The sequence below is a fragment of the Clostridium sp. AF34-10BH genome, from assembly GCF_003478095.1.
In the GTDB taxonomy this organism is placed as follows: Bacteria; Bacillota; Clostridia; order Lachnospirales; family Lachnospiraceae; genus Acetatifactor; species Acetatifactor acetigignens.
In genome coordinates this window covers 1-56,049 of record NZ_QUEC01000005.1, presented here as the reverse complement: position 1 = coordinate 56,049, position 56,049 = coordinate 1, and the positions used below count along the sequence as shown (strand labels likewise).

The window sequence follows — 56,049 nt, the reverse complement described above, 5'->3', positions numbered from 1 at the left end:
ATTTCAGACCCGTTCTGAAGAAGGCTGGATTCCTTACCAGAGACCCTCGTATGAAGGAAAGAAAGAAATACGGCTTAAAGGCTGCTCGTCGCGCACCTCAGTTCAGCAAACGATAATCGACTGCTCAGACTATATCAAAATGGTTCAAAAACCCCGGAAAATCAAGGCTTTCCGGGGTTTTCTTATACCTAAGCGGGTGACAAAAGTTTGACCTCATTTGACCAAACGAGAGCCGTTTTCACCCAATTTTTAGTGGTTAAATATAGGACAACCGGCAAAATGGGGTCAAAAAACGGCCTTAGTGGTTAAAAAATAGGACAACCAGAGAGCAATTTCGGGAGTATTTTTGAGGGTGAACCAAGAATAACGGAAAACGGAATTGATTATATCCTTGTCGGAGATTACTACATCCCAGATTTGAAACTGCCGGAAGAACACCGCCCCATCGGAAAGTATGGACGGATGCACCGGGAATATTTGAGAGAAGTCCACCCAGCCAGATTGAACACATTGATACTGACCGGAGAATTGTGGACATATCTTGCAGACCTGAACGAACAGGCACAGGAACGGTTAGATACCATCATGGAGCAGATGAAAATTGCCGAGGGCGTAACCGAGAAATTAAAGTGTACCCGTCAAATGGAATGGGTGCAGCGTTGCAATAACATTCGCAATCGGGCAGAAGAAATCGTTTTGCATGAGATGATTTATTTATAACGGTATGGTAGAATGATTATCGCAAATTGATATCTATTCAACTCAACGTTGAGATTCCCTTCAACGATTAGTATGTTCCAAATAAATTCTCTATTTGATATACTGAGGTCAAATATAGTATAAAGGAGATTTGTTTTATGGATCAGAAAAAAATAGGTGCATTTATTGCACAGTGTAGAAAAGAAAAAAGTCTAACACAAATACAGCTTGCCGAACTATTAGATATTACCAATCAGGCGGTTTCTAAATGGGAAAATGGTAGAGGAATGCCCGATGTGTCGCTTTTACAACCTTTATGTGATGCTTTGGGCATTAGTTTGAACGAGCTTTTTTCTGGGGAACATATATCGGCAGAGGAATATAAAGGAAAGGCGGAAGAAAATATTTCCAAACTTTACAAAGAAAAGCAAATTGCCAATCTTAAACCAATAAAATACTTATTCTCTACATGTTCTAATGTAACATTGCTTGTAGCAGTGATTGAATTAGCTGTTGGTTTTATTGGGAATTTTTTTAATCCAACTATATTGAAGGTCATGTTGCTCAATGCCTCTGTGTGGATAATGTTGTTTCTGATTTCAGTGGGTAAGCTGACATACGATAAGAAAAGATTGAAAAACCTGAAGCATTCAGGTACTTGTATAGACTCTGAAATCAAGGATATAATTCCAGCATCATGGATTAGGGTTGGAAATTACATCTGTTGCAGAATTGTATGTGGATTTATTTACGAGGGTAAGGAATACAAAGCAGTAAGTAATTACTATGTTTTGACACCATTTCACCGAAAGGAGGATTTATATGCGAATGTTTTTATCGAGCAAAACAATCCTACCAAATATAGTATAGAACTTTTTCAAGAAAGTAGGTAATTCAGTCAAGAATTTCTCAAAAATCATATAAGCCTATTTAAAGCTGTCGTTGCAGGAAAGTCCCGTGATGACAGCTTTCTTTCTTATCGTTTTTTCCGCTGGCTGATAGGCGTTCCCATTTTCTTTGACTTTTTGAGAATACGAATGAGGGTGTAAAGGAAATCCTTACCCAACTCTCCAAACTTTCATAACAGGGATAGATACTCCATTTGCGGAGGGAGGAACGGCGTTTCTTCGCCGCACCTTCCTCCGCTTTTTCTTTTTGGCGGTATCCTTGTCTTTTGTCTGTCCGTACCGGATAATATGAGTAGAATAGGAAGCGTAGCAAAGGAGTGAAAACAGATGCTGATCTTTGAAAAGGTGCTGGAGATTTTTGCGGACTACCTGGCCGCAGACGAGACCATCGAAGTTTATATCAGCCGTCACGGATGTGTAAGGGTGGAATTTGACCAGGACTTTCACTATTGCACCGGCGAGGTGTGCCATACTCCCAAGGAACTGTTCGACCTCTTAGCCGATGATTACCGGACTTATCTGGAGATTGAACTGACCAAAGGAAAACGGTAAGTGACGGAAGATGATGAGAGAGAAGCGGATGCCTTGTGCAAACGGCATCTGGAGCGTTGGAAGGAGAAACTGGAATGAAGATTTTGAAATGCCTGCTGATGATCGTAACTGCACCGGTCTTTTTGGTGTTGACGCTTTTTGTCTGGCTCTGCACGGGGCTGATCTACATATCTGGTCTGGTGCTTGGTCTACTCAGCACGGTAATTGCGCTACTTGGCGTGGCTGTGCTTATTACCTATTCCCCGCAGAATGGTGCGATTTTGCTGGTTATAGCTTTTTTGATTAGCCCGATGGGATTGCCGCTTGCGGCGATCTGGCTGTTGGGTAAGGTGCAGGATTTGAAATATGCGATCCAGGATTGGATGTATGGGTAAATGATGTGAATATAATTTGGAATGAAAAAGAAGCAGGACAATGGGAGATGAGACCCAATGCCCTGCTTCTCTGTTTATTCGGAACGAACTGTAATATATTTTTGATTGCGACTTTTAGGTTTATCGGGAATAGTCATTTCTAATTGCCCGGATTCTAAAAGCGGATTGATATGCTTCAAAGTGAAGTTTCTTAAATCTTTGAAGCCGCAAAATACTGCAAGCTCTTTCTTGGATTTTGGTGTTGTGCAAAAAGCCAAAATCTGTTTGGATACCGTTGATAGTTCAATAACTTGGTGGGTAACTTGGTGGATAACTTGGTGGGCGTCACCCTCTAAGTTGTAGTTTACATTTTTCAAGATGACTCTGAAATCTGTTGCTGTTGAGGTAAATTCAGGCTTATATGCCGCTATATATCCAGGTAGCTTTTCGGTTTCACTGACGATTTTGCGTAGGCCACTTCCACGGCGTTCCATGTACTTCATGCGGTGGAACAGGTCAGCAATCACAGGGTTTCGTCGCATCGAACGGATACTGTAAATATCGTATTCCTGAATTGAGCCGCCGCCAAACATACCGCCAGGAGATGTGATTTCCACCCGATCATCAAACATATCAATATGGATTTCACTGCCAAGTACAATATAATCACGATGGATAAGCGCATTAACAAGAGCCTCTGTCACAGCTCGTTCCGCATAATCCGGCTTGTCTACCCGATACTGTGCCTCTTTGACAAAACGGACTTTGGAATTATTGCGAATAAATTCACTGCCGCTTTTCAGTAGATAAATCAGATTCCCTTCGTATTCTTTATCGTCCAATGCATCATCAAAGATAGAGCCTTTTTCCAAGCCATTCCACCGGGTACAGAACATACGGGAGTTCTCTCACTGGCTCAATTCGTTTCAAATTTCTCGGACAACTCTGTCAGTTCTTTCACCGTTTCTTGGGTGTGATGCAACAGGGTGTCACGCATTTCTGGCGGACAGCTGGAATAAAGCATTTTCATCTGATTGACACCCTCATCCTCCAGAGAAACATCTGGATTTATAAGTGTATCTAAAGAGATGTGCAGGACCTTTGCCAATGCTCTCAAAATCAAATAGGAAGGATTCATTTTCCCTTTTCGATATTGGCGATTTGCTTTACAGAAACATGGCTCAGATCCGCAAGCTCCTGTTGTGTCAGGTCTTTTTTCTTTCGGGCTTCCAGCATTTTTTGCCCTAAAGCAGTTAAATCATCAATCGGTATAATCGTTCACCTCAATAATATTGTATCGTTCCGGTTTATATGATGGAATGACCTTATTATGCCTGACAAGCTGTACGATTATGCCGATTATATAAAGCTGCGATTGGTGATAAACTTGTATTGTTCGAGACAAAGAACTATAATGTACTCTGTGGAGGTGCATAATGGATTATATGACACTAAAAGAGGCCGCCGAAAAATGGGGCGTGACACCTCGTAGAGTAAATTACTATTGCGCTGCTGGGCGTATCCCTGGCGCTGTAAAGATGGCTGGTGTTTGGCTGATCCCAAAGAACGCAGAAAAGCCGATTGACGGAAGGACAAAACAAGGGAAGGGGTTGCACCATGAATAAAATCCTGATTATAGATGATGACAGAGAACTGTGCGCTTTGATTAAACGTAGCGTACAAGCAGAAAACATAGAAGCTGATTTTTGTAATACCGGAAAAGAGGGCTTACAAAAATTAAGAGAGCAGGAGTATCAGCTTGTGGTGCTGGATGTGATGATGCCTGGTATGGATGGCTTTGAAACGCTGGAAGAAATCCGCAAAGAGAACAGTCTGCCGATTTTGATGTTCACATCTAAAAATGACAGCATTTCTAAAGTACGGGGCTTACGGGCCGGAGCGGACGATTATCTTACAAAACCGTTTGATATGGATGAACTGATTGCTCGTATTGCGTCTCTTATTCGCCGCTACACCCGTTTTAATCAGCAAGCTGGAGCCATACAAAAGCTAAATTTTGACGGATTGCAGATTGACCTTGAAAATCGTTCTGTTACGACGGCAAACGGCACTATTGAACTTCCGCCAAAGGAATTTGATCTGCTCCTGTACTGTGCAAAGCATCAAGGAAAAATTTTGACCAAACAGCAGATTTATGAGGAAGTATGGGGTGAAGAATATTTCTATGATGACAGTAACATTATGGCGATCATCAGTCGGCTTCGTAAAAAATTAGAAGTCAATCCTTCAAGCCCAAAGTATATCCAAACGGTCAAAGGGATTGGCTACCGGTTTAATAAGGAGGTATAGCTGGTATGGAAATCATCGTTTCCTTGTCCATTGTGATTGCTGTTGTGGCTGTATTGACTTCCATCGTTCTCGTTCGGCGTGTAAAAAAACAAATAGCAGAAATGACCGATGTGCTGGTTGATGTGAAAAACGGAAATGGCAATCGGCGTATTCTATCTGCAACAAATGAACTGACAGCACCTCTTGCCTATGAAATCAATGAGATCGTTGTGGCCTATGAAAGCAGACTTTCAACTGTACGGCAGACAGAAGAAACCAACCGCCAACTTATGACGAGCCTTTCCCATGATGTGCGAACGCCCCTTACTACTCTGATTGGGTATCTTGACGCTGCACACAAAGGACTGGTCACAGGAAAAGACCGGGATGATTATATTGAAACCGCCCGCCGGAAAGCCCATGATCTGAAAGAATATATTGATGTACTCTTTGACTGGTTCAAGTTAAATTCAAACGAGTTTGCTTTGGAGATCCAGAGCGTTGAGGCCGCAGAGCTGACAAGAAATATCCTCATTGACTGGATACCGATTTTTGAGGATAAACAGGTTGATTATGACATTGATATTCCTGAACAGCCTGTCCGGGTAAGATTAGATATGGATAGCTATATGAGGATCATCAATAACCTTATTCAAAATGTAATCGCTCATAGCCATGCAGACAAAATTAAAATTTCCCTATCGAAGAAAGAAAACAGCATGGAGCTGTTGCTGGCGGATAATGGAGTGGGAATTGAGAAAGAAGATTTGAAACACATATTTGAACGGCTTTATAAGTGTGATAAAGGACGCTCTGAAAAAGGCAGCGGACTTGGTCTTTCTATTGTCCATCAGCTTGTAGAAAAGATGGGTGGGAGTATAACAGTTGAAAGTTTGCCGGGAAAAGGAACTGAATTTATGTTGCTTTTTCCTTTGGAGAGTTAAGCGGGTTCCCGTCTTTATGGCGGGAGCCTTTGTCATTTTACTGGATTTCAAATTGCAAGGTTAATGCAAGGTTGCGGCAAGGTTAATGCAAGGTTGGCATGATAGAATACCTTACAGAACAGGAGGTTTTGAATATGGATACAAATTATATTATTGAAACAAAAAATCTGACAAAGCAATACGGCTCACAAAAGAGTGTGGCTGACTTAAATATCCATGTGAAGCGTGGGAGAATTTACGGTCTGCTGGGCAGAAACGGAGCCGGAAAAACCACTACCATGAAAATGCTGTTGGGCTTAACGAAGCCGACTTCCGGGGAGGTCAAAATCTGGGGAAAGTCTTTACAGGGGAATGAAAAGAAGCTGTTGCCCCGTATCGGAAGCCTGATTGAGTCCCCCGGTTTTTATCCCAACCTGACCGGCACAGAGAACCTGCGTATCTTTGCTACTCTGCGGGGCGTACCAAACAATCATGCTATCAAAGATGCTCTGGATCTGGTAGGACTGCCCTACAAAGATAAAAAGCTCTTTTCACAGTATTCTCTTGGTATGAAGCAGCGGCTTGCCATCGCCCTTGCCGTTATGCACGATCCGGAGCTTTTGATTTTGGATGAGCCGATCAACGGCCTCGATCCCATCGGTATTGCAGAAGTACGCTCCTTTATTCGGGAGCTTTGCGACGCAAGAGGAAAAACTATTTTGATTTCCAGTCACATTCTTTCGGAGATTTCTTTGCTGGCTGACGATATTGGAATTATCGACCACGGCGCGTTACTGGAAGAAGAAAGCCTTGCTGAGCTGGAGCAAAAAAGCAGTAAGCATATCCGTTTTACGCTTTCGGATACTGCACAGGCGGCAAGAATTTTGGAACGCAATTTCCATGAAAACCATTTTTCCATACAGGACGACCATAATCTGCGCCTGCACAACCTTGATCTGCCTGTGGGTAAAATTGTAACTGCCTTTGTAGAAAACGGATTGGAGGTATCAGAAGCACATACCTGTGAAGAAAGTCTTGAAGATTACTTCAAGCGTGTGACAGGGGGCGAAGGAATTGCTTAAACTAATCAAATGCGAATTTTTGAAATTGAAACGGAAGAAATTTATTCCGCTTATTATTCTGGCTGCTTTCCTGTTTCCAATCCCGCTGACTTATCTGATGACAACGCCCTCTATGATGGAGCGATATACAGATCGGGCAGATGCTTTTGACGGACTATTTAACATGGTGTTGGGATATGGTATCCAGTTTTTACTGCCCTGTATTATTGGAGTGATTGCCGCTATCCTGTTCTTTATGGAACGCGACAACGATACATTCAAAAATCTGCGTACAATTCCCGTAACCAGCACGCAAATGGTGCTTGCAAAGATTATTGTCCTCTTTCTTTTTGGAATTGTTTTTTGTGTGGCTTCTACCATTGCAACAATTCTTTGCGGAATTGGAACATTAGAAGTTTATGGAATTGGTTATAAGCTGTTTTTGGCGGTTGAAACGGGGATCTTCATTACGGCAGGAACACTCCCGTTGATTGTCCTTGTTGTCTTTTTCAGTAAGACCTATGTTTTTTCCATTTTGTTGTGTGTCTTTTACAGCGTTCTGAACATGAGTGCTACGGCATTGTTTGACACACTGCCTAAAACTATGTTATGGCTTCTGCCCACGCCACTGACTACATTTTGGAGTGCGGGAGATATGGCGGCTCATGGAATAAAAATGGACTTGGAGCAAATGACAGGGCTAATTCCCTCAACATTTCAAGTTGTATTCATTCTTGGGATCATGGCATTGGTTTCGTTCTTACTAATTGACAGATTATATAAGCAGAGGGGGGAATAAACATGGTTCGCATTGTAAAAACAGAATTTTATAAATTGAAAAGGTATCATATCCTTTGGGCGGGCGTTGCACTCATGCTCCTATCCGTCCTGCTGACCTTGTTTACCTCTATGGCGAATGATGGTTCCGTTTGGGATTTTGCCTATCTTACAGAACAGGTCATCAAAAACAATATGTCCATGATTTTTCCGATGTGTATCAGCCTAATTGCTGGATATATGATTTCTCGTGAGCAGACGGATGACACATTGAAAAATATTCTGACTGTGCCGATCTCTTTTAAGAAACTGTTGACCGGAAAATTGATTGTGTGCGGCGTATTGTCTATTATTTTCGGGCTGATATGCAGTCTGTTTACAATCATAGCAGAAATGATTGTGGGATTTCCCGGCTTTGAGATTTCCTTAGCTCTAAAAGCAGCCTTGCAGATTACTGCGGTTAATTTCTTTTTATATCTTGCGGTTCTGCCGATTATCGCTCTTACTTGTCGGAGGGCAGGCAGCTTTTTAGTCGGTGTAATCATTGCTTTTGTCTATGGATATGGAGGGATGTTTGCCGCAGGAAATATGACATTAGCAAACCTTTATCCGATTACCGCAAGTCTTGGAATGGTAGGCTACCGTAGCTATGATACCGCAGTCAACTGGAATATCGGAACCTGTTCTTGCAGTCTTGCGCTTGCTGTCGTTATTTCTGCCATCTTGATTTTGTGCATGAAAGAACGAGAAGCAACCCAAACAAAGAAAAAGGCCAAAAAGGTAGCTCCAAAGAAAGGCTGGTGATGATTTTATGAAGAAAATAGTTTTAGCATTAACATTCGTCCTTGTGGGAAGTTTTATGCTTGCTGGCTGTTCAAAAGATGAAATTCTCAATCATTACAATAACATTGTTCAATCTGCGGGCTCCATAGAACTGACAGGGAAATCGTCACTGCAAGGGGAAAAAGAAAAAGGAATTGATGATTATACAGGGACTTATATGGCTGATTATGCGAACTTTTCAGGTACAGAGTATTTGTTCGGAGGAACTTCCATAAAAAGAGAAGCCGGTAAGGAGCTGTCTATTGACTGCGCGCTGGAGGTTACGGAGGGAACTGCAAAAGTATTTTGGATTTCTGGATCTGATGAAGCAGTCACTTTGATTGAAACAACCGGAACTTATAGTGACACAATTACACTTCCTGATGGTGGAAATTATATCGGAATTGAATGCGAGAGTTTCACAGGAAGCATTGAATTAAATATTGAATAACATTCTGCCGGACGACGGCAAAGGAAAAAAAAGATGGATATGATCCCCCGCAATGACTATGGCGAGCGGTGCCAGTTCGATGCTTACTGCAAGCTGGTACTGTACCATGAGGCAATCGACTACCTTCGGGAAATGCAGAGGCGCCGTGATACCGTATCTTATCCCTACTTATAAAGCGTTGCAGAAGTCCCAAAATGCCCGCAAAATAAGAAAAACAGAGGATGTTCAGACACCCTCCGCTTCTTCATTCGGCTTTTCAACTTTTAAGGCCCCGTCAATGGCGCCTTCCACGATAGGCAAATACTGTTCCAGGTAGAGTTTCAACTTCTGTCCGACCCGCTGGCGCAGCTCGCTTTCCTCTCGCATGACCTCTGGATTGAAGATTGAGCAATATATCCGAGCTTAATAGCTTTTGTTATCATCTCAACGGTAGAGCTAACTTGCAATTTTTCAAAAATATGTTGCAAATGATTTGATACTGTTCGTTCACTAATAAAAAGCTGTTCAGCGATTTCGCGGCGCCTAACTCCTGATGCAACCAATTCGAGAACTTTTCTCTCCCCGTCTGTCAGCTCTTCTATAAATACTTCTTCCCGTGGGAAGTGTGTTGCCCCATTTTTGATGGTCAATAAAATGTGCAATAACTCATCTGGTTCTACATCCTTACTGATAAACCCTCTTGCACCGATCCTCTTTGCTTCTTTGCGATAAACAGGAAGATTATAGCCAGAGAGAATGACTATTTTTTGATCTGGAAAACGCTCCAACAAATGTTGTGTGAGCATTAAACCGTCCTCGTCTGTCAGTCCTCCTAAGTTAATGTCAAGGGAAATGAAAAAAGTAAAAGAAAAATTTCTAAAGTTAAATCCTTTTGGGTTACTCAGTTGTATATTAAGTGTAAGGCGTTTTACACATGGAAGGCGGTGACACGGTATCGAAGATTTCATACTAATTAAAAAAATCCAGTCGGGTGACACAGATGCATTTGAGATAATTGTCCGAAAATATTATCAGTCAATTTATCTATTTTGTTGTCGGCGATTGAACGGCGATCCAGATACCGCCGCAGATATTACACAAGATGTTTTCTTGAAATTGTTGGAGAATATTCAATCAGTACGAAAGATCGGGAAATTTCAAAACTACCTGCTAACGATTGCTGTTAATACCTGTAACAATTATACTAAGAAAGCAAAACCCCTGTATATGGATTTAGAAACTCTTGAAGATATAGAAGATACTGATAATGCCTTTGAAAAAATTGAGCTTAACGAACTTAAAGCGCAAATTCAATATGCAATCAACACATTACCGGACTATCAAAAAGAGGTCATCATTTTACGATTTTATTATGATTTGAAAATCCGAGAGATTGCAACCATTACAAAAGCTAGTGTTTCTACTGTAAAATCTAGGCTCCAACAGGGGATTAAAAAACTGGAACGATATTTGGCTGATTTTAGAGGAGGCGATAATGTATGACCCAAAAACAAAATGGTGTATTAGAATGGTTGCAGAGTTGTGAAACGCCTGCTCCATCTGAACCTAAAATTAAAGCAGTAATCGTAGCTGGAAAAAGTTACATGAATAGTTCTGAATTCAATAAAAATTCAATGCGAGATATTATATTGAACCAACTTCAATTTCTGCCGCTTTCTTTCTGGATTGTTCAAATAATACTCACTATATGTGCAGTATTATTAGCATGTATCCTGGGCCAATGGAGGGTTCCATTTTATTATCCATTGACAATCCTTGCAGTTATGGTTCCATTCCTTGCGTTATTAGGTGCAATAGAAATATCTAAAAGCAACATCTATGGTATGTGGGAAATTGAACAGTCTAGTAGAACAACGCTGGTAAAAATTGTAGCAGGTCGTATGCTGATTATTGGAGTAATCAACCTTTTCCTAATAACAGTCATTTTAATTTCAATGGCATATATTTACCAGAAATCAATGATTGAAATGGTGTTGTATGGTTTGATTCCATTTAATATTTCTTGCACTTGTTATCTTTTTATATGTGCGAAAAGCAGGACAAACGATAGCTTGTATCATTTAATCGCTTGTATGATTTTTCTTTCTGGAACATTTTCTCTTGTACTCCATCAGCGATTTATATTTGAAGCGTCTATGTTCTGGGGATGGATTGGATTTTATGTGTTATCTATTATCCTATTAGGGAAAACACTTCAACTGTACTTGAAAAAAGAAAAAATGATTGGAGAATTGATATGGAACTTACAATAAATGATCTTTCAAAAGAATATGGAAGAAAAAAAGCTGTAAATCATTTCAGCGCAAAATTAACAAATGGTGTTTATGGTCTAATCGGGGCAAATGGTGCGGGCAAGACAACTTTGATGCGAATGATTTGCGATGTCCAAACTGAAACGAAAGGAGCCATTTTTTTTAACGGGAAAAACATTCATGATTTGGGCGAGAAATATCGTAATATCTTAGGCTACCTGCCACAAAATTTTGGCTATTATCCTAACTTTACAGCGTATAAATTTTTGATGTATATCTCTGCAATAAAGGGGCTGCCGCCTAAAAAAGCCCATAATCGCACAATGGAGCTGTTGCAGGTTGTTGATCTGCTCACACAGAAAAACGAAAAAATCAAAACTTTTTCCGGCGGTATGAAACAACGCTTGGGAATTGCTCAAGCATTACTAAACGATCCCCGTATTTTGATTTTGGATGAACCTACAGCTGGACTTGACCCGAAAGAGCGGGTGCGGTTTAGGAATCTGATTAGTTCTTTGGCAGAAAATAGAATTGTAATTTTGTCCACTCACATTGTTTCTGATGTTGAATATATCGCAAATGAGATTCTGATTATGAAAAATGGCGAGTTAATTCAACATGGTTCTCCAGAAGAAATTTTGAAGCCGATTGAAAAATGTGTTTGGGAATGTGATGTATCTCGAAAAGAGGCCGAAGAATTAGAATTGAACTATGTAACAGCAAATCTGAAACATAATAATGGTGCAGAACGGCTGAGGATTATTTCTCAAGAAGCACCATGCAGAACCGCTTGGAATGTTGATCCAACATTGGAAGATTTGTATTTATACTATTTTGCGGAGGTATCCGAGCATGAATGAAATGATAAAAGCAGAACGAAATAAAATATGTTCGAGAAAGCAAACACGAATGTTGTTTTTAGCTGGTGTGGTTCTTATCGTTGCCTATTTTTTCTTTTTTCAATTTAATTATCAAAATGTTTTCTATGATTATGACCTTGAAAAAATGGCATTAGCAAGCGGTTTTACAGCCATTGAACAACGGAAGGAAGTAGCAGAAATATTTGAAGGAAAACTCTCTCAAAATACATTACTTACTATGCAAGAAAAAATCGACCAAGCAAAACAAGCAACTGTTGGACAAGATGAAAATTCTGCTTTTTCTGCTGTTCATGTTTATCGTGACCAAGCGGCGATTCTGGAATATTTGACAAATTCTGATGGTAGTTTTAAGTCACTCGAAACAGCATATCCAAATAGTCCAACTGTGACTTTAGGATATTGCGATGGCTGGGATAAGCTATTATCTGGAATGGGGAGCATCTTGTCCATAATGATATGTTTAATTGTTGTAATCACTCTATCTCCTGTTTTCTCAGAAGAGTATGCACTTCATACAGATAGCATTATTTATTCGGCTCGGTATGGCCGAACCAAACTCACAACTTCAAAAATTATAGCGGCCTTGGAAGTTGTAATTGGCACATACCTCTTGTATTTACTGCTAAATTTAGTTCTGTATGGCTGTACCTATGGGTTACAGGGGTGGAATGTAAGCATTCAATCTTCATTACATTATGCTTCTTCAATATATAATTTGACCTTTTTGCAAATGTTCTTTATCTCTGTAATATTGAATATTTTTGGGATTGTAGCCTTGACAACTATTACATTGTTTTTAAGTGCTCAAATGAGTTCTCCTGTTACAGCGCTTATTACTTCTTGCGTCATCTGCTTCTTGCCAGTTGTGTTTGATTTTAATGATAGCCTTCCTGTTTTACAAAAAATGCAGGAAATTTGCCCGATTTTTATGCTTCATACAAACGGTATATTTTCTGATATGAAAACATATTTCGGTATGAGCCAGCCGGTCTTTATGATCATCCTTAATGTTGGATTGATATTCGTATTTTATAGACTAACAAAAAATATATCAAAGAAACATCAAGTTACGGGGTAATTTTGATGAAAGAGACAAGTTGGGTTAGTTGTCCTATATGCCATAATAAAACCCGAATAAAAATACGAATTGACACGGACTTAAGGAATTTCCCCTTGTTCTGTCCAAAATGTAAACAGGAAACGCTCATTCATGTAAAGCAACTGAATATATCCGTTATTAGAGAGCCAGACGCATAGACGCAGAGCCGATAACACGCAGGCTAACATGACTGCTGTTATCGGCTTTTCATATTCTTTTAAACCTGCCCCGCCTAATGGGGAAAGAAAAAAACCGTAGCTGGGCAGGTTGATTTTGTGCGCTTACTCTACTTACTTTGGCGGCGGTTTTGAGAAATCAGAGCCGCCGTTTCTTTGCGTCTACACAAACCAATGACGACTTGCAGGGACACGGTAGCCGATTGGAGGTTATTTTGCCGTGTCTCGTTTGCTTTTTCAAAGCTCACATGATCTACATCAGTTAAAAAAAGCCTTGCCCCTCCTCCGGGCAAGTATAACATTGCATCGGCATTATCGTTCCATGTAATTCAGTATAATAATGGCTGTTCTTGGCGCGCCAGTTTTCCCTCACGGAAATCTGGCGTTTTTTGTTGCCATTTTTTCGGAGATGACCCGGTTGTCTGCCGGTGCCGGTCTCCGCCTCCATTCGATTCACCCGTCAATCACCCGTGAATCGAAATGGAGGTACATAATGAAGAAAATTAACCTTCGGGAACTTTATCCTGATGTTTATACAACAGACTTTTTTGTAGATGTGACAGAGGAAGTTTACAAAATAGAATACTATACCATTGCAAATCAGAAGCAAGCACGGTATAATATAGACAAAAAGACAAAGGCCACCGCAACGGTGCAAAAAATAGATTTTGGCTGTTCCCACAAGGAGCAGATTGAGAATCGTTATCCTCAGTGGCTGAAAACGTTGGTGTGCAGTGCATGGAGGAAGTTATTTGAATAAGGCGAAAGGTCGCAGAAATGCGGCTTTTTCTAAACACACGAGTTAGCCGAACCTAACTTGCGGATATGCGCGTGCTGGTTAGAACAGTCTAATTATAAAAGGTGAGACAACAATGCAAGATCACGAGAATTTCTGGGACAGAAATGCAGGTCTGTATGACTGCTTTATGCGAAAAGACAGGGCAGCATACGAAAAAATATATGAGCTGATCCGTCCGGTCGTGAAAGACAAAACAGTGCTGGAGTTGGCTACAGGAACGGGACTGATCGCCAAGCACATCGTAAAAGTAGCGGCACGCATTGAGGCGACGGATGCCTCTCCAAAAATGATTGCAGAAGCCAAGCGGGGAAATTGTTCTGCGAAGCTGCATTTTTCCGTGCAGGATATGTTTTCTTTGCCATACGCAGGCAATTCATTTGATGTGGTAATCGTATCCAACGCATTGCACATCGTGCCGCAACCAGAGAAATCACTGCGAGAGATCAAACGGGTGCTGAAGGACGATGGTGTGTTGATCGCGCCAACCTTTACTCACGCGGAAAATTCACTTAGAGGAAGGATCAAAGCCTATTTTATGAGATTGGCAGGATTCCCTCTGCATAGCAGGTGGACGAGTGAGGAGTATCTGAGCTTTCTGAGGCAGAACGGGTGGAGTGTGCGAAAAAGTGCTGTGCTGAAAGCGTCCTTCCCGCTGACCTATGCCGAATGTGTGAAATCGGAGGTGTGATATGTCATTCTTTGAAAACACCCGAAAACCCGTAGGACTAGGCGGGAAGATCATGGTTGCCATGATGAACTTCGGACACAGCGCAATGGCAGCGTGGGGACTTCAATTTTTGCAGCCTGCCCCGGATGCCATGGTGCTGGACTGCGGCTGCGGCGGTGGAGCGAACATTAAAACGCTGTTGAAACTGTGTCCCAAAGGCAGGGTGCAGGGCATCGACTACTCAGCCGTCAGCGTGGAAAAAGCGCGAAAAGTCAATGCCAGAGCCATTGCGGCAGGACGGTGCAACGTGCAACAGGCAAGCGTGACAGAGCTGCCGTTTGAAGCGGAGCAGTTTGATGTGGCGACCGCCTTTGAAACGGTCTACTTCTGGCCGGAGCTTGCACAGAATTTCAGAGAGGTCTATCGGGTGCTGAAGCCCGGCGGGATCTTTTTCATCTGCAATGAAGCAAACGGCGAAACAGCAAAAGATGACAAATGGACACAAATTATCAATGGTATGACCATCTACACGGACACTGCACTGAAAGCATATCTGGAGCAAGCAGGATTTTGTAGGATCAAGAGCCACAAAAACAAAAAGGGGTGGCTGTGCGTTACAGCGCGGAAATGAGAGGAAAAAAAGCCATGAGCATTTTTGCATCCATCCTACGGGCAGTGTATAGACTCTCCGGAGTGAAAAAGTCTTTCACGCTGCCAGAGAACGAACTGCGAAAGGAAATTGAAAAGCAGAACAGACATCGCGGCGTTTTTACGCCGACCGACCACAAGGCATATTACGAGATGGATGTTGCACCTTACGAAAACAGCAAGCCCATCTATTATGAATTTACGGCGTGGACGGCTGCCGATGCGACTATACCATCTGCGGCGATAAGGATCCATACGTAAAGGAACATCCCGAATACCGGGATGAAAACGGATACAGGAGGAATAAGTAATGCTTTTACAGGTGATTCTGGAAGGTCTTGGGTTGGGGGCTTTGCTGGCTCTTGTCTGTGCTGTGGGCATCCGCAAGGGGGCTGTTGGGATGGTGCATCTCTACAGCCCGGCAGTGCAGCAGCGGTGCGTGAAGCTGGGACTTACGACACACGAGAAAATCAAGCGCAATTCTCAACTTTTCAAAGCTGTTTGCATTCCCGGCTATATTGGTTATGTGCTGGTCTGTGTCTATGGGATAAACGGTGCGAAAGGCTTTGCGGCGGGCTTCTGGCAGCTGCTTGTCATCTTGTCCGTTATGAATCTCATTGACCGCTTTTTGATCGATGGCTACTGGGTGGGGCACACGAACGCATGGACGATTCCCGGAACAGAAGATCTGAAGCCCTACATTACTGCAAAAGACAAGCAGAAAAAGTGGCTTTTCGGCACGGTGGGTATGGCAGGTATAGCAGCGGTGCTGGCGGTCCTTATGACGGCTTTTATTCACTGAGGAAAGGAGAGACAATGAAGTTTAAGACATTGGGAAATCGGAATGCTCCCGCTGTTTTGTTTTTTCTTGCAAGGGTCGGTGACGGCATGATGAAAATACAGATCGTGTAGATCGGATTTGGAGGCAAGCAATGAAAATGAGCAAAGAAAAACGAGCACTCATCGCAGGTATGATTGGATGCCTTTTATATGTGATCGGCGACTTTTTATTTGCGGCGACCGGGAAAAGCCAAAGCACAGAATCCATTGGGCTGATGGTCAAGGTCGCCTATCTTGATATGGCAACATGGCGCATGGTGGTCAGCATCATCTGCGGTGTTCTCGGAACGGCACTCTATTACATCGGTTTTCACCAGATGTGGAAGCTTTTGAAGCAACGCCTCACCCAACCGAAGCAGCAGAAATGGGTCAAGCTGTTTCAAATCGCCTATCTCACCGGCACGGTCTGCTGGGGCTATGTTCATGCTATGTTCATGAATGTGGCGCTGATCTTCAAGTTTACCTTTGAGAAATACGGCGATATGCAGGCAGCAGCTGAAATTGCCAACAAGGTGTTTTACTGCAACGCCGCGCCGCTGCTGGCAGCATATATCCTGTGTGATGTACTTCTTTCCGTCGTGATGCTCGTTATGATCTGGAAAAGGATGCTCCCGCTGAAAAACACAGCACAGCGGATATTGGCATCCTTCTGCAACCCCATCGTTTTTACGGGGATTGTGGGAAATCTCTTCACGCTTCTGCCGTGGCCGCTGGATCAGATCGATCACGGCACGGAATCCGCCGGACACCTGCTGGTTTTGATATTGGGGCTGGTGTTGCTGCGGGAGAAGGCAAAATGCGTAGAATGTAAGGAGGCAGTGCAATGAAATACATGGGTATGCCAATGGGAATGTGGGCGTTGTTTGCAGGCTCATTCCAAAAGCAGTTGACGGCGGTGTTCGGCTATGATGCCGATGCGGCACAAGCGATCACGAAAAAAGCAAAGCCGAAGTACAAAGCAATCATTGCAGACCTGCCGGAGTTTGAAAAATCGGACCGCTTCAAGATGAACATCGTCAACTGCGCAATGCTCGGCGCGTTCATTCTCTCCATGCCGCAGCGCCCGGCGGTAGACCGCCTGACGGATTACTACGCAAAGGCGATGATGACAGCGCCCATGCAGTGGTTCTGCCGTAAGAGCGGAAAAAGCAAGTTCACCGCAAAGGATATCGCTGCCATGAAAGCCACTGCCGCACTGAAAGCCGCCGACCGCAACCCCTATTCGTGGAACATGGAGTTTTACGAATACCCGGATGGCAGCGGCTACGAGGGACGCTTTACCAAGTGCGGCATCTGTGTGCTGATGAAGGAGCTGGGGCTGTACGACCTGACCCCTGCTTTGTGCCGTCTGGACTACACCATGAGCGAAGCGGGCGGCGTGACAAATTTTGTGCGGCAGTACACCCTTGCCTCCGGCGGGCCCTACTGCGACTGCGGATACAAAAAGAAAGGGTAACGGACGATGAAGAGGAAGGAAACCTATCTTTCCCGTGATTTCCGGGAGACTGCGGCACAGCGCTTTCCCGCGCGGGCAAAGGAACTGAACACCGCTTTCGATATGCGCCTGAGTGCGCTGCTGGCTGAAAATGCAGATGCAAGCAAGGAAAAGCAATACCACCTCAAGCGGCAGATCTTGCCGGGCATTGCGGCCTACGAGACCTTGCAGCGGGTCATGCCGAAAGAGGAGGCACTGCAAACCGTTCACGACTATGTGGAGCGCTTGGCGAGAACGAGCCACAAACAGCTTGCCGCCCTGCTGCACATACCGGGGCTTTACCGCCTTGTTCCCGGCGTTTTTGTCAAATCCACCCGGAGCGTTTTCGGCCCGGCGGCGGGCTTTGCCCCAAAAGAACTGCAGACCGGTAACGGCGTCTGGCGTGTGGATATGATGAAGTGTCCCTATCATGACACCTGCACAGAATACGGCTGCCCGGAGCTGTGCCGCTGCTTTTGCGACAGTGATGACATCAGCTATACCGGGCTGCATCCGAAGCTGATCTGGGAGAGAAGCATGACGCTGGGGCGCGGAAATGATCGCTGCGATTTCTGCATGAAGGTCAGATAATAGTGGGCGGCATATTGGTATGCCGCAAAAGCAGTATCGGACATGAAGCGCCTTCTGCAGTTTGGTATCGTTATCAAGCGGGGAGGGGCTTCCCTGCAAGACCGCATGGACAAGGAAAGGAAGCCCTACATTTTCGTTGGGCTTGTCTGTGTGCGAGAGAAATATCAGCGGCAGGGCTATATGCGAAAGGTGCTGGATATTGCCTTTGCCGAGGGCGACCGGCTGGGCATGCCGGTGATTCTGGAAACGGATGCAAAAAACAAGTTCTGGTGCAGTGTGGGTGTAATGCTCATGTTGCATCGGGCTTTTTTTGCGTAAAAATAATATTTGATAATGTTGATTTTCAACTGTTTTTAACTCAAATATTGTATCTTAACTCAAAAAGAGTTAAGATTGGAGGCGAACAGGAACTATCTACAAGTCAAGCCGCGAAAGACTTGGAACTGACACCTACTTCTATATCAAGGGCATCGAAACAGCTTGAAGAAATGGGATTGCTGCATATAAAGAAAGAAGGTGTGCCGCAGTTTTATCGGTTTAGTCACCCAATTACAAATCAGTATCCTGTGATGATTGAACTTTTCACGCGAAAGCTGGATGCCATCCAACTTCCAGAAGATGCAGATGAACGAGTTGAAGAAGCCATGGAAGAATGCTGAAGGAACTATGGAGGAATAGGATCATGTCAAAAGATGAGTATTTAATAACCGATGCGCCGCTGAAAGCGCTGACGGTTTTTGCAATGCCGATGATTCTCGGCAGCTTTTTTCAGCAGGTATACAATATGGCTGACTCCATTATCGTCGGTCAGTTTGTGGGTTCCTCTGCACTGGCAGCGGTGGGTGCCTGTGCAGCCCTGACGAATGTTTTCATTTGTGTGGCACTGGGTGCCGGTGTCGGTGCTGGTGTGCTTGTGAGCCGCTATTTCGGTGCCAAAGAGTATGGCAAAATGAAAACCATTGTGTCTACATCACTGATCAGCTTTTTACTTCTGAGCATCATCCTTGGTGTCTTTGGCTTTTGCTTTTCCCATGCGATGATGAGCGGGTTACAGACCCCTGCCGATATTCTGGAGGAAGCGGTACTGTACTTGCGGGTCTATTTTGTGGGCTTTCCGTTTTTGTTCATGTACAATATTCTCTCCACCATGTTCACTTCCATCGGTGAATCAAAAATTCCGCTGGGGCTGCTGATCTTTTCATCCATCCTGAATATTGTGATGGATCTTTGGATGGTAGCCGGTCTGGGACTTGGCGTATTCGGTGCGGCGCTTGCAACTCTGATTGCCCAGGGTATTTCCGCTGTTTTTTCACTTTTGATTTTCTTATACCGGATGCGGCGATACCAAAGCCCGTTTCAGTGGTTTGATGGGCGCAAGCTGCGCTCGATGCTTCGGATCGCTGTACCCTCGGTTCTGCAGCAGTCTACCGTGTCGATCGGTATGATGATCGTACAGGCAGTGGTAAATCCTTTCGGCACACAGGCTCTTGCAGGATATTCGGCGACGATGCGGGTGGAGAATGTTTTCTCCCTGATCTTCGTGTCCATCGGTAATGCAGTTTCGCCGTATGTTTCCCAGAACCTTGGGGCAGGCAAAACCGAGCGTATCAAAAAAGGTTATCATGCGGCATTGGTGTTGGACGTGTGTTTTGCGGCGGTTGCCTTTCTTGTCATTGAAACGCTGCACACGCAGATTTCCGCACTATTTCTTGGAAAAGACGGAACAGCGCTGGCTTATCAGGTGTCCGGAGATTATATGAGATGGATCGGTTACTTCTTTATCTTTATGGGGATTAAAATGGCGACCGATGGAGTTCTTCGCGGACTCGGCATCATGCGGCCATTCCTCATTGCCAATATGGTAAACCTTGCGATCCGCCTGTCTGTGGCTTTGATCTGTGCACCGCGTTTTGGCATCGCCTTTGTCTGGCTTGCCGTGCCGGCCGGCTGGCTTGCCAACTTCCTGGTTTCCTATGCGGCACTCAGAAAATCCTGGCCGGGCGAGAAAGTGGAGCCATCCCGAATATTTTCATAATCCTTGAAAATGTCCTTGAAATATGTCATCATTAGTTCATGGAATGCAAAAACATAAAAGGTTTAGAAAGAGCAGGTATCATATATGAAAAAGAAGATCATTGTTGCAGTAGTGGTAGTTGTTGTGATTTTGGCGGCGATTGCGATTATCTCTGTCCTGGCACAGACACCGGCACTGATCTGACCGGAAAGGAAGCAGGACATTGCTTATGAAACTGTTATACGGTACCGGCAATCCAGCCAAGGCAGCTGCCATGCAGAACCGCATAGCCGGACTTGGCATTGAACTGATCAGTCTGCAGGATCTGCGGGCACAGGGGATGAAAATTCCCGATGTCCCGGAGACAGGCAATACGCCTCTGGAGAATGCCAGGCAGAAGGTCCATGCTTATTATGAAGCTTTTCGTATGCCTGTATTTTCCTGTGATTCCGGGTTGTATTTTGAAGATGTCCCGGAGGCGGTCCAGCCCGGGGTACATGTGCGTACGGTGAATGGTGTGTATCTGACGGATGAGCAGATGCTGGAGCACTATATCGGACTGGTCAAACGCTATGGAAGGCTTACGGCAAAATACCGCAATGCTATCTGCTATGTGCAGGATGAGGAACATGTATATGAGGCGATGGAGCCTGACATGGAAAGTGAGAAATTCTGGCTGACGGATGTACCCCACAGCAGCATCCGCAGAGAGGGGTTTCCGCTGGACAGCATTTCCCTGGATCCCGGAACCGGAAAATATTTCTATGATCTGCCTGAGACAGCGGTTGACCGGGTGGCGGTAGAGGAAGGTTTTCTTACTTTTTTCCGGAGGATCTTACAAGAGGGAACGGTGAATATAAACGGCAGCAGACGGTGAAATAACAAGTGCGCAGAGCGTCCCGTGGCGCTCAGATAGGAGAATATATGGCAGTTGAGAGTGTAACGGAAACAGCAATGATCTGGGGAACCGTAAGCGGTGCAAGCATGTTGGGAATGGTGATATCTCTGCTATTATCCGTGAGTTTACCCATATTTTTAGGTATCTTTATCTATAAGAAGACAAAGGCGTGGGTGCCGGCATTTTTCATCGGCTGCGGTATCTTCGTGGGCTTTGCCATGATCTTAGAGCAGATCTGTCATGCCATTGTGCTGACGGTGACCGGAGACGTGATCCGGGACAATATCTGGCTGTATGCGATTTACGGTGGGCTTGCAGCAGCACTTTTTGAGGAGTGCGGCCGGTGGATCGCCATGAAATTCTGCCTGAAAAAACACCTTACCCGGGAAAATGCATTGATGTACGGCGCCGGACATGGCGGCATTGAGGCTTTTCTGATCCTTGGTATGTCTTCTATGAGCAATCTCCTTACCGCAGCCATGATTAACGGTGGCCTGATGGAGAAGACTATGACGGCATTGGAGCCCGCACAACAGGAGGTAACCTACCATCAGCTCTCTGTTCTCTGGACCACGCCGGCTTACCAGTTCTACCTCGCACCGGTGGAGCGGATCAGTGCGATCGCCCTGCAGATCGCGTTGTCGATTCTTGTATACAGTGCGGTGAAGACAGGCAGAAAGTTGCATTTGGCAGCAGCCTTCGGACTGCATTTTACAGTGGACTTTCTGACTGTGGTGTGTGCCTCCACGATTCCTACATGGGCATTGGAGCTGGGATTGCTGATGGTGGTTGCAGTGATTTGTGTAGCGGTATACAAGCTGGCCTATGTATCGTCGACAGAGAAAAAGGCCTGACAGAGACAAAAACCATCAGATAAGAAGGAATGGATTTGAAAAAACCGAACAGGTCATGAGTCATGAAACATGATATAAGAGATAAGAGGCAAAAGAGGCAACGAACAATGAAGATCAACAGAGAAAAAGCACTGGCAGCATTTCAGGAATACACGGACCGTTATGACAGCAGCCGGGACATGATCCGCCTGAAAATAGAACACACCTACCGGGTCTGCGGATTGTGTCAGCAGATCGCCAGATCTCTGGACCTTCCGGAGGAAGAGGTGGACATTGCGTGGCTGACCGGACTGCTCCATGATGTGGGACGCTTTGAACAGCAGCGGGTATATGGTACCTTCACCGATGCAGATTCCATCGATCATGCGAAATACGGAGCAAGGATTTTATTTGGTAAGGTCTGGGAAGAGAAACACGGACTTGCTTCCGGAAGCGAAGAAAGCCTGCCCGAGGAAATTCAGGCAGATGCCGGAATCAGTATCCGGGATTTCGTAGAAGATGCTTCCTACGATGAACTTCTGTGGACGGCGGTATTTTATCACAGCGCCTACCGGATTCCGGAGGGACTGGACGAACGTACGGCAATGTTCTGCCATATCTTACGGGATGCGGATAAGATTGATATCTTGAAGGTCAATGTGGAATTCCCTCTGGAAGAGATCTACAATGTGGACACCGAGGTATTATACCAGGAGGAAGTGACGCCGGAAGTACTGCAGAGCTTTGATGAGGAGCATGCCGTACTACGATCCCTGAAGAAAACAGCAGTGGACAACGTGGTGGGACATATTTCGCTGGTGTACGAGCTGGTCTATCCCGAGAGCTGCCGTATTGTGAAGCGACAGGGGTATCTGGATCGGCTGATGAATTTTGAATCACGGAATCCTCAGACGAGAAAACAGTTCGAGCATATCAGAGAACATATGAGAGAATATCTTGCCGGAAAATAATGTTGGGTACCTGACAGACAGAAACCAAACTGAAAATCTCACGGATGGCGGAGAATACCGTTATTCGTGAGATTTCCATTTACAAAGAGCGAGTTTTCGTTTTGTATATCGCAGATTCCTCCTGCACAGACTAAACAGTAGCACTTGATCGATAACATATGCAAAATTATGTTATCGATCAAGTGCACGATTGTTATGTAAAAACAGGATGCCTGTAAAATGAGGCATCTTCGCAGAACGCGGGAAAGGAGTTTGCAATGGATGGATTGACTGGGGGAAGCGGCGGAACAGAAGCGTTTCCCTTGAATGAACTGCCGGTAGGATTCGGCGTGGCGCTGGCGATGAATGAACAGGCCATGCAAGGCTATGCGGCACTGACAGAGACGGAGAAGGAACATCTGATCCTCCGGTGCCGGGATGCTGGATCCAAAGAAGAGATGGAGCGGATCGTGGCATCACTGGTACCGGGAGAATCGGCGGAGAGTGTTATTGCCAGCCTCCGTCAAGAGTAAGGATCTGTCCGGTGAGATAGGTTGGCGCCTGGATGAGCTGGAGGACAAGTTTTGCGACTTCCTCCGGCTGGCCCAGACGGTCGGCGGGAATCTCTTCCCGGAGGGCGTTCATTTCCTCGGGGGAGAAGCAGTGGTTCATGGCAGTATCAATAACACCGCAGGAGATGGCGTTGACTTGGATATTACTGGGAGCCAGCTCCTTGGCCAGTGCTTTGGTGAAGCTGTTCACACCACCCTTGGAGGCGGAGTAAGCCACTTCCATGGAAGCTCCCACATTTCCCCAGACGGAGGAAATATTGATAATGCGTCCGCTGTGCTTCAGCAGCATCAGAGGCACTGCCAGACGGCTGGTGTAGAAGCAGGAGCTCAGGTTCGTATTCAGGACATGCTGCCATTCTTCGACACTCATATCCGTGAGCAGACCAATGTAAGAGATTCCGGCGTTGTTGACCAGTACATCCAGATGGTCCAGGGAGGCAAAAACTTTTTCGATGGCAGCGGGTTCCGATGCGTCCGCAGCCATGGCGGTGCAGGTGATGCCATATTTTTCTTCTAAACAGGCAGCCACTTCCTGAAGGTCCGGCAAGGTATGGCTACAGGTGAGGATCAGATGGTAGCCGGCTTCGGCCAGGGCTTCTGCGATGGCCTTACCGATGCCGCGGGAGGCACCGGTGACAAGAGCCAACGGTGCGTTCTTTATTGTATTCATGTAAAGTATCCTTTCTGAATTCTACGGCACCCTTTGGAGATAAAACAGTGCCGAATGCTAAAAACCTGTAAAACGAGTGTAGCACAGATGGACTTGCTTTTCCATAGGGGAACTGCTACACTGGACAAAAGGAGAGTAAAAATTATGTATGATTTGATCATTATCGGTTCCGGTCCCGCAGGGCTGTCAGCTGCAGTCTATGGTAAGAGAGCGGGACTGAATCTACTTATTATAGAAGAAAAGCCCATGAGCGGCGGTCAGATCCTCAATACCTATGAGGTGGATAACTATCTGGGACTTCCCGGCATCAGTGGATTCGATATGGGAATGACGTTCCGGCAGCATGCAGAGAAACTGGGAGCGGAGTTCCTGGAGGCTACGGTACACAGTGTGGAAGAACGAGGCGATTACAAATGCGTCTATGCGGGCAACCAGGAACTGGAGACCCGTACGGTGATCTTTGCCACCGGTGCGGAACATGCCAGATTAGGAGTGCCCGGCGAGGAAGAATTGAACGGCATGGGGGTATCCTACTGTGCTACCTGTGACGGTGCCTTTTTCCGGGGCAGAACGGTGGCTGTGGTCGGCGGCGGTGACGTGGCACTGGAAGATGCCATCTATCTGGCAAGAACCTGCGAAAAGGTGTATCTGATCCACAGAAGAGATAGTCTGCGGGGAGCTATGGTATTGCAGGAGGAATTAAAGAGTCTCCCTAATGTGGAGATTCTCTATGACCATGTGGTTACAGAGATCTGTGGCGAGGACATGGTGGAAAAGCTGCGTATCAAAAATGTGAAGACAGAAGCGGAAAAAGATCTGGAGGCAGCAGGCATCTTTATCGCTGTAGGCATCCATCCCAACACGGAACTGCTGCGGGAACTGGTAGCAGTCGGGGAAGACGGTTATATCCCTGCGGATGAGACCGGAGAGACCGGCCGTCCCGGCATTTATGTGGCCGGAGATATCCGTAAGAAACCTCTGCGCCAGGTCGTAACAGCGGTGGCAGACGGTGCCAATGCAGCAGTCAGCGCAGGAAATTACTGCAACCGTTTTCGTTAACAGACACAGATTAGTAATAGATTCATTAAGAAATTCGGAAGAAAACCGAAGAATATTTAAAGAAAAGAGTCACCTGGATGGTGGCTCTTTTTATGTAAAAACACCGCAAACCCGCATGAAATGGGAACTTTTGACAATATTGACAATTAATTCACTATATTGACAAATGAAAGTTCGCGTGATATATTTGTTAACAGATGTAACAAATTCGTAACAAATGATTTGAAAATGTAAAGAAATAAGTTAAGAAATTGAGACAGCTCCAAGAGTTTCAGGAGGATAGAATGGTTCGTAAATCTGTAAAAATTACCGTTTGCACCATGGCAGCGGTTATGGCTTTTTCCGGAATGAATATCACTGCAAATGCAGCAGCATCTTCATCTGTACTGCCCAGCGGCGGTATCGAGCTGACCCTGGCAAAGGGCAACAAGCTGGAGAGCCTTTCCACAGGTACCAACAGCACGAAACAGATTGAAAGTATTATTGAGACTGTGATCCGTGACGATCAGATGGATACCACCCCGGAAGCATCCGAGGAGGAGTCCTTCAAGAATCTGGTAATCGCACAGGTGAATGATTATGTAAATGTAAGAAGCCTGCCCAGTGAGGAAGGTGAGATCGTCGGTAAATTGTATGACGATTCTGTTGGTCTCTTCATTTCCGAAGAGAACGGCTGGTATCAGATTTCTTCCGGTTCCGTAACCGGTTATGTAAAAGCCGAGTACTGTGTGACCGGCGACGAAGCAGTAGAACTTGCCAAGAAGGTAGGAACCCGACTGGCAACCGTTAACACCACCACATTGAAAGTTCGTACCGAGCCTTCGCTGGAAGCATCGGTGCTGGGTCTGGTTCCTCTGGAGGACGATCTGGTAGTATCCGATGAGACCGATGGCTGGGTACAGGTAGATACCGAGGAAGGTCTTGGATGGGTCTCTACAGAATTTGTTTCCCTGCATACGGAATTCGTAGAAGCAGAATCCAAAGAGGAAGAAGCAAAGCGTCTGGCAAAGGAGAAAGAAGAGAGAGAAAGAGCACGTGCCGCAGCGGCAGCCAAGGCAGCCACAAGCAGCAAGAGTTCTGGCTCTTCCAGCAGCGCTCCCGCAGTTACTTATGCGGCCAGCGGAGACAGCGAGATGGGTACCGCAGTTGCCGACTATGCATTACAGTTCGTTGGTAACCCTTATGTATACGGCGGATCCAGCCTGACCAACGGCACCGACTGTTCCGGATTTGTAATGAGTGTATATGCTAACTTCGGTGTAAGTCTGCCTCATTCCTCTTCTGCAGACCGCAGCCAGGGTTCCGCGGTTGACGGACTTGCCAATGCACAGGCAGGGGACCTGATCTGTTACTCCGGCCATGTGGCACTGTATATCGGTAACGGCCAGATCGTTCATGCATCTACCGCCAAGACCGGTATCATCGTATCTAATGCGGATTACAAGAAGGTACTGGCAGTTCGACGGATCTTCTGATTATATAACAGAAAGTACAAGGCACTGTGTGGAAACACACAGTGCTTTTTGTGTATACGATGAGCGAGACTACTCGATTGCACCGTGTCATGTGGTCGGTTTATTTTCCATGTGGACAGGATGCTGTGGGGACAGTGGAACTTAAGTGCCGATAAGGCAAAAAACTATAAGTTGTATAACGAATTGTGCAATTTGTCAAAATATTGTTACGCGATGAAATGGGGATTGACAAAACGGAACTATACAAAGTATACAAAAAAAGTGACACGAACGTAAAAACGACAGAAAAGAAATTTAAATACAAAATAAGTTATCCACATCCAAAATGCCAGAAAATAGGATAAAAGTTACTTATACACCAAGTTATACACATTATCCACAGAAAAACCGGCACTGCAAGGGGGATAAATTTACGAAAAAACAGGAACAAATGTTTTGTGAACATGTAATAAAAATAGTAAAATGACAGGATTTGTCGATTTTAGGGTTGACATACAGAATGTCAAAAACAAGTAAAAAACTTCTTAAATTGTTGCAAAAAGCTGTGCTATTGTGCTATAATGACTATACAATAAATACAAGGGATGCTACATAAAACCTTGTAAATAAATACTTGGAAGGGATGATCAGCATGAAGTTTATTATTGTTGGCAGAAACATCGAAGTTACACCAGGATTAAGAGCAGCAGTGGAGGAAAAGATCGGCAAGCTGGACAAGTATTTCAATCCCGACACAGAAGTACATGTAACATTAAGCGTTGAAAAAGAACGTCAGAAAATTGAGGTGACCATTCCGGTAAAGGGAAGCATTATCCGTTCGGAGCAGGTAAGCAACGATATGTATGTATCCATTGATCTGGTGGAAGAGATCATTGAGAGACAGTTGAAAAAATATAAGAACAAGATCGTTGACAAACAGCAGGCGGCAGCTTCTTTCAGCAAAGCCTATGTAGAGAATGATTACACAGACGATGACGAGATCAAGATCGTTCGTACCAAGAAGTTCGATATCAAGCCCATGTATCCCGAGGATGCCTGCATTCAGATGGAACTGTTGGGACACAACTTCTTCGTATTCTGCAACGCAGAGACAGATCAGGTAAATGTAGTGTACAAGAGAAAGGGCGATACCTACGGACTGATCGAGCCGGAAGTATAAAACCGGACAGAAAATTAAATAAAGACAAATTTACAGCCTGCCGGAGTTTCCGGCAGGCTGTTTTGTTGTATGGGAAATGATATGCCCCGGAGATTTTCGAATTGCCTGAATACCGGAAAAATCAGAAACATAACCTGTAAGGAGGAACTGAGAGCAGGACAGGGAATGGACAGAGAAAAGAGAATGCGGGCATGGATCCGGGCAGAGGTGATGCTTCTATTTATAATGATGGGAGCATTTCTGCTCCGGGAGACAGGACGGACAGAAAGCATGGAACAGGCGGTGGTCACCGCAACCTCGGCTGCGGGAAAGGATTATATCAAATGGGTGGACTTTACCGTATCCTATGAAGCACTCTGCCAGGCATATGACTGGGATGTGGATACGTTTGACACGGAACATCATGTGGAGTGGATCCCGCTGCTTGCATATACCGCAGCCAGAACCGGAGGGGAATTTGACAAAAAGGCGCTGAAGATCCTGAACGAGACGGCGGAGAAGCTGGCGGAGGGAGAGGCAGAGATGGAAACTCTCACAAAAGATATGAAATACTATCCGTATTATCTGGAAGCTTACAGCGCGGCGCTGGGAGGACTGGTGGGAGAATACGAGGCAGAGGTGATCGGAGAAGACGGACAGAGCACCTGGCAGAAAAAATACGGATTAAAAGGTTATTGCCCCATTGCGAGAGGATTTGATTATACTCATTATGATGATTTCGGGGCGGGAAGAAGCTACGGATATAAACGAAGGCATCTGGGCCATGACATGATGGGGCTCGTCGGTGTACCTATCATTGCTGTCGAGTCCGGCACTGTGGAAGCCCTGGGCTGGAACCAGTACGGCGGCTGGCGCATTGGTATCCGCAGCTTTGATAATAAGCGCTACTATTACTATGCACATCTGCGGCAGAACTACCCCTATGCGGAAGGACTGGAAGAAGGCAGCGAGGTGACGGCGGGGGATGTGATCGGTTATATGGGACATACCGGTTACAGTACCACAGAAAATGTAAATAATATAGAAGTAACCCATCTGCACTGGGGATTGGAACTGGTCTTTGATGAAGAACAGAAAGAGAGTGACAACGAGATCTGGATCGATGTCTATCCGCTGACCTGTTTTCTGGCAAAACACACGCAGGAAGTGCAGAAAGTCGAGGGAACAAGAGAGTGGATCCGCACTACAAAAATCCGGGAATTCTGATTTCTAAAAATTTCATTTGTTATTTTGTTATTTTTTTGACAAAAGCATTGCAAAACAGATTTCGCTATGTTAAAATGGGGACAGTGAAATGATAAAAAAATAACAATCTACATTTCAGAAAGCAAACCAAACGAAAACAAAAAGTGGAGGACAAACAAATGGCAAAGAAAGTTGTATTAGCAGGCGCTTGCCGTACCGCAATCGGTACCATGGGCGGAACCTTAAGCACAACTCCTGCACCGGAGCTGGGCGCAATCGTTATCAAGGAGGCTCTGAAGAGAGCAGGCGTTGCTCCCGAAGCAGTTGACCAGGTATATATGGGATGTGTAATCCAGGCTGGCCAGGGACAGAACGTAGCACGTCAGGCAGCTATCAAAGCCGGACTTCCCATCGAAGTTCCCGCAGTTACCATGAACGTGGTATGTGGTTCTGGCCTGAACTGTGTGAACCAGGCAGCACAGATGATCATGGCCGGTGATGCAGATATCGTAGTAGCAGGTGGTATGGAGAACATGTCCATGGCTCCTTACGCAATTCCTCAGGGACGTTACGGATATCGTATGGGTAACGCAACCATGGTTGATACCATGATCAAAGATGCACTTTGGGATGCTTTCAATGATTATCATATGATCAAGACCGCAGACAACATCTGCGAAGAGTGGGGACTTACCCGTGAAGAACTGGATGAGTTCGCATTAAAGAGCCAGTTAAAGGCTGAAGAAGCTCAGAAGAACGGTGCCTTCAAGGCAGAGATCGTTCCCGTAGAAGTTAAGAAGAAAAAAGAGACCATCGTATTCGATACCGATGAAGGCCCTCGTCATGGTTCTACCATCGAAGGTCTGGCTAAGCTTCGTGCCATTAATCCCGGTGGATTCGTTACCGCAGGTAACGCTTCCGGTATCAACGACGGTGCAGCAGCTATCGTTGTTATGAGCGAAGAGAAGGCTAAGGAGCTGGGCGTTAAGCCTATGGCTACTTTCGTAGCAGGCGCTCTGGCTGGTGTTCGTCCCGAGGTTATGGGTATCGGCCCTGTAGCTTCTACCAAGAAGGTAATGGCTAAGACCGGTATGAAGATCGAAGACTTCGATATCATCGAGGCTAACGAAGCATTCGCAGCACAGTCCGTAGCAGTTGGTAAGGAACTGGGCATCGATGTAGATAAGCAGCTGAACCCCAACGGCGGTGCTATCGCTCTGGGCCATCCCGTAGGAGCTTCCGGATGCCGTATTCTGGTAACTCTGTTGCATGAGATGCAGGCAAGAGGTGCCAAGACCGGTCTGGCTACTCTGTGCATCGGCGGTGGTATGGGATGCTCCACCATCGTTAAGATCGAGGACTAATGGAATAACAATTCGCTGGGGCGGTAGAATCTCTATCGCCTTAGTGTGGTTTTGAAAATACTGATTGAAATGTGAAATGAGGTAAAAACATGGATTACATTTTGTATGAGCAGAATGGCAATGTGGCAACCATCACCATCAACCGTGAAAAGGCACTGAACGCTCTGAATTCTCAGGTACTGGATGAACTGAACGCTACATTGGATGCAGTAGATCTGGCAACGGTTCGTTGTCTGGTGATCACCGGTGCAGGCAGTAAGTCCTTCGTGGCAGGTGCAGATATCGGAGAGATGAGCAGCCTGACCAAGGCAGAGGGCGAGGCATTCGGCAAGAAGGGTAACGATGTGTTCCGCAAAATCGAAACCTTCCCCATTCCCGTGATCGCAGCTGTCAACGGCTTTGCTCTGGGCGGCGGATGTGAGATTTCCATGAGCTGTGATATCAGAATCTGTTCCGACAATGCAGTCTTCGGACAGCCCGAGGTAGGACTGGGAATCACTCCCGGCTTCGGCGGAACCCAGAGACTGGCTCGTCTGGTAGGTGCAGGCATGGCAAAACAGATGATCTACACCGCACGCAATATCAAGGCAGCAGACGCTTACAGAATCGGTCTGGTAAACGAAGTTTACAGCGCAGAAGTAGATGCAGATGGCAATGTGGTAAAGAGTGCACAGGAAGTAATGCTGGCAGCAGCACAGAAGATGGCAGCCACCATTGCAAAGAATGCTCCCATCGCAGTCCGCAACTGCAAGAAGGCTATTAACGAAGGACTGGATGCAGATATGGATCAGGCAGTAGTGATCGAAGAGAAGCTGTTCGGTGACTGCTTCGAGACAGAAGATCAGAAGTATGGTATGGCTTTCTTCCTTGACAAGAACAAGGAGAAGGTAAAAGAGCCTTTTAAGAATTGCTAATCATTACGAATATAAAAGTATAAAATCAGGAGGATTTACCATGAAAGTAGGTATTATCGGTGCAGGTACTATGGGACAGGGCATTGCAAAGGCATTTGCCCAGGTAGACGGATATGAAGTAGCTCTTTGCGATATCAAGCAGGAGTGGGCTGACGGCGGCAAGGCCAAGATCGTAAAAGGCTATGCAAGACTGGTAGAAAAAGGAAAGATGACTCAGGAGGCTGTTGACGCTATCGTAGCTAAGATCACTCCGGGCCTGAAGGAAGATCTGTGTGCAGACTGCGATCTGATCGTAGAAGCTGCATTTGAGAATATGGAAGTTAAGAAGACCACCTTCGGTGAGCTGGACAAGATCTGCAAGCCCGAGTGTGTATTTGCTTCCAACACTTCCAGCCTTTCCATTACCGAGATCGGCAACGGACTGACCCGTCCTCTGATCGGTATGCACTTCTTCAATCCCGCAGACCGTATGAAGCTGGTTGAGGTAATTGCAGGTGTGAATACTCCCGCAGAGACCGTAGACACCATCAAGAAGATATCTGAAGAGATCGGCAAGACCCCTGTTCAGGTAAACGAGGCAGCAGGCTTTGTTGTTAACCGTATCCTGATCCCTATGATCAATGAAGCAGCTTTCATCAAGATGGAAGGTGTATCCGATATCGCAGGTATCGACGCAGCTATGAAGCTGGGCGCTAATCATCCCATGGGACCCCTGGAACTGGGCGATTTCGTAGGACTGGATATCTGCCTTGCCATCATGGATGTTCTGTACAACGAGACCGGCGACAGCAAGTATCGTGCATGCCCTCTGATCCGTAAGATGGTTCGCGGCGGTAACCTTGGTGTGAAGACCGGCAAGGGCTTCTATGTATACAATGCAGACCGCACCAAGACTCCTGTGGATGCACAGTAGGCAAAAGGTAAAATAACTGTTCGGAGCCGGATACGGCTCTGGACAGTCTAAGTTCATAATTACAACCAAGTATAAATAACAATGGAGGATTAACATCATGGATTTTACATTATCCAAAGAGCATGAGATGGCGAGACAGCTGTTCAAAGAGTTCGCCGAGAACGAAGTAAAACCTCTTGCGCAGGAAGTTGACGAGACCGAAACCTTCCCCAGAGAGACCGTTGAGAAGATGGCTAAGTACGGCTTCATGGGAATTCCCGTTCCCAAGGAGTACGGCGGACAGGGCTGTGATACCCTGACCTACGCTATGTGTGTTGAGGAGCTTTCCAAGGTTTGTGCAACCACCGGCGTTATCGTATCCGCACATACCTCTCTGTGTATCGATCCTATCATGACCTTCGGTACTGAGGATCAGAAGAAGAAATATGTTCCCGATCTGGCAAGCGGCCGTAAGATCGGTGCTTTCGGTCTGACCGAGCCCGGTGCAGGTACCGATGCTCAGGGACAGCAGACTAAGGCTGTATTAGATGGTGACGAGTGGGTCATCAACGGATCCAAGTGCTTCATCACCAACGGTAAAGAAGCTGATGTATATATCGTGATCGCAGTTACCGGTATCGTAGAGAAGAGAGGCAGAAAGATGAAGGAGATTTCTTCCTTTATCGTTGAGAAAGGTACTCCCGGATTTACCTTCGGTACCAAAGAGAAGAAGATGGGTATCAAGGGTTCTTCCACTTACGAGCTGATCTTCACCGACTGCCGTATCCCCAAGGAGAATATGCTTGGTAAGCAGGGACAGGGATTCAAGATCGCAATGCACACTCTGGACGGCGGACGTATCGGTATCGCTTCCCAGGCTCTGGGTATTGCAGAAGGCGCTCTGGAGAGAACCGTTGCTTACACCAAGGAAAGAAAGCAGTTCGGAAAGTCCATTTCCGGATTCCAGAATACACAGTTCCAGCTGGCTGATATGGCTACCAAGGTGGAAGCTGCCAAGATGCTGGTATACAAGGCTGCACGCAAGAAGGACGAGTACAAGACCAATCCTAAGATCTCTTACTCTGTAGAAGCTGCTATGGCTAAGCTGTATGCTGCTGAGGTTGCTATGGAAGTTACTACCAAGGCTGTTCAGCTGCACGGTGGTTACGGTTACATCAGAGAGTACGAAGTTGAACGTATGATGCGTGATGCAAAGATCACCGAGATCTACGAGGGTACTTCCGAAGTTCAGAGAATGGTTATCTCCGCAGATCTGCTGAAATAAGCAAGCAGGCATTTGTCGGAAATTTTATTAGAAAAGTAAGGAGAAAATACAATGAAGATTGTTGTTTGTATTAAGCAGGTGCCCGATACCAAGGGCGGTGTTAAATTCAATCCTGACGGAACTCTTGACAGAGGCGCAATGCTTGCTATCATGAATCCCGATGATAAGGCTGGTCTGGAAGCTGCACTGAAGCTGAAGGACGAGTTCGGCGCAGAAGTTACCGTACTGACCATGGGTCTTCCCAAGGCAGCAGATGCTCTTCGTGAGGCGCTGGCTATGGGTGCTGACAAAGCAATTCTGGTTACCGACAGAGTACTGGGCGGTGCTGATACCTGGGCTACTTCCACTACCATTGCAGGTGCACTGAGAAACCTTGACTATGATCTGATCATTACCGGTCGTCAGGCAATCGATGGTGATACCGCACAGGTTGGTCCTCAGATCGCTGAGCATCTGGGACTTCCCGTAATCTCTTATGCACAGGACATCAAGGTTGAGGGAGACAAGGTGATCGTTCAGAGACAGTATGATGACAGATATCATGTAGTAGAGGCCCAGATGCCCTGCCTGATCACTGCACTGTCCGAGCTGAATAAGCCTCGTTATATGACTCCCGGCGGAATCTTCGATGCATGCAAGGCAGAGATCACTACCTGGGGCAGAGCTGATCTGAAAGATGTTGATGACAGTAACCTTGGCCTGAAGGGATCTCCTACCAAGATTGCAAAGGCATCCGATAAGGTTCGTAAGGGCGCAGGTGAGAAGATCGTTCCCGATTCACCTGAAGACGGAGCAGCTTACATTGTGGCTAAATTCAAAGAAAAGCACATCATCTAATATAGGAGGCAAACCATGGTAACCAATAATATTGAAGAATACAAGGGTGTATATGTGTTCGCCCAGCAGGTAGACAATGAGATCAGCGGTATCGCATTGGAGCTGCTCGGCAAAGGTAAAGAGCTGGCTGCAAAGCTGGAGACCGAGGTAACCGCGGTTCTGATCGGTTATAATGTAAAGAATCTGGCAGATAAGCTGGCTGAGTATGGCGCAGATAAGGTAATCCTTGTGGACGATCCCGAACTGGAGACTTACAGAACCGAGCCTTATGCACATGCACTGGCATCTGTTATCGAGAAATATAAGCCTGAGATCGTTCTGGTAGGTGCAACTGCTATCGGACGTGACCTCGGCCCTACCGTTTCCGCAAGAGTTAAGACCGGTCTGACTGCTGACTGTACCGTACTTGAGATTGGTGATTTCCCTCTCAATGCGATTCCCGGACAGGAGCAGAAGCACAACCAGCTGCTGATGACCCGTCCTGCATTCGGTGGTAACACCATCGCTACCATCGCCTGCCCCGACAACAGACCTCAGATGGCAACCGTTCGTCCCGGCGTTATGCAGAAGATCGCTCCTATCGCAGGTGCAAAGGCTGTAATCGAAGAGTACAATCCCGGATTTACTCCGAACAACAAATATGTAACCATCAAGGAAGTCGTTAAGGCTGTATCCGATACCGTTGATATCATGGATGCTAAGATCCTGGTATCCGGCGGACGTGGAGTTGGCAGCGCAGAGAACTTCAAGATCCTGGACGATCTGGCAGAGGTTCTTGGCGGTACCGTATCCTGCTCCCGTGCAGTTGTAGATAATGGCTGGAAGCCCAAGGATCTGCAGGTTGGACAGACCGGTAAGACCGTTCGTCCTCAGATTTACTTTGCAATCGGTATCTCCGGTGCTATTCAGCATGTAGCAGGTATGGAAGAGTCTGATCTCATTGTTGCCATCAACAAGGATGAGACCGCGCCTATCTTCGATGTGGCTGACTACGGTATCGTAGGCGACCTGAACAAGGTAGTTCCCGCTCTGACCGAGCAGCTGAAGGCTGCAAAGGCTGAGAAGGCAGCAAACTAATTCGTAACAACGGATTAAAAACATATAAGAACTCCGCCTGATTCCCCGGTCCGTCCGGGAGTCGGGCGGAGTTCTTTTCTGCAAAAAACTGATGCAACTTGTGCAAGTTTCTTGCCTTGTATGCTTGCGCTGGGGGAAGCAAAATAGTAAAATAAAATGATACCAAGGGTAACAAGGTGAAAAATAAATTTTTCACCTGCAAATTTGTGCCTTCGGCTCAAAGTTTGCAGGTTGTTGAAAGGCGTGAGTAGTTTTATGGCAAAACAAAAAGAAATAAAGACCAACGCAATGCGGATCCTGGAATCTTTGAAGATTCCTTATACCCATCACACCTACGAGTGTGAGGAATTCGTGGACGGTCTTCAGATAGCTGACAAATTATCCCTGCCCTATGAACAGGTCTATAAGACGTTGGTCACCGTGAGCAACAGCAAGAATTATTTTGTATTCGTTATCCCTATTGCGGCGGAGCTGGATCTGAAAAAGGCAGCGAAATCGGTAGGGGAAAAGAGCGTGGAAATGATCCACGTAAAGGACATTAACGCCATTACCGGTTATATCCGCGGCGGCTGTACTGCCATTGGCATGAAAAAGCAGTACGTGACCAGAATCGATGAAAGCGCAAAGACACAGGAGCAGATCTATGTCAGCGGCGGCAAGATCGGATCTCAGATCCGTCTGACACCGGAGGATCTGGCCAAGGCAGCGAAAGCAGAATTTGCCGATATTATCCGGCATGAAAATTAACCGGGAAGATACCGTAAGGATCTGACAATTACGAAAACATATATAAAGGAGTATCTATGGAAAAAGAAAAAACAATTCTCGATTACGACACCGTGGCACTGGATGAAGCACAGGATGCGGTGATCATCATAGACCAGACCTTATTACCCGGCAGGATCGAACTGATCGCTTTACATACGGCACAGGAAATCTGGGATGCCATTTATCTGTTGAAAGTCAGAGGGGCTCCGGCCATCGGCGTAGCGGCGGCACTGGGTATTTATCTGCTGGCAAACCGCATCGAGACCGAAGATTTTGAAAAGTTTTATGAGAAATTTACCGAATATAAGGAATATCTGGATTCTTCCAGACCCACCGCAGTTAATCTGTCCTGGGCGCTGAAGCGCATGGATGCTGTGGCTGTAAAGGCTGGCAGAGAAGAGCACAAGACTGTCGCAAAAGTGAAGGAAATCCTGCATGACGAAGCACTACAGATTCGGGCGGAAGATGTGGAAGTATGTCGAAAAATCGGAGAATTTGGACTGGAACTGGTAAAACCGGGAGATGGTATTCTGACCCACTGTAATGCAGGACAACTTGCAACCGTAAAATACGGTACCGCAACCGCACCGATTTATCTGGGACAGGAGAGAGGTTACAACTTCCATGTATTTGCGGATGAGACCAGACCACTTTTGCAGGGAGCCAGACTGACAGCATTTGAACTGCATTCCGCAGGCGTGGATGTGACACTGATCTGTGACAATATGTCCGCTTCTGTCATGTCCAAGGGCTGGGTGCAGGCAGTGTTCGTGGGTTGTGACAGAGTGGCGGCTAACGGAGATACGGCCAACAAGATCGGTACCAGCGTGGTGGCAGCGGTAGCAAAACAATACGGAGTGCCGGTATATATCTGTGCACCCACTTCCACCATTGATATGGCCACAGCCACCGGCGCAGATATCTGTATTGAGCAGCGTAAGGCAGAAGAGGTTACTGAGATGTGGTACAAGGAGCGCATGGCCCCGGAGGGTGTAAAGGTCTACAATCCGGCATTCGATGTGGCGGACCATGAACTGATCGCCGGAATTGTCACGGAATACGGGGTGGCGAGAGCGCCTTACACCGAGAGCCTGAAGGAGATCATGGAACGCAAGGCACAGAGAGGCTGATGGTGAAGATATGAAGCGAAATGTAAGCCTTGCGGAGATATCCGACGGCCGATTATACAAAGCAAATGATATGGTAAAAGCGGATTGCGGTGGTTGCAATGGCTGTTCCCGGTGTTGTCACGGCATGGGCAATTCCATTATCCTGGATCCCTATGATGTGTACCGGATGACTACAGGAATGGGGAAAAGCATGCAGGAGCTATTAGCGGCATCGGTGGAGCTCAATGTGGTGGACGGTGTGATCCTGCCAAATCTGAAAATGCAGGGAGCAGAGGAAGCCTGTGCGTATCTGGACGGAGGGGGTCGATGCAGTATTCACCCGTACCGTCCCGGAATCTGCAGACTGTTTCCTCTGGGAAGATATTATGAAAATGGAGGATTTTCCTATTTTCTTCAGACCGGGGAATGTGCAAAGGAGAACCGCAGCAAGATAAAAGTCAGTAAATGGATCGATACTCCGGATCTGACCCGCAATCAGCAATTTACCTTACAATGGCATGACCTGTTACATGCCATGGAAGAAAGACTGACAGGAGAAGACGAAGGGAAACAGAGGGAAGAAAATCTCCTGCTGCTGCGTCTGTTTTATTTATTGCCGTATGAGGGGACGATAGATTTTTACACACAGTTTACAGAGAGGATGGAACATTGGAATGGACAGAACGGACAGATTTAACAGTTTAAACAAGCTCTCCATTGAGAAGCGCCTATTGAAAGTATTTCGTAAGACCAAGATACTGCTGAGCATGACGGGTGTCATCGCCTGTGTGGCCATGGGAATCGTGAGTTATCAGTATTCCTACGCCTTGAAGCATTACGGTTTCGCGCAGGGTGACATCGGTAAGGCGATGATCGTTATCGCGGAGATGCGGAGTGAGACCCGTGCCGCCATCGGCTATGATGACGATACACTGATCGCTACAGCAAAAAATGCCCATGACCTGACGGCGGAACAGTTGGATACCTATATCAGTGCCCTGGAAGATGACATGATCACGGATGAGGGAAGAGCTACCTACCAGCAGATCAAGGACGGCGTAGCTTCTTATCAGCAGATCGAGGCACAGATACTGGAACTGGGAACAGCTTCCGATTCTGCTAAGCGGATGCAGGCACAGCAGATGGCAGGCGAACAGATGGATCCCGTGTTCCAGCAGGTCTATGCAGATATGACGAGCCTGTTGGACAGCAGTGTAACGAACGGAAATGCCATGGAAGCCAAACTGAATGTTTTCCGTGTGGTTATTTTTATCGTAATCCTTCTGATCATCGGAGTAGGCTTTGCGGGATCTGAAAAAGCGGGAAAAAGAATAGCCAAAGGAATCGCCGGACCGCTGAAAGCGCTGGCAGACAGACTGGATGGGTTTGCTGCAGGTGATCTGTCTTCAGAGTTCCCGGAAGTAAAGACAGAGGACGAAGTGGCAGAGATGAATCGTGCCGCCATTGCAATGGCTGAAAATCTGCGAATGATCATTGAGGATATCAAGCAGGCTCTGAATGCCATGGCAAATGGTGACTGGACGGTAAAATTTCTTTACCCCGATCTCTATGCAGGGGATCTGGATGAATTGAAGGAAGCCCTGAGAGATATCAAATATAAGATGAACGAAGCATTGTACAATGTAAATTCCGTATCCGGCCAGGTATCCATGGGTGCCGGAAGCCTGGCAGATGCCGCACAGTCTCTGGCAGAGGGCGCTACTGAGCAGGCCGGAGCCGTACAGCAGCTACAGGCAACCATTACTAATATTACCTCTATGGTAGACAATACTGCAGAGCATACCAAGAATTCCAGCAGGCAGGCACAGGAATACTCTGCTAAGGCAGATGAAGGCCGTACCGAGATGAATCATCTGATGGAGATCATGGAACAGATCAACGAGACTTCCGAGAAGATCAGCAACATCATCGGTGAGATCGAGGATATTGCCAGTCAGACCAATCTGCTGTCCTTAAATGCGTCCATTGAGGCAGCCAGAGCGGGGGAGGCCGGAAGAGGTTTTGCTGTGGTGGCAGACCAGATTGGTAAGCTGGCAGAGCAGAGTGCGCAGTCCGCTGTCAATACCAGAGAGCTGATCGGCGGTACACTGGAGGAGATCCATGCCGGCAATGAAGCTGTGGATCATGCGTCCCAGACGTTGAGCGTTATCGTGGAAGGCGTCCGCAGGATCGCACAGGATTCTGAGGAACTGAACCAGATTGCAGCTGCTCAGTCAGATGCCATGAATCAGGCGGAGAGCGGTGTGAACCAGATCTCCGAGATCGTACAGTCCAACTCTGCGGCAGCAGAAGAATTATCCGCTACCAGTGAGGAACTGCTGGCTCAGTCCGAGAATATGACCAATCTGGTAAAGCAGTTCAAGCTGATCGATGAGGAGAAGATTCAGGCGAGAAAAAAGGAGGCTGACAATGCCGGTATTTGATTTCAGCAGTATTCCGGAAAATGAGAAGAAGCAGGATCCCGTATGCACCTATACCATGTTCCGTTCCAATGAGGCTGCGGCAAGTCCCGAAAAGCCGATCCTGATCCTGGACAACAGCAGCGAACCGTGGAAGCACCATGCTATCGGTGTCTTCGGCAATCAGAACAAACGCACGAATTTCGAATTCAGGGAAGAGGGCAGCAGTGCCTATGCCGATATTTTACAGATCGATGCAAGATTCGTAAGCCTCGTCAGATGGTTAGGAGAAAATCACATCAATGTCCGGCTTTCCGGGGAAAACCGGGAAGAAGGCTATGCGGTATACAAGATCCGAGAGACTGCATTTGGCGGCGGAACCAAGCTTTCGGCAGAAGATGGATTTTTACAGTTCATGATGGAAAGACTGTTCGCCAGCAGTGCTCCCGCAGAAGAGGAACAGGGGGAGGACGAAGAGGAAGACGGCGATGATATGAAGCTTACCAGCCTTCAGAGTATCTCCGATTTCATGACATGTGCTGGAAGGACCATGCCGGAAAACATCCGCCTGTGGGCCAGAAGAAATCTGGCGGTGGCCAGATCCCATGAGGTGTCTCCGGAAGAGAGAAGACATGCCCAGAGAGCGCTGTCCATCATGATGAACATTCAGTGGAAGGGCAATTACTTCGAAGCCATTGATCCGGTGGAAGCCAGACGGATCCTGGACGAGGAATTGTACGGTATGGAGAGAGTCAAGCAGCGGATCATGGAGACCATTATCCAGATTAACCGTACCCACACCTTACCGGCTTACGGACTGCTTCTGGTGGGTCCGGCCGGAACCGGTAAATCCCAGATCGCTTATGCGGTGGCGAGGATCCTGAAATTGCCCTGGACAACATTAGACATGAGTTCCATTAACGATCCGGAGCAGCTGACCGGAAGCTCCAGAATCTATGCCAATGCCAAGCCGGGCATTATCATGGAGGCTTTTTCCATGGCGGGAGAGTCTAATCTGGTATTCATCATCAATGAGTTGGACAAGGCGGCAAACGGCAAGGGTAACGGCAATCCGGCGGATGTGCTTCTGACATTGCTTGACAATCTGGGATTCACGGACAACTATATGGAATGTACCGTTCCCACCTTTGGTGTCTACCCCATCGCCACTGCCAATGACAAGGAGCAGATCAGTGCTCCGTTAATGTCCCGTTTTGCAGTGATCGACATCCCGGATTACACACCGGAGGAGAAGAAGATCATTTTCTCCAGATTTGCATTGCCGAAGGTGCTGAAAAGGATTGGACTGCAGGCAGACGAATGCACACTCACCGAAGAGGGACTGGATGCGGTGGTGGAGATCTATTCCAACACCAGTGGAATCCGTGACCTTGAGCAGGCGGCGGAGCATCTGGCAGCCAATGCCCTGTATCAGATCGAAGTGGACGGGGTAAAGGAAGTTGTATTTGATGCAGAAAAAGTGAAGAAATTATTTCTATAAGTAATAGAAGCAGGTAGTCGCAGGATGCGGTTGCCTGCTTTTTGTGCAAAGTCGGGGGCTTTTGCCCCGGCATCATTATAGAAAAACGAGTAGAGGAGAGGGACATGACAAAGAAAGTATTAGTGATCACGGATGCACAGAACGAATTCATCACCGGGGCGCTGGGAAACAAGGAGTGCGAGGCGGCGGTAAAGTATATCGTTGCGGCAGCAGAAAGCGGGGAATACTACAAGGTGATCTTTACAAAGGATACCCATACGGCGGATTATCTGCACACCCAGGAAGGAAAGCGTCTGCCCGTTCTGCACGGACAGGAAGGCACAGAAGGATATAAGATCCATCCGGATATCATGAAGGCGGTACAGGAGCATTATGCGCCGGAACAGATCCTTACGGTGAAAAAGCCTACTTTTGGCAGTCTGGATTTTGGGAATACGCTGAAGGCAATCTGGGAAGAGGTGACGGCAGCAGGAGAGGCAGCAGGGGGTGAATATCCCATGGAAGTGGATTTTACCGGATTCTGCACCGGAATCTGTGTGTTAAGCAATGTGGTCATGGCAAAGGCATTTGTACCGGAAGCGAGAGTGTGTGTCATTGAGAAGGCCTGTGCCTGTGTGACACCCCAGACGCACCAGACGGCCATCGCAGCTATGGGACCGATCCAGGCGGATGTGATTTAGAGAACATATCATATTTACACAGTTGTGAATCTAAGAGAGAAAGAGGATAAAATCATGCAATTACCACAGATCATCAACAGCTTACTGGAAAATGATATGTACAAGTTCTCTATGGGACAGTGTATCTACCACCAGTTCAGCGCTTATAAGACTACCTGGACCTTCAAATGCAGGAATACAGATGTATTTTTCACATCTGAAATGGTAGAAGAAATCAAGGCGCAGATCCGGGCCTATTGTGACTTACGTTTTACGGAAGAAGAACTGGCTTATCTGGAAAACGTAAAATGGATCAAGGGTTCCTATGTGGATTTCCTACGGCTGTGGCAGCCCAGATATGAGGATTTTGAGATCGGCACAGAGGCAGACTGTGGCCTGACTATCGAGACGAAGGGCTCCTGGCTGAATACCTCCATGTATGAAATTCCAACGCTGGCTATTGTTAATGAAGTATTTTTCCGTATGAATTATGACTATGAGAAGCTGTATGCCTCCTTCCGGGAGCGTCTGGCAGACAAGCTACAGAAGCTGGTGGACGGAACGTATTGCCTTGGAAATTTCAGTGAATTCGGTCTGAGACGCCGTCTCTCTGCAGAGGCACAGGAACTGGCAGTACAGGAGCTGGTGGGTCACAATAAGGATTATAAGGACTCCGCCTGCATTGGTACCTCCAATGTCTATCTGGCAAAGAAATGGAACGTGACACCGGTAGGCACTATGGCCCATGAATGGATCATGTGTACCGGGCAGGGCAATCACAAGCACAATCCGGCATATTCCAACTGGTATGCCCTGGATGCCTGGGTGAAAGAGTATGGCATTTTGAACGGAATTGCTTTGACGGATACGATCACCACAGATTGTTTCCTGAAAGATTTCCAGCTGACCTATTCCACTCTGTTTTCCGGCGTGCGGCATGACAGTGGGGATCCCTTTGCATGGGGGGAGAAGCTGATATCTCATTATGAATCTCTGGGGATTGACCCGAAGCGCAAGACCCTGCTGTTCAGTGACAGTCTGGACTTTGCACGGGCAGATGAACTGCGTAAGGCATTCCGGGACAGGGTGACGGTGGCTTTCGGTATCGGAACCTATATTGCCAATGATACCTGCGAGGAACCGTTGAATATTGTCATGAAGACCACTGCCTGCAACGGCATGGATGTGGCAAAGATCTCCGATACTCCCGGCAAGGAAATGTGTAAGAATGCGGATTACGTGGATTATCTCACCAGATGTATCAGATGGAGACTGGAACATGACAGATAGGAAGCAGCAGAAAATCAGAAACGGCGGGAATACAGCATGGATGAAAAAAACAGAATAGAAAACAGAATCGGTGTGCTGGATGGAATCCGTGCCATAGCCATCGGGATGGTAGTGTGGTTTCATTTCTGGCAGCAGACATGGCTGACACCGTATCTTCGGATTCCAACAGAGTACACAAAATATATTGGACTCACGGAGATCAACCTAGCTGGATGGGTCAGATATGGATTCGTTTTTGTGGATATGATGATTCTGCTCAGCGCGTTCTGCAATTTTTATCCCTATGCCAGATCTATTGTTCTGGGAGAGGACTGGCCGGATACGAAGAGATTTTACAGAAAGAGGGCAGCAAGAATATTGCCTTCTTACTATTTTATGCTGACGATCGATCTGGTTTTTTATATTTTACCTTGGCATAAATATCGGAATGTGGGGGCATTGTGCAAAGATATTGTAACACATGTATTTTGCGTTGCACCAAACTGGTCGGACACTTATATATCCACCTCTTTTAACGGTGTGTTGTGGACGGTACAGATGGAAGTAATCTATTATCTGCTGCTGCCGTGGATCGCAAGATTGTTCCGCAAGTGGGCCTTTGCCACTTATAGTGTGATGTTGATGATTTCCGTTACAAGTACTGCGGTAATTCTGAACTGTTTTGCGGGAAAAGAGAGAAATTATGGAAATAATATTCTGACGTTTATGGGAATCTATGCCAATGGCATGCTTTGCTGCATCCTGTATGTCATGTGGAAGAAATACGTGACAGAAAATAAATATTCGCAGCTGGCAGGAACAGTGCTCTCTGTTTTGTGCATTTTTCTGATGAACGGGGTGATTCATAAATACGATGGGGATGTGAATCTGCAGGCAGTTCAGCTGCAGAGCAGGCTGGTGCAGTCGTTCCTGTTTGCATTGTTCCTTTTCAGCACAGCCTGTGCGGGAGAATATTATCAGAAACTATATTCCAACCGAGTGGCATCACTTTTTTGCAAATTTTCCTATAATCTGTATCTCTGGCATCAGATGATCGCCGTCTGGCTGAAAGAAAAAAGAATTCCTTATTGGAGCGGGGATACGCCGCCAAATATGACAGGTGACCGTGTATGGCAGTGGAAATATCAGATACTGATTATCGTGGTGTCTGCGGCGGTGGCGGTAGCGGTTACTCTGATCGTGGAAATTCCTGCGGCCCGATATCTGCTGAAAGACAGGGACAGCCATAAGGAAGAAGGAAAACAGCATGACAGAATATGAACATATTGAGCACACGTTTGCACCGGTGTACGATGCGGATTCGCTGGTGCTGATCCTGGGGACATTGCCCTCTGTGAAATCCCGGGAGAACCATTTTTATTACGGACATAAGCAGAACCGTTTCTGGAAAGTGATGGCAGATCTGTGCGGGGAACCGGTGCCGGAGACCATAGAGGAGAAAAAGAAAATGCTGCTGACCCACCATATCGCCATATGGGATGTGATCCAGAGCTGCGATATTAAGGGATCCAGCGACAGTAGCATCCGCAATGTGGAGCCGACGGATATTCGAAGGATCCTGGCGGAATCACAGATCACGCGGATCTATGCCAACGGTAACAAAGCAGGAGAGCTTTATCGAAAATATCAGCTGCCCCTGACCGGCATAGAAGCCACGGTGCTGCCCTCCACCAGCCCGGCCAATGCGGCATGGAGGCTGGAGAGTTTGTGCGAAGTGTGGCGGGAGACGATAGTACTTTTATAATTTTTGAAAAAACGACAAAAAAATGAAAGTACTATTGACAATTCATGAGATGTTTTATATAATTTAAGAAATGATACCAAAGGTATCAAAAGCAAAAGGGGATTATCGTATAGAACAGACCGCGCATCTAATAAGGATGCGCGGTCTGTTTTTTATGGGAAATACATATATCGGTCATGTTTAGTATGTAGTCGTTTTAAGGAAGGACGACAGTAGCAGATATGTATCGTAGCATTGTCTGGTGGAGAAATGCCATAGGCGAGTGTAAAAGTTTAGAGAAAAGCTAGCAAAAATAGAATATATAGTAAAATATAATTTAGTAAAGTATGATTGTCTAAAATACAAATTGACGTTCCGAGGAAGATAATTTGCAGATAATTTTGATATTTGTTTGCAATGAATAAATCGGAATGTAAATTTTAAATTTAAGAAAATGGAATACTTGCCTCGCGGATTAAGTTATAGATATTTTGGAATTTTGCAGGTTCACTTTGGCGTGCGGCAATCAGAAGTCCTTGCAATCGGGCCTTTGACTGAAGATTTTTTGGATTCTGACTAAAGTATTTCCATTCACTGATTACATTAAGACTTAATGAATTTTTGATTTTTAAGTTTCCATTAGACGATATAACGACACCAGTGATAAGCTTAGGATATTTTTTGGTATAGTATTTTACTTTGTTACGTGAAAGTCGGTATAAGTTTTTTATAAAATTTTATATATTACTTGTTTTTGAGTATGAGAAATTATGTGTTGTGAAGAAAAGGTGACGTCATCAACATACACGGACATAGTAATATTATTTTTATCACAAAAATTCTGTAAAGAATCAAACATTTTATGGTTCACCAAATAAGATAATATCTGACTTGCGGGAGACCCGGAGATTAAATGGTTTGGTGTTTTAATTTTCTTTGATATTAAAAAAGCATTTACAGATTCAACGTTTTCAATGCTACATTTTGACAAGTCTACTGTCAACAAATTAGTTAAAATATTTGCAATATCAGGAGAGGTTTTTAGTGACTCTATAAAAAAATTGTATACAGTATTGCGTGTGATACAAGGAAAAAAGGCACACAAATCAATTTTGAAGACATATTTATTACCGCTATGTAGTTTTGCATTTCCTATATATGATTTCCCTTTTATCCCAGAAAAAATATTAGCTGGAACAATGATTTTATTTAATTCATTTTTAATATGTCGTTGAATGGTTTTTAGTTCTTCAGAAGGAACTTCAATTAAACGAGGTTTGGGATCTGTTTGTATATATGGAGAAATTTGTTTGGAAACATAAGATTGTTTTAAAAATTGCCTGTTGTGGATATGTAATAAACTCAATAAATATTTCTTTGAAGTTAGTTTATATAGGTTCGAATGAATAGGGTTAATCATAAAATTCCCTCATTTCAAATTAAATGCTGGTGTTTAGCAATTGCGTACTATGCTGATAAATAAACGAATAAATTCAGCACGAGTAGTAGGATCACAAATAGACATAACCAGTGTAAGACAAATAATAGCGATAATGATGCAGATTAAAGATTTGCCATCAAGTTTAATGTTACTAAGTATGTTGACATTTATAGTAACATTAGGTTTATCCGCTTTCTTTTTCATAGAGATCACCTCCTTGTTATTATTGGCTCCATATAGGAGTCTCCCTAATCCTCAAATAACAAAGAGATTGTTATAGCGTATATCTATTGTTCTCACACCAGCATATTTCTTCTCCCTATGAGCACTTATATACGTTTATGATGCGAAAAAAGTAAGTATAGCACCACCTAAGCCCCCTCTCCGGGAACTGCGGTACAGACTTGGTACTCTTAGGGGATATGGGCGGCATAGACTGTGAGATGCAGTCGCGTCCTTAAAAATACATATTGAGTAGTCAATATGTACCATTCGTCTTAGACGAACCAAATGGGAGTAAATCTGCTATTTACACTGGCAATAATATTATACAGCACTAATATAAAAAAATCAATCGAAAAAGAACGCTTGTTCCCTACTGGCTTTTTATTTTATCTAAGGAAGCAAGTGCTGTCAGATATGATACTCTATTGGCAAGGGATAAAAATAAAGCGAATGACAGGCATGAAATAGTAATCGTTATATTGACTAATAGAACTTTTATGGAATATCATGAATATGAGATTAAGATGATTGATGAAATAGGAATAAATAAGGTAAAAATATACGAGAATTAAAGAGCTATAAAGCAGAAGATATTGGAAAAGGGGATTTACGATGGCAGTTGCAAAACCAATTATAAGACAGATAAAAGACAACAGTGAATCATTAGATTTCTTTGAAACTGTTTCACTTCCTTCCGAAGATGAGAAAACACGGAAAATCATTATGGATTTTCCCACAGTTTATATACATAACTGGAAAGACTCCGGTGATTTTGAGGTGTATGTAGGGGAGTCCAATAATATCTTTAAAAGAACACGCCAACACTATGATACAGCGAATGACAGAACACAATGGCAGAGTAAATTATTGGAAAAGGATTCCAGCTTGTTCATTATTGGACACGAACATTTTAATAAATCATTGACATTGGATATTGAAAATCGGTTAATGCACTATATGATGAGCGCTGATCATGTAAGGCATGTACATAATTTGAGAGATAATCCGCAGAAGGGTTATTACCCGATGGAAGAGCTGGATGAAATATTCAGTAAAATATGGAGAGGTCTTCGGAAGGAAAATAAGGAACTATTTCCCTCAGAGAGTGCAATTAAAGATTCGGCGATATATAAGGCTTCACCACTGCACAAGTTGACTGAGGATCAGGAAAATGCAAGAGAATTGATCATACAGAAAGTCACGGACGCTCTTTCTAAGGGAAAAACAAAGCAGCTGATCTTTATTGATGGTGAGGCAGGAACAGGTAAGACTGTTTTGAATAGCAGTACATTTTATGAATTATATTGCCGGGCAGAAGAAAATAAAACCAGTATACGATGCTATATGCTTGTAAACCATGATGAACAGATAAAGGTATATGAGCAGATAGCGGAGAGACTTGGATTAACAGAAAAATATGGAAATGTTGTCAGCAAGCCCACATCGTTTATTAATACCCATTCAGCAGATGATCCGGTAGATGTTGCATTTATAGATGAGGCACACTTATTGCTGACACAGGGTAAGCAATCTTATAGAGGAAAAAATCAGCTTCAGGATATCATAGAGCGGGCAAGAGTTACTGTGGTGATGTTTGATGAATATCAGATACTCACGACGGAACAGTTTTGGGAAGCACAGATTTTGGAAAAGTACCGAAAGCAGGCAGAAGCAACCAATAATCACATTATATTGGATAAACAGCTTCGGATGCAGGCAGGTCCGGAAACGATGGACTGGATCGATTCGTTTACAAAAAGAAACGAGATCAAAAAACTTCCGGAAACAGTTGATGGATATACAATCAAGGTTTTTGATGATCCGGAACAACTGGATCTGGAAATTACGGAAAAGGCAAAGAAAACGGATTCGGCATTATCACGTTTGATCGCAACTTATGACTGGGAATATAGTAGCAAAGCGAAAAGAAGATTTAGAAAATATTGGGAAGTAGAAATCGGAGCATGGCATAAACCCTGGAATAGAGAATTAAAGTCAGAACTTTCCCAAAAAGAAAAGAGACAGATTAAAGATTTAGCCTGGGCAGAACAACCACAGACAATCAATGAAGTGGGTTCTACTTTTACAATTCAGGGATTTGATTTAAATTATGCCGGAGTTATTCTGGGACCTTCTGTTAAATACAGAAATGGAAAAGTAATATATGACACCGAAAAAAGCTGTAATGATAAGGCGATTCAAAACAGAACATTATCAGATGGTTCAAAACAAAAATTTGGAGAAATATTGATTCAACATGCAGTTCGTGTTTTGATGACCCGTGGTGTAAATGGAATGTTTATTTATGCTTGTGACGATGAACTTAGAGAGGCATTAAAAAGGGCAACCCAAAGAGGAGAGACAAAGTAAATATGAAACAGGAAACGATAGACAGAATCAGAAAATTCACAGAGGATAGAGACTGGGATCAGTTTCATTCACCGGAAAACCTTGCAAAATCAATTGTAATTGAGGCAGCAGAGCTTTTGGAATGCTTTCAGTGGTCTGATAAAGACTATGATTTACAGCATGTAAAAGAAGAACTTGCGGATGTTATTGTATATAGCCAGAATTTGCTGGATAAGCTGGGGCTGGATGCGGATGAGATCGTAAATATGAAGATGGATCAGAACGAGGCGAAGTATCCGGTGGAGAAGGCAAAGGGAAGTGCGGCAAAATATGATAAACTATAAATAGAACTAAAAGTTGTGATACATGGGGAAGTTTAAATACGCATTATTATTCTGTTATTTATGAAGTGGATGTTGGTTTTATACAGGAAAAGGGGATTAGGATGAAAAAAGGATTGCTTTTGGGGAATGGAATAAATAGTAGAATAGGAGTTGATTCTTTTTCAGTCGATAACATTTGGCGGCGTTTTATAGAGAATATAAGAAAATACAAACCGGTTTTTGAGGCAACATTTGATATTACGATATATGAAGATGAAATAGTTGATGTATTGTTGAATTCAAGTAACAGAGGAATTGAAACATTAGCAGGTACAGTCTACAAATATATTTGTGACAAAATCGGGAGCAAATGGTCTACAAATGATGATATCCGATTGCAGGATTTGTTGACATGCATTGCTATTACTACAATTTTTCTAGATGAAAATGGTAAAAAGAAAGTAAATTACAAGGTAGACCAGCTGCCGGATTTTTCTGTATATGATATGGTATTTACACTGAATTATTATGAATTTTGGGATTATAACCATATTGCGGTACCGTTACATGGAAGAGTAGACTTGGATGCAATCCATGAAAATATTAATGTGCTAGTTAGTAGTCTCCGTATGAGTTATGATAAATACAGGGAAGCTGTTGAAAAAGTAGCAAGAAATAATAAGGTTCAAATAGTAAATTTATCAGATATAATTTTTGCTCCGTCAGCGGTTATTAAAGAACATTTAATTTGCGTAGAAGGAATATATCCATCAAATAGATTATTCCCAGCAGATGATTTGTATCTTATTAAGAAACAAAAATTATATGAAGACATAAAGAATGTTGATGAACTGGATATTTTTGGAATGTCACCATATGGCGATGATAGCTTAATTCATATAATTAATACAAAATTAAAAGTGAGAGTATTTATTTATAATAAAGATAGCAACCATGAAACTAGAGAATGGATGAGAAAATTAACATGTCCCTATGAATTGCTTGATTCGGGATTAATATGATTTTTACTAATAGGCAAGAGCGTATTAATTGATATTAGCATTTATGAGGCACTCTGGAATATAAGAAAGGAGAAGGTATGTACGAATTATTATCAAAGAGAATTAAGAATGCAGACGGAGAACCGGAAGTATTTATATATAATAGTTTTCCATCAGCTTTTAGAAATCAGGTTTTTTATATTTTAGAAGATGTTTTAGAGCCATATTCAACATATGATGAAAATTTGTGGGATATTTTCGAGGAAAATTTTTGCAGAGAAAAGGGATTGAAGGGCATGGGATATGGTAAACTGCAAAAGGGTTATGGAAAATCCAGTATAGAAGAATATTTTAAAGATTGTGATGATATTGACTTTTTGGATGCAATAGATTATTTCTTTTACTTGATTGATAAAAAGCTACGTACTATAAAACCAAAATACAAATATGATTATGATGCAGATGGCGCAATAAATGATGCAATCGTTGAGTTGAATTATCGATTTAAACAGCATAATTTGGGATATGAGTTTGTCAATTCACAGATTATTACTATTGATAGTACTTTTTTGCATAAAACAGCTGTAAAACCAGCTTTAAAATTATTGCTCGAAGAAGGCTTCGAAGGCGCTGAAGATGAGATAAGAAATGCTTATGAAAAAAGACGAAAAGGTGATAATAAAAATGCAATATTAGAGGCAGAGAAAGCTTTTGAAAGCACAATGAAAATCATTTGTGATAAACAGGGATATGTATATGATAAAAACAAGGATACGGCACAGAAACTAATTGCAATTTTAGAAAACAATGGTTTTTATCCAAGCTATATGAATGCGCATTTGACAAGTATACGAACAACATTGGAAACAGGATTACCTGTTGTAAGAAATAAAGTAGCTGGACATGGACAAGGAAATCAGATTATTACTATATCAGACGAATACACCGATTATGCATTGCATTTGGCTGCGGCTAATATTTTGTTTTTGGTACGATTATATAGGAATAAAAAACAAAATCCTTAGTAGTAATCTTTTTCATTTTACTACTAACAGGTAGTAACAACTTGCTAAGTTCTGCCCTGATTTGCCACAATCTGTAATTTCACAGCATTTTACCATAACCCCAGAAAACCTCGCAAAACAGGGTGTTTCCGGACAAAAAGGAGTAAACAATAACTATGATAAAAGTCCTTTTCATCTGCCATGGCAACATCTGTCGTTCCCCCATGGCGGAATTCGTAATGAAAAAATTAGTATCCGATGCCGGACTCACCGCCCGCTTCCAGATCGCCTCCGCGGCCACCAGCACAGAGGAAATCTGGAACGGCATCGGGAATCCGGTGTATCCGCCGGCGAAGGCGGAGCTGGCGAGGCATGGGATCTCCTGTGAGGGGAAGCGGGCCAGACAGGTGACGAGAGCGGATTATGCGGAATATGATTATCTGATTGGTATGGATGGTGCGAATATCCGCAACATGCTGCGGATATTCGGGGGAGATCCGGAGGGGAAAGTAGCGAAGCTACTTTCCTATGCGGGATCGGAACGGGATATTTCGGATCCATGGTACACGGGAGAGTTTGGGACGACCTACGATGACGTTCTGGAAGGCTGTACCGCGTTCCTTGAATATTTACAACAAAACAGCAAAATCGACACATGATCTGACACTGCCAACACTGTACATATGACAAATGTGTCATGCGTGAAAAGTTCACAGAATCACCACATTTTTCTCACAATTCCTTCGCAGATGTCCTTTATCATAAGAGGCAGATAAGGGGAAAGAAATGTTCACAAGATTTTTAATGGAACAGGAGGAATGAGAATATGAGAAGATGGAATTTACCCCAGGTGAATACAAAGGTAATGTGTGCAGTGTTGACAGCTGCTATGGTGATGACAGGATTTACAGCCTGTGGCGGATCAACCACTGCGAGTGCAGCAAGCACGGAAGCATCGGAAAATAAAGAGACGATCGCATCGGAGAGTACGACGGAGCAGAATACTGTAGAGAGCAGTGAAGAGAAGGTAGAATCTTATCTTGGTCAGATTACAGCGATTGACGGCAATGTGATCTCCATCGCACTGGCAGAGAAGCCGGAAGCTCCGGAGGGTGAAGCACCTGTTGGTGAGGCACCCAGCGGAGAAAAGCCGGATGGCCAGGCTCCTGACGGCAACGGTGGCGCGCCCAATGGTGAAGCCCCTACCGGCGAAGCTCCCAGCGGAGAAAAGCCGAACGGCCAGACTTCTGATGGCAATGGCAGCGCCCCCAACGGAGAAACACCGAACGGTCAGAAACCTGAGAAAGACATGCTAGATGAGATGACCTTAACTCTCAGCGGAGATACTATGACTATCACAGTCAATGACGATACGATCATTACGATTGACGGAGAAGATGCCACTCTGGATGAACTTCAGGTAGGCGATACCGTATCCTTCTTCCTGGATGGTGAGACAGTGACTTCATTGAGCGTAGGCGTGCCGGAGTCGACACAGCCTATGCAGGTTCCGGAGCAAAATTAAGCTGACGTAAGAGCATGGTTCCCAGAATTTCTGCCATTTCTTCCGGAGACTGGGGATTGGATTCTTTCAGCCAGGTCTCTACGACACCGACACAGCCGGTGATGATGAAGGAGCAGAGATATTTATAGTTGGCATCGGATTGCGCACTTTCCAGAACCTGGAGGGTGCGCTTTTCAATCTGATCTTTCAGACGATTGACGAAAGCCAGATCCCCATGAGGGCCGATCATGACCTTGGCCAGATCCCTGTTTCGGTCCAGAAAATGGAAGAATTCCAACAACGGCCCCTGAGAGGCCAGAGAATTGGTAACGACCGGTTTCTGCTCCATGATTTCATTAAATTCCAGGAACATTTCATCCTCGATTTTATGGAGCATATCGTAGATATCATCATAATGCAGATAAAAGGTTCCGCGGTTGATATCCACCAGTTCAGTCAGCTCCTTGACGGAGATATCCTGAATATCATGGGTTTCTAACATTTTTACCAGCCCCTGTAATAAGAGAGCTCTTGTCTTGCGCACACGGCGATCCATTTTTTCCATAAGACAATCCACCAGCCTTTCCGGGAAAAGAAGAAATCATTTCCTATATGTAATACAAATCTGAATTTTTTCTAAAATAATGTAAGCGCCAAATAATCCGGCGGTACCTATAAATTTACCCCAACCTATTTTCGGTTGGAGTATTTTGCTACAAATTCATTCTCACATTTTTAGAGTTTGGAGTTTTTCACTCCAGGGTGCCAACTCTGCAAGCTGTTCATCACTCCAGTTTTCATTCGGCCTTTGTTCCAGAACGTAGCTGAGGTATTGATAAATGTTCAGGTTGTGTGCCTTCGCCATCTCTACCATCGTGTAGGCAATCGCACTGGCTTCTGCACCTTCTACGGAATCACTGAACAGCCAGTTCTTACGTCCTACTGTAAAAGGTCGGATGGCATTCTCACTAAGGTTATTGGTGAAGCTGCAGCGCCCGTCCTCCAGATAGGTCATGGATGTTTCCCTGCGGTTCTTCACATAGGTCAGTGCTTTATCCAGGCGGGTGTTGCGGACTGGCTTCTGGCTGTCAACCCACGTCCAAAAGGCCTCGAGAACCGGTTTTTCCTTCTCGAGACGCATTTGTTTCCTTTTTTCATAATCCGTTCCGCACTTACCGGAAATGCTGCTTTCCAGTCTTGCCAGGCGGTCGCAGTAATGCACTCCCTGTACTGCCGGCTGGTTGTAATCCAGCTGCTTTCCTTTCGGGATCGCATCCACAAAGTATCGGCGGATATGTGCCCAGCAGGAGCACCGTTTGATGCCGGATACCTTGTTATACCCCTGGTAACCGTCGGTTTCCAGATATCCCTGAAAGCCGTCCAGAAAGTCTGCTGCATTGTCTCCGCTCCTCGTCGGGGTATATCCATACAGCAGGATGACCGGAAGACCATCTTCCCCGGTGCGGTACAGCCACATGAAGGACTGGCTTTCTGCACTGCGTCCGGGTTCTTTCAGCACCTGTACCCGGGTCTCATCTGCCATGAGAAATTCCCTCAGCAGAAGCTGGCGGTGAAAGTAATCATACAGTGGCCGGAAATAATGCCCAGCACTGTAGATGATCCAGTTCGCAAGGGTTGTCCTGCTGACAGCGGCACCATACTCTTTCCAGTCCTTTTCCTGACGATAGAGAGGCATGCCGTTTGCATACTTCTGATAGATTGTCCATGCAACCGTGGAAGAAGAAGCCGGACCCTTGCCAATAAGTGCGGGCGGTACTTTGGATTTGACGATCACAGACTTTTCCGTATCGCCCTTTCCTTCCTTACAGTCAGGGCAACCATAGCTTTCCGTGTAGTATTCATAAACTTCACATTTGGCAGGAGTAAAAACGAGTTCCCTGCGGACGTATTCTTCTCCGATACGTTCCATCGGGCTACCGCATACCGGACAGACTTTATCTTCTTCATCCAGCGGTATTACTTCCTTATGAACCTTGAGACCTTTAAAAAGTTCCGCATGGGTAGCTTTTTTCTTCCGTGGACGTGGCTCCCGGCTGCAGTCTTCTTCCGGAAGTTCCGGATCCTGGTAAACTTCAGCTTCATTAAACAGATTCAACTGTCCGGGAATATCAGCCGGTGTCTTTTCGCTGGAAGAGCCGAAAAGTTTTTTCGTCAGATAGTCCACCTGTTCCTGAAGCACCATCTCATGGGCAGTCTTTTCCTCAATGATCGTTCTGAGGGAACGGATCAGTTCTGTCTGCTCGGACATTATCGTATTCAGTTGTGAAATGGTATCCTTCAGCTCTCGCAGCTGAATGTCTTTTGCACTGGAAGCCACGCTTTTTCTCCTTGGTTTTGATACCTTTATTATACCAGAAAAAGCAGTCTTCCTAAAGGAAAATCACTCTTGAAAAATGCCGAAAATATGCGGTTTGCAGGCATTTTTCTGTGCATGTTTTTATTCCTGTTTCAGGGCTTTGGGCTGGTCGATATCGATACCGGACATGAGCCAGTCAAACTCTCTCCAGGTCAGATTTCTGACCTCAGAGTGTTTCCTCGGCCACTGGTATCCGCCATGCACTGTCAGCTTTTTATAGATCAGTACAAAACCATCTGCATCGCGGTACAAGGCCTTGATCCGGTCCCGGCGTCTGCCACAGAACAGAAACAGAGAACTGGATGCAGGATCCAGCTTCAGCTGTTCTTCCACGACTGCACAAAGTCCGTCAATAGATTTGCGCATATCGGTGTAACCGCAGACAATGTAGATCCGTTCCAACCCTGAAATATCGCCTAACATAAAGAACCTTTCAGAATCTGAAGCGTTCTGGAAAGCAGCTGGGGATCCGTTTCATTGGTAACGCGTATCGTTGCAGATCCTAGAATGATCTCTAATGTATGAGGATTGTCAAGGTACGGAGTATGCTGTACCGGGAAGCGTTCCGGTACTATGTCAATGGGAACCACGTCCTGTTTGGGGCGGGGATTCTCAGAATGACCATAGGCAGGTGCCGGTATCTGGGCAGCTTCTTTTCGAAGCTGCTTTACCCAGTAGTAAAAGGTGCTGACAGCAATGCCGTGCTCGCGGCACCAGTCAATGTCTGTCATGCCACTGGTCCGGCATTCATTGATAAGTTTCAACTGTTCTTCCTTTGGAACTCGAGATTTTCTGGTGTTTGCCATGATGTTGTCCTCCATAATTGTAGTTGTTGTAGTAAAATAGTCTAACTACGATTATGAAGTTAGAGGCGGTTGTTGGCTAGCCGCGGGATTATTTGGCGCTTAC

The 56,049-nt window shown here is 45.2% G+C and carries 63 protein-coding genes and 5 pseudogenes (1 of these 68 only partly in view); 57 read left to right on the top strand and 11 right to left on the bottom strand.

Annotation, left to right across the window (positions count from 1 at the left end; genetic code table 11):
• From rpsI to DWZ61_RS05870, 5 genes and pseudogenes are all read left to right on the top strand, one after another.
• Window positions 1-116, top strand: partial view of a 30S ribosomal protein S9 gene (rpsI, locus tag DWZ61_RS05890; RefSeq protein ID WP_022154279.1) — the 3' end only. 280 nt of this gene lie to the left of the window's left edge; 116 of the gene's 396 nt are visible here — the last part of the coding sequence; its start codon lies off the left edge, out of view; it ends in the stop codon at window positions 114-116.
• Window positions 117-342: 226 nt separating this feature from the next.
• Window positions 343-720, top strand: coding sequence for a TnpV protein (locus tag DWZ61_RS05885; protein ID WP_118537775.1), 378 nt, complete (start codon window positions 343-345; stop codon window positions 718-720).
• A gap of 137 nt (window positions 721-857) precedes the next feature.
• Entirely contained in the window at window positions 858-1,592 is a 735-nt protein-coding gene (locus DWZ61_RS05880; protein ID WP_118537774.1) for a helix-turn-helix transcriptional regulator, read from the top strand.
• Window positions 1,593-1,934: 342 nt separating this feature from the next.
• Window positions 1,935-2,237, top strand: a pseudogene (locus tag DWZ61_RS05875) (hypothetical protein).
• A complete protein-coding gene (locus DWZ61_RS05870) occupies window positions 2,234-2,533 on the top strand; it encodes a CD1845 family protein (protein ID WP_117465483.1) in 300 nt (99 codons plus the stop codon). Before DWZ61_RS05875 ends, DWZ61_RS05870 begins: the two are co-directional and overlap by 4 nt.
• Window positions 2,534-2,607: 74 nt before the next feature.
• Here DWZ61_RS05870 and DWZ61_RS05865 read toward each other — a convergent pair.
• A pseudogene (locus DWZ61_RS05865) lies at window positions 2,608-3,417 on the bottom strand (ATP-binding protein); the annotation flags it as partial.
• 11 nt (window positions 3,418-3,428) lie between these two features.
• Window positions 3,429-3,784 (bottom strand): annotated as a pseudogene (locus DWZ61_RS05860) (helix-turn-helix transcriptional regulator).
• Window positions 3,785-3,948: 164 nt separating this feature from the next.
• On the opposite strand from DWZ61_RS05860, the gene DWZ61_RS05855 reads away from it, so the two are divergent.
• The 8 genes from DWZ61_RS05855 (at window position 3,949) to DWZ61_RS05820 (ending at window position 9,009) form a co-directional block, all read left to right on the top strand.
• Window positions 3,949-4,137, top strand: coding sequence for a helix-turn-helix domain-containing protein (locus DWZ61_RS05855; protein WP_002596317.1), 189 nt, complete (start codon window positions 3,949-3,951; stop codon window positions 4,135-4,137).
• Window positions 4,130-4,822: a response regulator transcription factor gene (locus DWZ61_RS05850; RefSeq protein ID WP_118537772.1), complete on the top strand. Its 693-nt coding sequence runs from the start codon at window positions 4,130-4,132 to the stop codon at window positions 4,820-4,822. Before DWZ61_RS05855 ends, DWZ61_RS05850 begins: the two co-directional genes overlap by 8 nt.
• Before the next feature lie 5 nt (window positions 4,823-4,827).
• A complete protein-coding gene (locus DWZ61_RS05845; RefSeq protein WP_118537771.1) occupies window positions 4,828-5,745 on the top strand; it encodes a HAMP domain-containing sensor histidine kinase in 918 nt (305 codons plus the stop codon).
• Window positions 5,746-5,879: 134 nt separating this feature from the next.
• A complete protein-coding gene (locus DWZ61_RS05840; protein WP_007860248.1) occupies window positions 5,880-6,806 on the top strand; it encodes an ABC transporter ATP-binding protein in 927 nt (308 codons plus the stop codon).
• The gene (locus DWZ61_RS05835) at window positions 6,799-7,584 is read left to right on the top strand and encodes an ABC transporter permease (RefSeq protein ID WP_012816192.1); all 786 of its coding nucleotides are present in this window, start codon (window positions 6,799-6,801) and stop codon (window positions 7,582-7,584) included. Before DWZ61_RS05840 ends, DWZ61_RS05835 begins: the two co-directional genes overlap by 8 nt.
• A gap of 2 nt (window positions 7,585-7,586) precedes the next feature.
• Complete coding sequence (locus tag DWZ61_RS05830) at window positions 7,587-8,366, top strand: ABC transporter permease (RefSeq protein ID WP_002594767.1); 780 nt, start codon at window positions 7,587-7,589, stop codon at window positions 8,364-8,366.
• Window positions 8,367-8,373: 7 nt separating this feature from the next.
• A complete protein-coding gene (locus DWZ61_RS05825) occupies window positions 8,374-8,835 on the top strand; it encodes a hypothetical protein (RefSeq protein ID WP_118537770.1) in 462 nt (153 codons plus the stop codon).
• 33 nt (window positions 8,836-8,868) lie between these two features.
• A complete protein-coding gene (locus DWZ61_RS05820; RefSeq protein ID WP_243026361.1) occupies window positions 8,869-9,009 on the top strand; it encodes a hypothetical protein in 141 nt (46 codons plus the stop codon).
• 51 nt (window positions 9,010-9,060) lie between these two features.
• Here DWZ61_RS05820 and DWZ61_RS20150 read toward each other — a convergent pair.
• Together DWZ61_RS20150 and DWZ61_RS05810 are read right to left on the bottom strand one after the other, a co-directional pair.
• Window positions 9,061-9,216, bottom strand: a pseudogene (locus tag DWZ61_RS20150) (XRE family transcriptional regulator); the annotation flags it as partial.
• A complete protein-coding gene (locus DWZ61_RS05810) occupies window positions 9,156-9,782 on the bottom strand; it encodes a response regulator transcription factor (protein ID WP_118537769.1) in 627 nt (208 codons plus the stop codon). The gene DWZ61_RS05810 and the pseudogene DWZ61_RS20150, both read right to left, overlap by 61 nt.
• Here DWZ61_RS05810 and DWZ61_RS05805 point away from each other — a divergent pair.
• The 19 genes and pseudogenes from DWZ61_RS05805 (at window position 9,769) to DWZ61_RS05705 (ending at window position 23,490) form a co-directional block, all read left to right on the top strand.
• Complete coding sequence (locus tag DWZ61_RS05805) at window positions 9,769-10,317, top strand: RNA polymerase sigma factor (protein ID WP_031276249.1); 549 nt, start codon at window positions 9,769-9,771, stop codon at window positions 10,315-10,317. The genes DWZ61_RS05810 and DWZ61_RS05805 overlap by 14 nt on opposite strands.
• Window positions 10,314-11,087: a hypothetical protein gene (locus tag DWZ61_RS05800; RefSeq protein WP_016300379.1), complete on the top strand. Its 774-nt coding sequence runs from the start codon at window positions 10,314-10,316 to the stop codon at window positions 11,085-11,087. The genes DWZ61_RS05805 and DWZ61_RS05800 overlap by 4 nt, the downstream gene beginning before the upstream one ends.
• The gene (locus DWZ61_RS05795; protein WP_118537768.1) at window positions 11,072-11,947 is read left to right on the top strand and encodes an ABC transporter ATP-binding protein; all 876 of its coding nucleotides are present in this window, start codon (window positions 11,072-11,074) and stop codon (window positions 11,945-11,947) included. The genes DWZ61_RS05800 and DWZ61_RS05795 overlap by 16 nt, the downstream gene beginning before the upstream one ends.
• Window positions 11,940-13,046 (top strand): hypothetical protein, encoded by a 1,107-nt coding sequence (locus DWZ61_RS05790; RefSeq protein ID WP_016300381.1) that lies wholly within the window; start codon window positions 11,940-11,942, stop codon window positions 13,044-13,046. The genes DWZ61_RS05795 and DWZ61_RS05790 overlap by 8 nt, the downstream gene beginning before the upstream one ends.
• Before the next feature lie 5 nt (window positions 13,047-13,051).
• On the top strand, window positions 13,052-13,225 hold the full coding sequence (locus DWZ61_RS05785; protein ID WP_118537767.1) for a cysteine-rich KTR domain-containing protein: 174 nt from the start codon (window positions 13,052-13,054) through the stop codon (window positions 13,223-13,225).
• A 511-nt stretch (window positions 13,226-13,736) separates the two neighbouring features.
• Window positions 13,737-13,814 (top strand): annotated as a pseudogene (locus DWZ61_RS05770) (sigma-70 family RNA polymerase sigma factor); the annotation flags it as partial.
• 301 nt (window positions 13,815-14,115) lie between these two features.
• Window positions 14,116-14,730, top strand: a complete 615-nt coding sequence (locus DWZ61_RS05765; protein ID WP_118537764.1) for a class I SAM-dependent methyltransferase — start codon at window positions 14,116-14,118, stop codon at window positions 14,728-14,730.
• A 1-nt stretch (window position 14,731) separates the two neighbouring features.
• The gene (locus DWZ61_RS05760; protein ID WP_118537763.1) at window positions 14,732-15,340 is read left to right on the top strand and encodes a class I SAM-dependent methyltransferase; all 609 of its coding nucleotides are present in this window, start codon (window positions 14,732-14,734) and stop codon (window positions 15,338-15,340) included.
• Between the two features lie 14 nt (window positions 15,341-15,354).
• Window positions 15,355-15,618 carry a hypothetical protein gene (locus DWZ61_RS19685; RefSeq protein ID WP_172594651.1) on the top strand — a complete coding sequence of 88 codons (264 nt, stop codon included), beginning with the start codon at window positions 15,355-15,357 and terminating at the stop codon, window positions 15,616-15,618.
• Between the two features lie 49 nt (window positions 15,619-15,667).
• Complete coding sequence (locus DWZ61_RS05755) at window positions 15,668-16,159, top strand: hypothetical protein (protein ID WP_118504823.1); 492 nt, start codon at window positions 15,668-15,670, stop codon at window positions 16,157-16,159.
• Window positions 16,160-16,289: 130 nt separating this feature from the next.
• On the top strand, window positions 16,290-17,024 hold the full coding sequence (locus DWZ61_RS05750; protein ID WP_118537762.1) for a DUF6796 family protein: 735 nt from the start codon (window positions 16,290-16,292) through the stop codon (window positions 17,022-17,024).
• Window positions 17,021-17,653, top strand: coding sequence for an L-2-amino-thiazoline-4-carboxylic acid hydrolase (locus tag DWZ61_RS05745; RefSeq protein WP_117465491.1), 633 nt, complete (start codon window positions 17,021-17,023; stop codon window positions 17,651-17,653). Before DWZ61_RS05750 ends, DWZ61_RS05745 begins: the two co-directional genes overlap by 4 nt.
• Before the next feature lie 6 nt (window positions 17,654-17,659).
• A complete protein-coding gene (locus DWZ61_RS05740; protein WP_117465492.1) occupies window positions 17,660-18,262 on the top strand; it encodes an L-2-amino-thiazoline-4-carboxylic acid hydrolase in 603 nt (200 codons plus the stop codon).
• Between the two features lie 2 nt (window positions 18,263-18,264).
• A complete protein-coding gene (locus DWZ61_RS20145; RefSeq protein WP_243026359.1) occupies window positions 18,265-18,921 on the top strand; it encodes a helix-turn-helix domain-containing protein in 657 nt (218 codons plus the stop codon).
• Between the two features lie 23 nt (window positions 18,922-18,944).
• Complete coding sequence (locus DWZ61_RS05725) at window positions 18,945-20,297, top strand: MATE family efflux transporter (RefSeq protein ID WP_118537761.1); 1,353 nt, start codon at window positions 18,945-18,947, stop codon at window positions 20,295-20,297.
• A 208-nt stretch (window positions 20,298-20,505) separates the two neighbouring features.
• Window positions 20,506-21,153: a non-canonical purine NTP pyrophosphatase gene (locus tag DWZ61_RS05720; protein WP_117465494.1), complete on the top strand. Its 648-nt coding sequence runs from the start codon at window positions 20,506-20,508 to the stop codon at window positions 21,151-21,153.
• 47 nt (window positions 21,154-21,200) lie between these two features.
• Window positions 21,201-22,028, top strand: a complete 828-nt coding sequence (locus DWZ61_RS05715; RefSeq protein ID WP_117465495.1) for a YhfC family glutamic-type intramembrane protease — start codon at window positions 21,201-21,203, stop codon at window positions 22,026-22,028.
• Window positions 22,029-22,135: 107 nt separating this feature from the next.
• Entirely contained in the window at window positions 22,136-22,978 is an 843-nt protein-coding gene (locus tag DWZ61_RS05710) for an HD domain-containing protein (protein WP_118537760.1), read from the top strand.
• Between the two features lie 257 nt (window positions 22,979-23,235).
• Entirely contained in the window at window positions 23,236-23,490 is a 255-nt protein-coding gene (locus DWZ61_RS05705) for a hypothetical protein (RefSeq protein ID WP_118537759.1), read from the top strand.
• Here DWZ61_RS05705 and DWZ61_RS05700 read toward each other — a convergent pair.
• Window positions 23,465-24,199, bottom strand: coding sequence for an SDR family NAD(P)-dependent oxidoreductase (locus DWZ61_RS05700; protein ID WP_118537758.1), 735 nt, complete (start codon window positions 24,197-24,199; stop codon window positions 23,465-23,467). The two genes, DWZ61_RS05705 and DWZ61_RS05700, sit on opposite strands and share 26 nt — an antisense overlap.
• A 144-nt stretch (window positions 24,200-24,343) precedes the next feature.
• On the opposite strand from DWZ61_RS05700, the gene trxB reads away from it, so the two are divergent.
• From trxB to DWZ61_RS05605, 19 genes are all read left to right on the top strand, one after another.
• Window positions 24,344-25,258, top strand: a complete 915-nt coding sequence (gene trxB / locus DWZ61_RS05695; RefSeq protein ID WP_118504838.1) for a thioredoxin-disulfide reductase — start codon at window positions 24,344-24,346, stop codon at window positions 25,256-25,258.
• 284 nt (window positions 25,259-25,542) lie between these two features.
• The gene (locus DWZ61_RS05690) at window positions 25,543-26,733 is read left to right on the top strand and encodes a C40 family peptidase (RefSeq protein ID WP_118537757.1); all 1,191 of its coding nucleotides are present in this window, start codon (window positions 25,543-25,545) and stop codon (window positions 26,731-26,733) included.
• A gap of 631 nt (window positions 26,734-27,364) precedes the next feature.
• Window positions 27,365-27,892, top strand: coding sequence for a ribosome-associated translation inhibitor RaiA (raiA, locus tag DWZ61_RS05685; protein ID WP_022313187.1), 528 nt, complete (start codon window positions 27,365-27,367; stop codon window positions 27,890-27,892).
• A gap of 69 nt (window positions 27,893-27,961) precedes the next feature.
• On the top strand, window positions 27,962-29,098 hold the full coding sequence (locus DWZ61_RS05680; protein ID WP_347475419.1) for a M23 family metallopeptidase: 1,137 nt from the start codon (window positions 27,962-27,964) through the stop codon (window positions 29,096-29,098).
• A gap of 158 nt (window positions 29,099-29,256) precedes the next feature.
• Window positions 29,257-30,441 (top strand): acetyl-CoA C-acetyltransferase, encoded by a 1,185-nt coding sequence (locus DWZ61_RS05675; protein WP_022313185.1) that lies wholly within the window; start codon window positions 29,257-29,259, stop codon window positions 30,439-30,441.
• Between the two features lie 89 nt (window positions 30,442-30,530).
• Window positions 30,531-31,355 (top strand): enoyl-CoA hydratase-related protein, encoded by an 825-nt coding sequence (locus tag DWZ61_RS05670; protein ID WP_022313184.1) that lies wholly within the window; start codon window positions 30,531-30,533, stop codon window positions 31,353-31,355.
• 40 nt (window positions 31,356-31,395) lie between these two features.
• Window positions 31,396-32,268, top strand: coding sequence for a 3-hydroxyacyl-CoA dehydrogenase NAD-binding domain-containing protein (locus DWZ61_RS05665; protein WP_022313183.1), 873 nt, complete (start codon window positions 31,396-31,398; stop codon window positions 32,266-32,268).
• Window positions 32,269-32,365: 97 nt separating this feature from the next.
• Window positions 32,366-33,532, top strand: coding sequence for an acyl-CoA dehydrogenase (locus tag DWZ61_RS05660; RefSeq protein ID WP_022313182.1), 1,167 nt, complete (start codon window positions 32,366-32,368; stop codon window positions 33,530-33,532).
• A gap of 51 nt (window positions 33,533-33,583) precedes the next feature.
• On the top strand, window positions 33,584-34,369 hold the full coding sequence (locus DWZ61_RS05655) for an electron transfer flavoprotein subunit beta/FixA family protein (protein ID WP_022313181.1): 786 nt from the start codon (window positions 33,584-33,586) through the stop codon (window positions 34,367-34,369).
• A 15-nt stretch (window positions 34,370-34,384) separates the two neighbouring features.
• Window positions 34,385-35,446 (top strand): electron transfer flavoprotein subunit alpha/FixB family protein, encoded by a 1,062-nt coding sequence (locus DWZ61_RS05650; RefSeq protein ID WP_117465500.1) that lies wholly within the window; start codon window positions 34,385-34,387, stop codon window positions 35,444-35,446.
• Window positions 35,447-35,701: 255 nt separating this feature from the next.
• A complete protein-coding gene (gene ybaK / locus DWZ61_RS05645; protein ID WP_022313179.1) occupies window positions 35,702-36,193 on the top strand; it encodes a Cys-tRNA(Pro) deacylase in 492 nt (163 codons plus the stop codon).
• Window positions 36,194-36,249: 56 nt separating this feature from the next.
• Window positions 36,250-37,344: an S-methyl-5-thioribose-1-phosphate isomerase gene (mtnA, locus tag DWZ61_RS05640; protein ID WP_117465501.1), complete on the top strand. Its 1,095-nt coding sequence runs from the start codon at window positions 36,250-36,252 to the stop codon at window positions 37,342-37,344.
• 10 nt (window positions 37,345-37,354) lie between these two features.
• The gene (locus DWZ61_RS05635) at window positions 37,355-38,020 is read left to right on the top strand and encodes a YkgJ family cysteine cluster protein (RefSeq protein WP_117465502.1); all 666 of its coding nucleotides are present in this window, start codon (window positions 37,355-37,357) and stop codon (window positions 38,018-38,020) included.
• Window positions 37,998-39,767 carry a methyl-accepting chemotaxis protein gene (locus DWZ61_RS05630; protein WP_117465503.1) on the top strand — a complete coding sequence of 590 codons (1,770 nt, stop codon included), beginning with the start codon at window positions 37,998-38,000 and terminating at the stop codon, window positions 39,765-39,767. The genes DWZ61_RS05635 and DWZ61_RS05630 overlap by 23 nt, the downstream gene beginning before the upstream one ends.
• A complete protein-coding gene (locus DWZ61_RS05625; RefSeq protein ID WP_117465504.1) occupies window positions 39,754-41,244 on the top strand; it encodes an AAA family ATPase in 1,491 nt (496 codons plus the stop codon). The genes DWZ61_RS05630 and DWZ61_RS05625 overlap by 14 nt, the downstream gene beginning before the upstream one ends.
• 104 nt (window positions 41,245-41,348) lie before the next feature.
• Window positions 41,349-41,924, top strand: a complete 576-nt coding sequence (locus DWZ61_RS05620) for an isochorismatase family protein (RefSeq protein ID WP_117465505.1) — start codon at window positions 41,349-41,351, stop codon at window positions 41,922-41,924.
• Window positions 41,925-41,978: 54 nt separating this feature from the next.
• Window positions 41,979-43,193 (top strand): nicotinate phosphoribosyltransferase, encoded by a 1,215-nt coding sequence (pncB, locus tag DWZ61_RS05615; RefSeq protein ID WP_118537756.1) that lies wholly within the window; start codon window positions 41,979-41,981, stop codon window positions 43,191-43,193.
• Between the two features lie 36 nt (window positions 43,194-43,229).
• Complete coding sequence (locus DWZ61_RS05610; protein WP_118537755.1) at window positions 43,230-44,453, top strand: acyltransferase; 1,224 nt, start codon at window positions 43,230-43,232, stop codon at window positions 44,451-44,453.
• Complete coding sequence (locus DWZ61_RS05605; RefSeq protein WP_118537754.1) at window positions 44,440-44,937, top strand: DNA-deoxyinosine glycosylase; 498 nt, start codon at window positions 44,440-44,442, stop codon at window positions 44,935-44,937. The genes DWZ61_RS05610 and DWZ61_RS05605 overlap by 14 nt, the downstream gene beginning before the upstream one ends.
• A 706-nt stretch (window positions 44,938-45,643) precedes the next feature.
• Here DWZ61_RS05605 and DWZ61_RS05600 read toward each other — a convergent pair.
• Both DWZ61_RS05600 and DWZ61_RS05595 read right to left on the bottom strand, forming a co-directional pair.
• On the bottom strand, window positions 45,644-46,336 hold the full coding sequence (locus DWZ61_RS05600) for a reverse transcriptase family protein (protein WP_243026358.1): 693 nt from the start codon (window positions 46,334-46,336) through the stop codon (window positions 45,644-45,646).
• Window positions 46,337-46,369: 33 nt separating this feature from the next.
• Entirely contained in the window at window positions 46,370-46,561 is a 192-nt protein-coding gene (locus tag DWZ61_RS05595) for a hypothetical protein (protein WP_118537753.1), read from the bottom strand.
• Between the two features lie 633 nt (window positions 46,562-47,194).
• Between DWZ61_RS05595 and DWZ61_RS05590 the strand changes: the two genes are divergently transcribed.
• The 6 genes from DWZ61_RS05590 to DWZ61_RS05565 all read left to right on the top strand — a co-directional run bounded on the left by DWZ61_RS05590 (window position 47,195) and on the right by DWZ61_RS05565 (window position 52,784).
• Window positions 47,195-48,952 (top strand): DUF2075 domain-containing protein, encoded by a 1,758-nt coding sequence (locus tag DWZ61_RS05590; protein ID WP_118537752.1) that lies wholly within the window; start codon window positions 47,195-47,197, stop codon window positions 48,950-48,952.
• 2 nt (window positions 48,953-48,954) lie between these two features.
• Window positions 48,955-49,275 carry a nucleotide pyrophosphohydrolase gene (locus DWZ61_RS05585; protein ID WP_118537751.1) on the top strand — a complete coding sequence of 107 codons (321 nt, stop codon included), beginning with the start codon at window positions 48,955-48,957 and terminating at the stop codon, window positions 49,273-49,275.
• Window positions 49,276-49,376: 101 nt separating this feature from the next.
• A complete protein-coding gene (locus tag DWZ61_RS05580) occupies window positions 49,377-50,276 on the top strand; it encodes a hypothetical protein (RefSeq protein WP_118537750.1) in 900 nt (299 codons plus the stop codon).
• 77 nt (window positions 50,277-50,353) lie between these two features.
• Window positions 50,354-51,280 (top strand): hypothetical protein, encoded by a 927-nt coding sequence (locus DWZ61_RS05575; protein ID WP_118537749.1) that lies wholly within the window; start codon window positions 50,354-50,356, stop codon window positions 51,278-51,280.
• A gap of 155 nt (window positions 51,281-51,435) precedes the next feature.
• Window positions 51,436-51,918, top strand: coding sequence for a low molecular weight protein-tyrosine-phosphatase (locus DWZ61_RS05570; RefSeq protein ID WP_118537748.1), 483 nt, complete (start codon window positions 51,436-51,438; stop codon window positions 51,916-51,918).
• Window positions 51,919-52,085: 167 nt separating this feature from the next.
• Complete coding sequence (locus DWZ61_RS05565; RefSeq protein WP_118537747.1) at window positions 52,086-52,784, top strand: hypothetical protein; 699 nt, start codon at window positions 52,086-52,088, stop codon at window positions 52,782-52,784.
• Here the strand turns inward: DWZ61_RS05565 and DWZ61_RS05560 are convergent.
• The 4 genes from DWZ61_RS05560 to DWZ61_RS05545 form a co-directional block, all read right to left on the bottom strand.
• Window positions 52,759-53,328: a TetR/AcrR family transcriptional regulator gene (locus tag DWZ61_RS05560; protein ID WP_118537746.1), complete on the bottom strand. Its 570-nt coding sequence runs from the start codon at window positions 53,326-53,328 to the stop codon at window positions 52,759-52,761. The two genes, DWZ61_RS05565 and DWZ61_RS05560, sit on opposite strands and share 26 nt — an antisense overlap.
• A 162-nt stretch (window positions 53,329-53,490) precedes the next feature.
• Window positions 53,491-55,101: an IS66 family transposase gene (locus DWZ61_RS05555; protein ID WP_118537745.1), complete on the bottom strand. Its 1,611-nt coding sequence runs from the start codon at window positions 55,099-55,101 to the stop codon at window positions 53,491-53,493.
• Between the two features lie 120 nt (window positions 55,102-55,221).
• A complete protein-coding gene (gene tnpB, locus DWZ61_RS05550) occupies window positions 55,222-55,563 on the bottom strand; it encodes an IS66 family insertion sequence element accessory protein TnpB (RefSeq protein WP_118537744.1) in 342 nt (113 codons plus the stop codon).
• Complete coding sequence (locus DWZ61_RS05545; protein WP_118537743.1) at window positions 55,557-55,946, bottom strand: transposase; 390 nt, start codon at window positions 55,944-55,946, stop codon at window positions 55,557-55,559. The genes tnpB and DWZ61_RS05545 overlap by 7 nt, the downstream gene beginning before the upstream one ends.
• Between the last annotated feature and the right edge of the window lie 103 nt (window positions 55,947-56,049).

Coding starts and splice junctions, on each gene's coding strand:
- DWZ61_RS05680 (WP_347475419.1), top strand. CDS start 27,962: ATGGGAAATGATATGCCCCGGAGATTTTCGAATTGCCTGAATACCGGA.
- DWZ61_RS05795 (WP_118537768.1), top strand. CDS start 11,072: ATGGAACTTACAATAAATGATCTTTCAAAAGAATATGGAAGAAAAAAA.
- DWZ61_RS05610 (WP_118537755.1), top strand. CDS start 43,230: ATGGATGAAAAAAACAGAATAGAAAACAGAATCGGTGTGCTGGATGGA.
- DWZ61_RS05620 (WP_117465505.1), top strand. CDS start 41,349: ATGACAAAGAAAGTATTAGTGATCACGGATGCACAGAACGAATTCATC.
- DWZ61_RS05870 (WP_117465483.1), top strand. CDS start 2,234: ATGAAGATTTTGAAATGCCTGCTGATGATCGTAACTGCACCGGTCTTT.
- DWZ61_RS05570 (WP_118537748.1), top strand. CDS start 51,436: ATGATAAAAGTCCTTTTCATCTGCCATGGCAACATCTGTCGTTCCCCC.
- ybaK (WP_022313179.1), top strand. CDS start 35,702: ATGGCAAAACAAAAAGAAATAAAGACCAACGCAATGCGGATCCTGGAA.
- DWZ61_RS05575 (WP_118537749.1), top strand. CDS start 50,354: ATGTACGAATTATTATCAAAGAGAATTAAGAATGCAGACGGAGAACCG.
- tnpB (WP_118537744.1), bottom strand. CDS start 55,563: ATGTTAGGCGATATTTCAGGGTTGGAACGGATCTACATTGTCTGCGGT.
- DWZ61_RS05820 (WP_243026361.1), top strand. CDS start 8,869: ATGGATATGATCCCCCGCAATGACTATGGCGAGCGGTGCCAGTTCGAT.
- DWZ61_RS05845 (WP_118537771.1), top strand. CDS start 4,828: ATGGAAATCATCGTTTCCTTGTCCATTGTGATTGCTGTTGTGGCTGTA.
- mtnA (WP_117465501.1), top strand. CDS start 36,250: ATGGAAAAAGAAAAAACAATTCTCGATTACGACACCGTGGCACTGGAT.
- DWZ61_RS05670 (WP_022313184.1), top strand. CDS start 30,531: ATGGATTACATTTTGTATGAGCAGAATGGCAATGTGGCAACCATCACC.
- DWZ61_RS05760 (WP_118537763.1), top strand. CDS start 14,732: ATGTCATTCTTTGAAAACACCCGAAAACCCGTAGGACTAGGCGGGAAG.
- DWZ61_RS05565 (WP_118537747.1), top strand. CDS start 52,086: ATGAGAAGATGGAATTTACCCCAGGTGAATACAAAGGTAATGTGTGCA.
- DWZ61_RS05595 (WP_118537753.1), bottom strand. CDS start 46,561: ATGAAAAAGAAAGCGGATAAACCTAATGTTACTATAAATGTCAACATA.
- DWZ61_RS05600 (WP_243026358.1), bottom strand. CDS start 46,336: ATGATTAACCCTATTCATTCGAACCTATATAAACTAACTTCAAAGAAA.
- DWZ61_RS05740 (WP_117465492.1), top strand. CDS start 17,660: ATGAAGAGGAAGGAAACCTATCTTTCCCGTGATTTCCGGGAGACTGCG.
- DWZ61_RS05830 (WP_002594767.1), top strand. CDS start 7,587: ATGGTTCGCATTGTAAAAACAGAATTTTATAAATTGAAAAGGTATCAT.
- DWZ61_RS05880 (WP_118537774.1), top strand. CDS start 858: ATGGATCAGAAAAAAATAGGTGCATTTATTGCACAGTGTAGAAAAGAA.
- DWZ61_RS05710 (WP_118537760.1), top strand. CDS start 22,136: ATGAAGATCAACAGAGAAAAAGCACTGGCAGCATTTCAGGAATACACG.
- DWZ61_RS05590 (WP_118537752.1), top strand. CDS start 47,195: ATGGCAGTTGCAAAACCAATTATAAGACAGATAAAAGACAACAGTGAA.
- DWZ61_RS05700 (WP_118537758.1), bottom strand. CDS start 24,199: ATGAATACAATAAAGAACGCACCGTTGGCTCTTGTCACCGGTGCCTCC.
- DWZ61_RS05630 (WP_117465503.1), top strand. CDS start 37,998: ATGGACAGAACGGACAGATTTAACAGTTTAAACAAGCTCTCCATTGAG.
- DWZ61_RS05605 (WP_118537754.1), top strand. CDS start 44,440: ATGACAGAATATGAACATATTGAGCACACGTTTGCACCGGTGTACGAT.
- DWZ61_RS05720 (WP_117465494.1), top strand. CDS start 20,506: ATGAAACTGTTATACGGTACCGGCAATCCAGCCAAGGCAGCTGCCATG.
- DWZ61_RS05825 (WP_118537770.1), top strand. CDS start 8,374: ATGAAGAAAATAGTTTTAGCATTAACATTCGTCCTTGTGGGAAGTTTT.
- DWZ61_RS05725 (WP_118537761.1), top strand. CDS start 18,945: ATGTCAAAAGATGAGTATTTAATAACCGATGCGCCGCTGAAAGCGCTG.
- DWZ61_RS05675 (WP_022313185.1), top strand. CDS start 29,257: ATGGCAAAGAAAGTTGTATTAGCAGGCGCTTGCCGTACCGCAATCGGT.
- DWZ61_RS05580 (WP_118537750.1), top strand. CDS start 49,377: ATGAAAAAAGGATTGCTTTTGGGGAATGGAATAAATAGTAGAATAGGA.
- DWZ61_RS05635 (WP_117465502.1), top strand. CDS start 37,355: ATGAAGCGAAATGTAAGCCTTGCGGAGATATCCGACGGCCGATTATAC.
- DWZ61_RS05800 (WP_016300379.1), top strand. CDS start 10,314: ATGACCCAAAAACAAAATGGTGTATTAGAATGGTTGCAGAGTTGTGAA.
- DWZ61_RS05850 (WP_118537772.1), top strand. CDS start 4,130: ATGAATAAAATCCTGATTATAGATGATGACAGAGAACTGTGCGCTTTG.
- DWZ61_RS19685 (WP_172594651.1), top strand. CDS start 15,355: ATGAGCATTTTTGCATCCATCCTACGGGCAGTGTATAGACTCTCCGGA.
- DWZ61_RS05660 (WP_022313182.1), top strand. CDS start 32,366: ATGGATTTTACATTATCCAAAGAGCATGAGATGGCGAGACAGCTGTTC.
- DWZ61_RS05785 (WP_118537767.1), top strand. CDS start 13,052: ATGAAAGAGACAAGTTGGGTTAGTTGTCCTATATGCCATAATAAAACC.
- DWZ61_RS05745 (WP_117465491.1), top strand. CDS start 17,021: ATGAAATACATGGGTATGCCAATGGGAATGTGGGCGTTGTTTGCAGGC.
- DWZ61_RS05625 (WP_117465504.1), top strand. CDS start 39,754: ATGCCGGTATTTGATTTCAGCAGTATTCCGGAAAATGAGAAGAAGCAG.
- DWZ61_RS05755 (WP_118504823.1), top strand. CDS start 15,668: ATGCTTTTACAGGTGATTCTGGAAGGTCTTGGGTTGGGGGCTTTGCTG.
- DWZ61_RS05855 (WP_002596317.1), top strand. CDS start 3,949: ATGGATTATATGACACTAAAAGAGGCCGCCGAAAAATGGGGCGTGACA.
- DWZ61_RS05705 (WP_118537759.1), top strand. CDS start 23,236: ATGGATGGATTGACTGGGGGAAGCGGCGGAACAGAAGCGTTTCCCTTG.
- DWZ61_RS05715 (WP_117465495.1), top strand. CDS start 21,201: ATGGCAGTTGAGAGTGTAACGGAAACAGCAATGATCTGGGGAACCGTA.
- DWZ61_RS05840 (WP_007860248.1), top strand. CDS start 5,880: ATGGATACAAATTATATTATTGAAACAAAAAATCTGACAAAGCAATAC.
- DWZ61_RS05790 (WP_016300381.1), top strand. CDS start 11,940: ATGAATGAAATGATAAAAGCAGAACGAAATAAAATATGTTCGAGAAAG.
- DWZ61_RS05665 (WP_022313183.1), top strand. CDS start 31,396: ATGAAAGTAGGTATTATCGGTGCAGGTACTATGGGACAGGGCATTGCA.
- DWZ61_RS05650 (WP_117465500.1), top strand. CDS start 34,385: ATGGTAACCAATAATATTGAAGAATACAAGGGTGTATATGTGTTCGCC.
- DWZ61_RS05585 (WP_118537751.1), top strand. CDS start 48,955: ATGAAACAGGAAACGATAGACAGAATCAGAAAATTCACAGAGGATAGA.
- DWZ61_RS05750 (WP_118537762.1), top strand. CDS start 16,290: ATGAAAATGAGCAAAGAAAAACGAGCACTCATCGCAGGTATGATTGGA.
- DWZ61_RS05810 (WP_118537769.1), bottom strand. CDS start 9,782: ATGAAATCTTCGATACCGTGTCACCGCCTTCCATGTGTAAAACGCCTT.
- trxB (WP_118504838.1), top strand. CDS start 24,344: ATGTATGATTTGATCATTATCGGTTCCGGTCCCGCAGGGCTGTCAGCT.
- DWZ61_RS05690 (WP_118537757.1), top strand. CDS start 25,543: ATGGTTCGTAAATCTGTAAAAATTACCGTTTGCACCATGGCAGCGGTT.
- DWZ61_RS05560 (WP_118537746.1), bottom strand. CDS start 53,328: ATGGAAAAAATGGATCGCCGTGTGCGCAAGACAAGAGCTCTCTTATTA.
- DWZ61_RS05655 (WP_022313181.1), top strand. CDS start 33,584: ATGAAGATTGTTGTTTGTATTAAGCAGGTGCCCGATACCAAGGGCGGT.
- pncB (WP_118537756.1), top strand. CDS start 41,979: ATGCAATTACCACAGATCATCAACAGCTTACTGGAAAATGATATGTAC.
- raiA (WP_022313187.1), top strand. CDS start 27,365: ATGAAGTTTATTATTGTTGGCAGAAACATCGAAGTTACACCAGGATTA.
- DWZ61_RS05545 (WP_118537743.1), bottom strand. CDS start 55,946: ATGGCAAACACCAGAAAATCTCGAGTTCCAAAGGAAGAACAGTTGAAA.
- DWZ61_RS05765 (WP_118537764.1), top strand. CDS start 14,116: ATGCAAGATCACGAGAATTTCTGGGACAGAAATGCAGGTCTGTATGAC.